Origin of the sequence: Adhaeribacter aerolatus, from assembly GCF_007991635.1 — a bacterium.
Lineage (GTDB): Bacteria > Bacteroidota > Bacteroidia > Cytophagales > Hymenobacteraceae > Adhaeribacter > Adhaeribacter aerolatus.
Window position 1 is genome coordinate 57,672 of record NZ_BJYS01000005.1, and the last position, 57,671, is coordinate 115,342.

39 protein-coding genes and 2 tRNA genes (1 of these 41 only partly in view) are annotated in these 57,671 nt (G+C 39.7%); 11 read left to right on the forward strand and 30 right to left on the reverse strand.

Going from position 1 to position 57,671, the window contains the following annotated elements:
• The 8 genes from AAE02nite_RS05055 to AAE02nite_RS05090 form a co-directional block, all read right to left on the reverse strand.
• Positions 1-743 carry the start of a SusC/RagA family TonB-linked outer membrane protein gene (locus AAE02nite_RS05055; protein WP_146895557.1) on the reverse strand. The gene continues 2,500 nt to the left of window position 1, outside the view, so only the first 743 of its 3,243 coding nucleotides appear in the window; the start codon lies at positions 741-743; its stop codon lies off the left edge, out of view.
• Positions 744-923: 180 nt separating this feature from the next.
• Positions 924-2,180 carry a purple acid phosphatase family protein gene (locus tag AAE02nite_RS05060; RefSeq protein ID WP_146895559.1) on the reverse strand — a complete coding sequence of 419 codons (1,257 nt, stop codon included), beginning with the start codon at positions 2,178-2,180 and terminating at the stop codon, positions 924-926.
• 166 nt (positions 2,181-2,346) lie between these two features.
• Entirely contained in the window at positions 2,347-3,819 is a 1,473-nt protein-coding gene (locus AAE02nite_RS05065) for a RagB/SusD family nutrient uptake outer membrane protein (protein WP_218033442.1), read from the reverse strand.
• Positions 3,820-3,886: 67 nt separating this feature from the next.
• Complete coding sequence (locus tag AAE02nite_RS05070) at positions 3,887-7,321, reverse strand: TonB-dependent receptor (protein ID WP_218033443.1); 3,435 nt, start codon at positions 7,319-7,321, stop codon at positions 3,887-3,889.
• A 133-nt stretch (positions 7,322-7,454) separates the two neighbouring features.
• On the reverse strand, positions 7,455-8,657 hold the full coding sequence (locus AAE02nite_RS05075; RefSeq protein ID WP_146895561.1) for a FecR domain-containing protein: 1,203 nt from the start codon (positions 8,655-8,657) through the stop codon (positions 7,455-7,457).
• Positions 8,658-8,817: 160 nt separating this feature from the next.
• On the reverse strand, positions 8,818-9,396 hold the full coding sequence (locus AAE02nite_RS05080; protein ID WP_146895563.1) for an RNA polymerase sigma-70 factor: 579 nt from the start codon (positions 9,394-9,396) through the stop codon (positions 8,818-8,820).
• Positions 9,397-9,682: 286 nt separating this feature from the next.
• Positions 9,683-11,437, reverse strand: coding sequence for an amino acid permease (locus tag AAE02nite_RS05085; protein WP_146895564.1), 1,755 nt, complete (start codon positions 11,435-11,437; stop codon positions 9,683-9,685).
• Positions 11,438-11,646: 209 nt separating this feature from the next.
• Complete coding sequence (locus AAE02nite_RS05090; RefSeq protein ID WP_146895566.1) at positions 11,647-12,831, reverse strand: sensor histidine kinase; 1,185 nt, start codon at positions 12,829-12,831, stop codon at positions 11,647-11,649.
• Positions 12,832-13,109: 278 nt separating this feature from the next.
• Here AAE02nite_RS05090 and hemA point away from each other — a divergent pair, with 278 nt between their 5' ends.
• Positions 13,110-14,387, forward strand: coding sequence for a glutamyl-tRNA reductase (gene hemA, locus AAE02nite_RS05095; RefSeq protein WP_146895568.1), 1,278 nt, complete (start codon positions 13,110-13,112; stop codon positions 14,385-14,387).
• A 344-nt stretch (positions 14,388-14,731) separates the two neighbouring features.
• Here hemA and AAE02nite_RS05100 read toward each other — a convergent pair whose 3' ends face one another.
• From AAE02nite_RS05100 to AAE02nite_RS05110, 3 genes are all read right to left on the reverse strand, one after another.
• Positions 14,732-15,046 (reverse strand): ArsR/SmtB family transcription factor, encoded by a 315-nt coding sequence (locus tag AAE02nite_RS05100; RefSeq protein ID WP_246150807.1) that lies wholly within the window; start codon positions 15,044-15,046, stop codon positions 14,732-14,734.
• Positions 15,047-15,728: 682 nt separating this feature from the next.
• Positions 15,729-16,583 carry a TerB family tellurite resistance protein gene (locus tag AAE02nite_RS05105; protein WP_146895570.1) on the reverse strand — a complete coding sequence of 285 codons (855 nt, stop codon included), beginning with the start codon at positions 16,581-16,583 and terminating at the stop codon, positions 15,729-15,731.
• 183 nt (positions 16,584-16,766) lie between these two features.
• Positions 16,767-19,313, reverse strand: a complete 2,547-nt coding sequence (locus AAE02nite_RS05110) for an AsmA-like C-terminal region-containing protein (RefSeq protein WP_146895572.1) — start codon at positions 19,311-19,313, stop codon at positions 16,767-16,769.
• A gap of 206 nt (positions 19,314-19,519) precedes the next feature.
• On the opposite strand from AAE02nite_RS05110, the gene AAE02nite_RS05115 reads away from it, so the two are divergent.
• Positions 19,520-19,594: transfer RNA gene (locus tag AAE02nite_RS05115), tRNA-Val, on the forward strand.
• Positions 19,595-19,765: 171 nt separating this feature from the next.
• Here the strand turns inward: AAE02nite_RS05115 and AAE02nite_RS05120 are convergent.
• Complete coding sequence (locus tag AAE02nite_RS05120; RefSeq protein WP_146895574.1) at positions 19,766-20,776, reverse strand: helix-turn-helix transcriptional regulator; 1,011 nt, start codon at positions 20,774-20,776, stop codon at positions 19,766-19,768.
• 137 nt (positions 20,777-20,913) lie between these two features.
• On the opposite strand from AAE02nite_RS05120, the gene AAE02nite_RS05125 reads away from it, so the two are divergent.
• The 4 genes from AAE02nite_RS05125 (at position 20,914) to AAE02nite_RS05140 (ending at position 25,001) form a co-directional block, all read left to right on the forward strand.
• Complete coding sequence (locus AAE02nite_RS05125) at positions 20,914-22,257, forward strand: ATP-dependent DNA helicase (RefSeq protein ID WP_146895577.1); 1,344 nt, start codon at positions 20,914-20,916, stop codon at positions 22,255-22,257.
• A gap of 278 nt (positions 22,258-22,535) precedes the next feature.
• Positions 22,536-23,582 (forward strand): reverse transcriptase domain-containing protein, encoded by a 1,047-nt coding sequence (locus tag AAE02nite_RS05130; protein WP_146895579.1) that lies wholly within the window; start codon positions 22,536-22,538, stop codon positions 23,580-23,582.
• A 3-nt stretch (positions 23,583-23,585) separates the two neighbouring features.
• Complete coding sequence (locus AAE02nite_RS05135; RefSeq protein ID WP_146895581.1) at positions 23,586-24,443, forward strand: hypothetical protein; 858 nt, start codon at positions 23,586-23,588, stop codon at positions 24,441-24,443.
• A 57-nt stretch (positions 24,444-24,500) separates the two neighbouring features.
• Positions 24,501-25,001 carry a hypothetical protein gene (locus tag AAE02nite_RS05140; RefSeq protein WP_146895583.1) on the forward strand — a complete coding sequence of 167 codons (501 nt, stop codon included), beginning with the start codon at positions 24,501-24,503 and terminating at the stop codon, positions 24,999-25,001.
• Positions 25,002-25,069: 68 nt separating this feature from the next.
• Here the strand turns inward: AAE02nite_RS05140 and brxL are convergent, their stop codons facing one another.
• Genes brxL through AAE02nite_RS05170 form a run of 6 tightly spaced genes read right to left on the reverse strand, consistent with a single transcriptional unit; the run spans position 25,070 to position 37,439 of the window.
• On the reverse strand, positions 25,070-27,115 hold the full coding sequence (gene brxL / locus AAE02nite_RS05145) for a protease Lon-related BREX system protein BrxL (RefSeq protein ID WP_146895585.1): 2,046 nt from the start codon (positions 27,113-27,115) through the stop codon (positions 25,070-25,072).
• A 3-nt stretch (positions 27,116-27,118) separates the two neighbouring features.
• Positions 27,119-29,437 carry a BREX-1 system phosphatase PglZ type B gene (gene pglZ / locus AAE02nite_RS05150; protein ID WP_146895587.1) on the reverse strand — a complete coding sequence of 773 codons (2,319 nt, stop codon included), beginning with the start codon at positions 29,435-29,437 and terminating at the stop codon, positions 27,119-27,121.
• The gene (locus tag AAE02nite_RS05155) at positions 29,434-32,715 is read right to left on the reverse strand and encodes an Eco57I restriction-modification methylase domain-containing protein (protein WP_146895589.1); all 3,282 of its coding nucleotides are present in this window, start codon (positions 32,713-32,715) and stop codon (positions 29,434-29,436) included. Before AAE02nite_RS05155 ends, pglZ begins: the two co-directional genes overlap by 4 nt.
• A 7-nt stretch (positions 32,716-32,722) precedes the next feature.
• Positions 32,723-36,154 (reverse strand): BREX system P-loop protein BrxC, encoded by a 3,432-nt coding sequence (gene brxC, locus AAE02nite_RS05160; RefSeq protein ID WP_146895591.1) that lies wholly within the window; start codon positions 36,152-36,154, stop codon positions 32,723-32,725.
• 12 nt (positions 36,155-36,166) lie between these two features.
• The gene (locus tag AAE02nite_RS05165; RefSeq protein WP_146895593.1) at positions 36,167-36,712 is read right to left on the reverse strand and encodes a BREX protein BrxB domain-containing protein; all 546 of its coding nucleotides are present in this window, start codon (positions 36,710-36,712) and stop codon (positions 36,167-36,169) included.
• A complete protein-coding gene (locus tag AAE02nite_RS05170) occupies positions 36,693-37,439 on the reverse strand; it encodes a hypothetical protein (RefSeq protein WP_146895595.1) in 747 nt (248 codons plus the stop codon). Before AAE02nite_RS05170 ends, AAE02nite_RS05165 begins: the two co-directional genes overlap by 20 nt.
• A gap of 316 nt (positions 37,440-37,755) precedes the next feature.
• On the opposite strand from AAE02nite_RS05170, the gene AAE02nite_RS26640 reads away from it, so the two are divergent.
• Positions 37,756-40,002, forward strand: a complete 2,247-nt coding sequence (locus tag AAE02nite_RS26640; protein ID WP_146895597.1) for a DUF8426 domain-containing protein — start codon at positions 37,756-37,758, stop codon at positions 40,000-40,002.
• Positions 39,989-41,212: an McrC family protein gene (locus AAE02nite_RS05180; protein ID WP_146895599.1), complete on the forward strand. Its 1,224-nt coding sequence runs from the start codon at positions 39,989-39,991 to the stop codon at positions 41,210-41,212. The genes AAE02nite_RS26640 and AAE02nite_RS05180 overlap by 14 nt, the downstream gene beginning before the upstream one ends.
• An 81-nt stretch (positions 41,213-41,293) precedes the next feature.
• Here AAE02nite_RS05180 and AAE02nite_RS05185 read toward each other — a convergent pair whose 3' ends face one another.
• From AAE02nite_RS05185 to AAE02nite_RS05205, 5 genes are all read right to left on the reverse strand, one after another.
• Positions 41,294-42,289, reverse strand: coding sequence for a collagen binding domain-containing protein (locus AAE02nite_RS05185; RefSeq protein WP_146895602.1), 996 nt, complete (start codon positions 42,287-42,289; stop codon positions 41,294-41,296).
• A 6-nt stretch (positions 42,290-42,295) separates the two neighbouring features.
• Positions 42,296-44,986: a hypothetical protein gene (locus tag AAE02nite_RS05190; protein ID WP_146895604.1), complete on the reverse strand. Its 2,691-nt coding sequence runs from the start codon at positions 44,984-44,986 to the stop codon at positions 42,296-42,298.
• Positions 44,987-45,426: 440 nt separating this feature from the next.
• Positions 45,427-46,422 carry a DUF3871 family protein gene (locus tag AAE02nite_RS05195; RefSeq protein WP_146895606.1) on the reverse strand — a complete coding sequence of 332 codons (996 nt, stop codon included), beginning with the start codon at positions 46,420-46,422 and terminating at the stop codon, positions 45,427-45,429.
• A gap of 1 nt (position 46,423) precedes the next feature.
• Positions 46,424-47,290, reverse strand: coding sequence for an AAA family ATPase (locus tag AAE02nite_RS05200; protein WP_146895608.1), 867 nt, complete (start codon positions 47,288-47,290; stop codon positions 46,424-46,426).
• Positions 47,291-48,134: 844 nt separating this feature from the next.
• Positions 48,135-48,380 carry a helix-turn-helix domain-containing protein gene (locus AAE02nite_RS05205; protein ID WP_146895610.1) on the reverse strand — a complete coding sequence of 82 codons (246 nt, stop codon included), beginning with the start codon at positions 48,378-48,380 and terminating at the stop codon, positions 48,135-48,137.
• Between the two features lie 100 nt (positions 48,381-48,480).
• Between AAE02nite_RS05205 and AAE02nite_RS05210 the strand changes: the two genes are divergently transcribed.
• Positions 48,481-48,774 (forward strand): hypothetical protein, encoded by a 294-nt coding sequence (locus tag AAE02nite_RS05210; RefSeq protein ID WP_146895612.1) that lies wholly within the window; start codon positions 48,481-48,483, stop codon positions 48,772-48,774.
• Positions 48,775-49,014: 240 nt separating this feature from the next.
• Here AAE02nite_RS05210 and AAE02nite_RS05215 read toward each other — a convergent pair whose 3' ends face one another.
• From AAE02nite_RS05215 to AAE02nite_RS05245, 7 genes are all read right to left on the reverse strand, one after another.
• On the reverse strand, positions 49,015-50,730 hold the full coding sequence (locus AAE02nite_RS05215) for a toprim domain-containing protein (RefSeq protein WP_146895614.1): 1,716 nt from the start codon (positions 50,728-50,730) through the stop codon (positions 49,015-49,017).
• Positions 50,730-51,488 carry an LvrA C-terminal domain-related protein gene (locus tag AAE02nite_RS05220; RefSeq protein WP_146895616.1) on the reverse strand — a complete coding sequence of 253 codons (759 nt, stop codon included), beginning with the start codon at positions 51,486-51,488 and terminating at the stop codon, positions 50,730-50,732. The genes AAE02nite_RS05215 and AAE02nite_RS05220 overlap by 1 nt, the downstream gene beginning before the upstream one ends.
• Complete coding sequence (locus tag AAE02nite_RS05225) at positions 51,485-52,027, reverse strand: hypothetical protein (protein WP_146895618.1); 543 nt, start codon at positions 52,025-52,027, stop codon at positions 51,485-51,487. Before AAE02nite_RS05225 ends, AAE02nite_RS05220 begins: the two co-directional genes overlap by 4 nt.
• Positions 52,028-52,029: 2 nt before the next feature.
• Entirely contained in the window at positions 52,030-52,254 is a 225-nt protein-coding gene (locus AAE02nite_RS05230; RefSeq protein WP_146895620.1) for a hypothetical protein, read from the reverse strand.
• Between the two features lie 2 nt (positions 52,255-52,256).
• A complete protein-coding gene (locus AAE02nite_RS05235; protein ID WP_146895622.1) occupies positions 52,257-52,604 on the reverse strand; it encodes a helix-turn-helix domain-containing protein in 348 nt (115 codons plus the stop codon).
• 109 nt (positions 52,605-52,713) lie between these two features.
• The gene (locus AAE02nite_RS05240) at positions 52,714-54,108 is read right to left on the reverse strand and encodes a hypothetical protein (protein ID WP_146895624.1); all 1,395 of its coding nucleotides are present in this window, start codon (positions 54,106-54,108) and stop codon (positions 52,714-52,716) included.
• The gene (locus tag AAE02nite_RS05245; RefSeq protein WP_146895626.1) at positions 54,108-55,409 is read right to left on the reverse strand and encodes a site-specific integrase; all 1,302 of its coding nucleotides are present in this window, start codon (positions 55,407-55,409) and stop codon (positions 54,108-54,110) included. Before AAE02nite_RS05245 ends, AAE02nite_RS05240 begins: the two co-directional genes overlap by 1 nt.
• Positions 55,410-55,550: 141 nt before the next feature.
• Between AAE02nite_RS05245 and AAE02nite_RS05250 the strand changes: the two genes are divergently transcribed.
• Both AAE02nite_RS05250 and AAE02nite_RS05255 read left to right on the forward strand, forming a co-directional pair.
• Positions 55,551-55,610: transfer RNA gene (locus AAE02nite_RS05250), tRNA-OTHER, on the forward strand.
• Between the two features lie 706 nt (positions 55,611-56,316).
• Positions 56,317-57,366, forward strand: coding sequence for a FecR family protein (locus tag AAE02nite_RS05255; protein WP_146895628.1), 1,050 nt, complete (start codon positions 56,317-56,319; stop codon positions 57,364-57,366).
• The last annotated feature ends 305 nt before the right edge of the window (positions 57,367-57,671 follow it).

Here is a 57,671-nt window from a genome sequence, read left to right on the forward strand (position 1 = left end):
GCATCGTAAGTAACCGCAAAAGCATCTTTAGCGGGTGTTTTTGTAGTAATCAGCACCACGCCAAAAGCGCCCCGGGCACCGTAAATAGCCGCCGAAGCCGCGTCTTTCAGCACCGAAATAGAGGCAATATCGTTGGGGTTAAGCATACTGGGATCACCTTCCACACCATCTATCAGAATTAGCGCATTGCCGCCCTGCCCAATAGAAGTAGTTCCCCGGATGTTGATATTAGGCGAAGCATTGGGTTTTCCTTCAACCATGCGGATGTTTACGTTGGGCAATACGCCCTGCAAACCTTGGGTTGCGTTGGGGAGCGGCCGATTCTCAAATGTTTCGCTGCCTATCTGGTCTACTGCACCCGTTAAGTTACCTTTTTTCTGGGTACCATAACCCACCACTACCACTTCTTCCAACGATTTGGCATCGGGCAGCAACTTAATATTTATGACAGTACGGTTATTAATAGGTACTTCCTGGGTTGTAAAACCTATAAAAGAAACTACTAGCATATTAGAACCGCTGGGCACTTGCAAGGCAAAATTACCTTCAGGATTGGTGGTAGTACCAGTATTAGTACCTTTTACTAATACTGTTACCCCCGGAAGCCCTTCTCCCATTTCGCCGGTAACTTTACCAGTAACATTTTGTACTTGTTGAGAAATGGCAGCTATACTGTAACATAAAGCCCACATTAACAACAAACCGGGTTTCCATTTAAAAAAAGGTAGAGTAGTTTTTTTCATAGAGCATAAATTTTTATTAATCTTAATTTCTTCCAGGTTTTAGCAGACACTCCTGCATGTTCAGATAAGGACACGTTTTTTATTTTAAAATAATCTTAAACAACTTATTATAATTTTTATATAATAGTATTTTTGAAGGCAACTTGTGCACAAAATAAGCCTTCTAAAGGCCTCTCGCTTCTATTTAAGCAATTCAAAATAATCAATTTTTTCATTATTTTCATTGTAAACTTCGTACATAATGCGTCTTCCTTGTATTTTCATTATAGCGAAATTGTACATTTTAGCCGAAGAAGTGAAAACCATAGATGGCATATTGCTCCCGCCTAAACCTTGCGGTGAGCCACCAGCAGTACCATTAGTAATATAAACAGTGCCATTCGGGTTTTTATAAACATGCTTATTGGTTAATGGTATAACCTGATTTGCCCGGATAGCTTTATGACGTTCGTATACATGCCGATGTCCGGCCAGGGCTAAATCAACTTTATACTTATCTAATAAAGGTGTAATATGTTCCTGCCAGCCTTTCACATGACTCCAACCAAAAGAATAAAGCGGGTGATGCATATAAATGACAATCCAGGTAATATTTTTATCCTGCCGGGCTTTCGCCAGATCAGCTTCCAGCCACTGGTATTCCGCTGAACCTTTTGCATACCGCCAATTGGTCTGCTTAGCTTCTTCTACCCCTTTGGCATGACCCGAATTAATAGCGACAAAATGTGTATTGCCGTAGTTAAACGAGTAATCCGTGTCCTTACCAGGCAAATTAAATAAATCGTAAAAAATTGGGAAAGGCTCCTGGAAACCAGATTCGTCTAACTCATTATTTACATCGTGATTGCCCGGCACCGGCATAAAAGGAGCAATAACATTAATGGGTTGCGTGGTCTGGAACAGCCGTTGCCAGCTTGGTACCAGCGAGCCAGTATTTACAATATCACCCATGTGTATGGTAAACTGCACCGGGTATTTACGCATTTGCTGCACAATGGCATCTGTCTTCTCAAATTGGGTATTAAATTCATTATCCTGCGTGTCGCCCCACGCCCCTACTATAAATTCCTTCTGGCTGCCTAATGGCGGTGCAGTTTTAAAAGAGTAAACGTCACTCCAGCCATCCTGGTCAGAGCCACATTGGTAAAAATAAGTGGTATTGGCTTTCAGGTTATTTAAACTTGCGTGATAGATATACATTTTACCATCGGCCAGAAATTTATTTATAGCGGGTTGGGCCAGATTTAGCTTTTTATCGGTGCCATATTTTACCCGGCTTTGGGTCTGATTCTCACTTGCCCAGGTTACTACCATGGTGTTGGCAGCGGCATTTTTTTCCGAACTGTTCCAACTCAAATGGATCTGCTGTGGCTGGGCAAAAGAAGCAGTAACATTTCCCAGCACTACCAGAATAAACAGAATTAAATATTTTTGCATGATTTATAAGTATTTTATCAAGGCAACCGCACAAACCTAAGCCAGCCATGGATTGTCTGGTATTCATTTTTCGTACGGTTGCCTTATAATTTTACAAGAAGGTAATTCAAATATATGGTATTCAGAAACCGGCAGGAACTGGCCAAATCCGCCCCTAGTTGCGAAATTATTGCCAGCCTATATTTTGCGGTTTAAGATTAGGATTTGCATCCAATTCGCTCTGCGGTATCGGCCACAACATGTACTGCTCATTAAATATTACCCCGCTTTCATTCCGGTACACCAAAGCATCTTCAAAATGGCCTGTTTTTAAATTATAAACCTTCCGGGTGCGCTGAATATCAAAATAAGCTTTATTCTCGAATGCCAGCTCATGATAGCGTTCGCGCCAGATGGCCTCCCTGAATTCCTCTTTTGTTAAACCGGCGAGAGGTGGCAAATTTGCCCTTTTACGGATCAGGTTAACGGCATCGTAAGCGGCCTGGCTAGGGCCATTTACCTCATTAGAGGCTTCTGCAAAAGTTAAAAGAACTTCCGGGTAACGAAGAATCGTAAAGTTTTGGTCTTCATTGGCATCTCCCCCGGAGCCGGCAGCCTCTACCAACCAATATTTATACAAAGCATATTCGCCAAACTGAATAATAGCGGAGCTGTTCTTTTTAGTGTATTGCGTAAAAAAGAATTGTTTCTCCTGGGCTCTTTTATCATTAGGCTCGTACGATTTTACAAATTCGCTTCTGGGCATAAGAGCCCCATATTCATCTAAAAGAGAAATGCCTATTTTTGATGGTGAGATAGCTTTTATTATATCATTGGTTCTTATTCCTGTTTGGTATTGAACCTGAAAAATCAGTTCGCCCTGGTTTTTGTGAGCCCTGTCGTGTAAGAAATAATAATCTGTAAATAAGCTATACCATCCTGCGTCTATAACTTCTTTAGCCTTATCTGCGGCTAGGGTGTAGTAAGCTGCCCCTTTATTTAAGGGTTTCCCGGCCATTGTTAAATAAACACTGGCCAGTAATGATTTTACGGCGCCTAAAGATGCTTTACCTTTTTTGTCGGTATTGGGCATTCCCGACTTCTCAGCGGCTTGCAAATCGCTTACTACTAGCTCATACACCTTTTCTTTCGGCGAACGCATGGGATAAAGATCAGGACTGGTAAAATTTATGGCATCTGTAATTAAAGGAATATCGCCGTAAAGCCTTACTAAATAATAATAGTACAACGCCCTCAGAAAATAAGCTTCTCCCAGTAAAGAATTCTTAGTCTGTTCGTTCATTGTTATGGCCGGAATGCGGTTGATAGCAACATTAGCATTGGCGATGCCATTGTAAAAACCAACCCACACGGTTTTAAACACCGGCTCTATAGCTGAATTGTTATGACGAATTAAACCATTATTATATAAACTCTGGCCAAGGGTAGTAGCATGACCTACCGGAAACTCAATGGAGGTCCAGGGCGACTCGCCATAGTTAGCATTGGCAGAGGTAAGCATGTGTAAGGTGGGATAAATGCCATTTACTGCTGCTTGCGCCTGGGCCTCGGTGGTAAAATAATTTTCGAGGGTAAGAGCCGATAAGTTTTGCTCATCCAGAAAATCCTTTTTGCAACCCGTTATAAAAGATATAAGCACTATTATTAATGCTGTTTTATTTATGCTTCTCATATTAATTTCTCTAATAAATTATTTAGAATACAGGCTAGAAGTTAACATTCAGGCCAGCCATAAATGTCCGGGGTTTAGGATATTCATAATAAGTAAATCCTTGCGAGAAGGAAAACTCTTCATATGTGGTCACTTCGGGGTCATAGCCGAAATATTTCGTTTTCAGGAAGAAATTTTGACCGGAAGCATAAATCCTCAGATTGTTTAACCCAATTTTAGAAGTAATGGATTGGGGAAGGGTATAACCCAAAACCACGTTTTTTCCGCGAATAAAAGACCCATCTGAAACTTTGCGGCTATCCATATAATAATTATAACCGGCTGCAGTAGGTCTTACCTGTTCAAGTTCTGCATCCTGGTTTTCGGGGGTCCAAGCATCTAAAACGGTGGCAAAACTGTTGGCAAGCCCCTGCCGCGCTTCACCGGAATTTCTGGCCTGGTTAAAAACATCATTGCCTTGCGAGAACTGAATTTCTAAAATGAAATCGAAATTTTTATACCGGAGGCTATTAGCAAAAGTGCCATACAGGTCAGGAATACCTTTACCTAAAATTACCCGGTCCAGCCCGGTAATAACACCATCGTTGTTAATATCCTTTATTCTTAAATCGCCTGGTTTTTGGCCATAAGTTGCGGCTTTATCGGCTTCGGCAGTGCCCCAAATGCCATCGCGTAAATAACCATAAAAAGAACCGGCCGACTCTCCTACTCTCAGAATCAGTCCTTCTTTGGTACCATACAGAATATCTTCGTTATTAACCCCTAACGCCGTAATCTTATTTTTTAAAGTCGATATATTGAAATTAGTCGACCAGGAAAAAACCGAATTCCTGACATTGACAGTATTTAAGGAAAATTCGAAGCCTCTGTTTTCCATGCTGCCAATATTTCTGGTTACTATCGTATAGCCGCTGGTAGCCGGCACTGGTGCATCATACAACAGGTCGTGGGTCTTTTTAACAAAATAATCTGCTTCAACAGAAATCCTGTTATCTAATAATCCTAGATCTATACCAACATCAAATTGCGCTGTTTTTTCCCATTGCAATTCTGGATTAGCCAACCGGCCAATAGCCGAGCCGGACGCTCTAATACCACCAAAAATATAAGAATTGGTACTTAAGTTAGCTTGCGATTTATAGGAACCAATTTCAGAATTACCAGTAAGGCCATAACTTCCGCGTAATTTCAGGTTAGATATGGCACTGCTTTTCATTAAGAAATCTTCATTGGATATTCGCCAGGCAGCCGCAGCAGAAGGGAAAAAAGCGAATTTATTATTTGCCCCGAACCTGGAAGATCCATCTGAACGCCCGGTTACCGTAAACAAATATCTTTCCTTAAAATTATAATTTAATCTACCAAAGTAAGATTGCATTTGAAAAGCATTTGTCGAAGAATTGGGCGCCAAAGGAGTTGCACCGGCACCAAGGTTATTATAAGAATAATAATCATCGGGCATTACACTGGTTATAGCTGCCCAGTTCAGGCTGTTGCTTTTCTGAAGCTCAGTACCCAAAAGCATACTAATGGCGTGGTCTTCATTAATTACTTTATTATAATTTATTCGGTTCGACCATTGCCAGAACTTAGATTCGCTGCTGGTAATTCTAGAATAGTTCTTGCCTAACCCACCCTGCAAATCGGATTTGGTAGTTTTAAAATAGGGGTTAATGTTGTTACCAATATTTACTCCTAGCGTAGAAGTAAATTCTAAATCCTTAATAATTTTGAAGTTGGCATAAGTGTTGCCATTAAAAACATTTGAGTTGTATAATAAATTGTTTTCGTAAATCTGCGCTAAAGGATTATCCCCCTTTTCCAGGCCGGCATAATCACCGCGGTAACCATAAGTTCCATCGGCATGTTTATATGGTATAAACGTTACCATTTCAACCAGTTGGCGCAGCGAATTATTTGAGCCAACATTTTCATCAACCCTCCTTTCGCGGTTATTAGCATAACTTAGGTTCATACCTACTTTCAGCCAATTCTTCATTTGCTGATCTACCACCGCCCGTACATTATACCGTTTCTGAAAACTTTCTTTTACAATACCTTGTTCATCGGCATAACCTAAAAACAATCCGTAATTGGTTTTATCATCACCGCCTGTAAAAGATAAATTATGGCTTTGGCTAATAGCTTTTCTGGTAGTTATATCCTGCCAATCAACATCGTATATGGGTTGCGGCACACCGTTTTCGTCCAGGGTAAAAAGCTCCCGGTTTCCAAGCGTATTATCAACCAGATAATTCTTCCTTTTCGTTACCGGATTCGGGTACTTTCCGGCCGCAAAACCAGCCGGATCAAATTTTGGTGCATTCCTATATTGCTCCTCTTCAATAAATAAGAATTCTTTCGAATTCATTACATCGTATTTTCTATCATTAGGCAGGTAACCCAGGCTTACATAATTATCATAACCAACTAATTTGGCACCTTTTTTACCTCTTTTAGTAGTAACAATTATTACCCCATTGGTACCTCTGGTACCATATATAGCGGTAGAAGAAGCATCCTTCAATACATCTATCGATTCAATATCATTGGGGTTTATGGTATTAATGCCACCTGTCCAGATAATGCCATCAACAACATACAAGGGATCGTTGGCCGCATTAACAGAACTATAGCCCCGAATAGCGATAGCGGTACGGCCACCCGGTCTGCCGGAATTGGTCGATACATTTACCCCGGCAATTCTTCCTGCTAAGGCCTGTTCCAGATTTACAGATGGTCGTTCTGTTAGTTGGCTGGCTTTCACACTTCCTACCGCACCGGTTAAATCAGATTTTTTCTGCGTTCCGTAGCCTACCACCACCACTTCTTCCAGCGCTTTGGTATCGGGTTCCATTCTGATATCTACCGTGGTACGGCCATTAATATTAATTTCTTTAGATACATAACCTATAAAAGAAAAAACCAGTATCGTTTTACTTTCCGGTACGCTTAAACTATAGTTCCCGCCCGCATCTGTAATGGTACCCGTAGCAGTTCCCTTAACGTTTATGCTAACTCCAGGCAGCGGACCACCATTCTCGTCCTGTACCTTGCCCCTTATTTCGGTATCTAAGGGTGTTCTAATACTAGTTTCTTCTTTTACCTCTTCTTTGGGTTTAACCACAATGGTTTTTTCCATCAGGCTATAGGTAAGCGGCTGGCCGTGAAAACAGGCATCCAATACCCGCTCCAATGAGGCTTCTTTAACCGATACGGTTACCGGTTTGGCTTTGCGGAGCAATTCGGTATTATACAAAAACAAGTAGCCACTCTGCCGCCTTATTTCTTTAAATACTTTTTCGAGCGGCGCATTTTGTTCCGAGATAGAAATCTTTTGGGAAAAGGCTTTGGCTTGCACTTGCAAGCAGATTAGGACCAACAGCAAAAGCATTTTGGTCAGCAGCAGGGTTTTAGGCCAAAACTTACCGCTGGGCAAATTCTTTTTCGGTGAGTAAATTAGGTTCATACATTGTGATGGTTAGGTTAGTTAATATTATTTTGTATTAATTCTGATTAGCAGGCTGTAACAGCTACCTGATTTTTGTGTTTATGGAGGTGCGGGGTAGTATAAAGCGATTAATTTGGGCTGTTTGGGTTCTTTAGCCTTTTTTCTTAGCTGATATCAGTACCCTCCTTTCTTTTATTTTATAATCCAGATTGCCGGATACCTGCAGCATTTTTAAGACCTGTTCTATATCGGTACGCCGGGAAATAATACCAGTAAAGTGCCCGCCCGGCACCTCGTCGCCGAAAGAAATATCCACGTTGTACCACCGCTCCAGTTGCCTGGCAATGGTTTTTAAATCCGCATCGTTAAAATGAAATAATCCGTTTTTCCAGGCAATGGCCTCATCCACATCCACCGCACTCAGCTTAATTGCGTCGGTAACATTTGCTTGTTGCCCCGGTTTAATAAATTCGCTGACTTTGCCGTTACTTACCTTTACCGAGCCCTCCAGTAAGGTGGTTTTGGTGGCGCTTTCGTTGGGGTAAGCCATTAAGTTAAAATGGGTACCGAGTACTTCTATGGTTGTATTGCTGGCAGTAACCAGAAACGGCTGGTCTTTCTTTTTTGTGATTTCAAAATAGCCTTCGCCGGTTAAGGTAACTGCCCGCTCATGGCCTGGGAAGGCAGTCGGGAAACGCAACGCAGAAGCCGAATTAAGCCATACTTTACTACCATCCGGCAGAACCACCTGGTACTGCTCGCCAATCGGCGTAGTAATTATATTGTAAGCAACCTTTGGTTGCGAGACCGTATTATCAGCTACCCGGAATATTACCTGCCCATCCTTTTTTTCTATTTTTATTCCGTTTATCTCCTGCACTGTGCCATCGGCAATATCATTCAGTAATATTTCCGTTCCGTCGGCTAAAGAAAGTTTTACCTGGTTTATATCCGTTTTAACTTCCTTTCTTACTTCTTTAGGCTTATTTACAGCTATAGCAGGCGCTTTATCCGGGAATTTAACCAGTGCAAAAACTATCGCGATACCCATTAACAAGGCTACAGCCGCGGCAAATCGCCAGGCTAGTGGCTTTTGCCATAAACTTACCGGCGGGGCAGAATTAACAGTTTTAGCGGCAATTTTCTGCCAGGCGTTTTCAGTATTTAACGAAGAAAAAAAGGTCAGTTCCGGCTCTAAACGCTGCTCCTGCCTAAACAAATCAAGCAGTTCAGAATTTTGCGCATCGGTGGCTAGCCAATTATCTAATATTTCCTGCTCCTGCGGGGTCAGAGTTTGCGAGAGCGATTTTAAAATCAGTTCGGAAATCAGGAATGGGATGTAATTTTCTGCCATATGGGTGCTTCTGAACTGTAAGACACCTTGGTCGGCCAATAGGGTGAAAAGGAAAATACTTTTTTTATTTTTAGAAGCAGGTAGGTAAAGAGGCGGGAGCAGTATAACTAGCTATTACTGTGAAATAAAATCCTGATTATGGTTATAAAGAAATGGCTTCTTACCCCAGTAAGAAGCCCAGAAACAAACCAAAAATTTCGGGATTAAGGCGCAACCGCAGCAATTGGAGGCTACGTTGTTTCTGGGTTTTAACCGTATTTACTGATATACCTAATTCTTCGGCTATTTCCTGGTTATTTTTGCCTTCGAGGTAGCCTAAGCGAGATATTTGTTGACAACCAGCCGGTAAAGTCTGAATAGCACGGTGGAGTTCCGATACAACTTCGGCCCGAATCATTAGCTGAAGAATACTTGTTTCACCGGGTAAGGTTCTTTCCAGTGTGTCTTTATACTTTTCTTCCACTTTCTGATGCCGCAATACATTTAGACTGGCATTCTTAACAGCACTATACAGATAGCTTTTAATAGCTTGATTGCCGGTTTCTGTGTCTTCTCTGCCGTGCCAGTATTTAATAAATGCCTCCTGTACGATATCTTCGGCCGCATCTTTGTCTTTTATTAGCTGAAAGGAAAAATAAACCAGACGTGTATAATATTCCTTAAAGAGTTGCTCCAGACTTAATTCTTGGTTAAAAGATATGGATGAATCCTGCTTTAGAATGTTATCGTTCTCACTCATATCTCACCGCATTTTGTTTATTTTACTCATTTCATATTTAAAAAAGCCTTTTGTTCATATGCAATAAGTAAGAAATTCTTTTGCTAAGAAGGGGCAAGTTTTTTTGATACTTTAAGGTAAAGAATAAAACTTAGTAATTCAATTTTTAAAAACATCTATAAGTTTAAAAACCAATTTATGAAAATTTAAGATATAAAGTCCCATAACTATTCAAATCAATAAGCCGCCATTTCTGAAACGCCAATGCAGAAATTGTTTATTCTAATTTGTATAGAATAAGTACTACCTAAATACCCGGTCTTTTAATAAATTGCTGATTCAGCTTGCTGTTGCGGTAGCCATAAATAAAATATACTACTAAGCCCAGCCCCAGCCAGATTAAAAAGCGGCTCCAGTTGGTGATGCCCAGTTCGGTCATGAGGTAGAGGTTGGTAATAAGCCCCAGTACCGGTATCAGCGACAGGCTGCGCAGAAAGGATAGTATGGTGATAACAATACAAAATAGGATAAATCCGATCAAGGGGATTTTGTGTTTAAAAACGTCCCAGCCGCTTTCGGTGCCATCGGTTAAACTAAAAAAGTTTTGCAGGCCAGTTGGGTTAAAGGTTAACAACAGCCCTACTACGGTCACCATCAGCAAGGGCACCAGGTATTTACCGTTGTAATAGGGCACTTTAAACCCGGATCGGCCTTTATGCTGGCCGGTATTATCCATCAGCAGAATGCCGCCACAAACCAGTACAAAGGCAAACAAAGTCCCAATACTGGTCAGGTCGGTTACTTCGGTCAGGTTCATAAACAAAGCCGGTACAGCCACTACAATACCCGTAACAATAGTAGAAAAGGAAGGCGTTTTGTAGCGCGGGTGTAAGCGGGCGAAAACTTTTGGCAGCAACCCATCGCGGCTCATCGCCATCCAGATGCGGGGTTGCCCCAACTGAAACACGAGTAAAACACTGGTCATGGCTACTACGGCACTCACGGCCACCACCCCTGAAACAAAATTTAAGCCTACCCGCTCAAACACATAAGCCAATGGGTCGCCGACGGCTAATTCTGAAAAGGGTACCATGCCGGTTAATACCAGCGCCACCAGCACATACAGCACCGTACAAATAATTAAGGCATAAATCATGGCCCGGGGCAAGTCGCGTTGCGGGTTCCGGCACTCTTCGGCGGTAGTAGAAATAGCATCGAAACCGATGTAAGCAAAAAATACTGCAGATACGCCTTTTAAAATACCGCCAAGGCCATTGGGCGCAAAAGGGCTCCAGTTCGTTGGCTTTATGTAAAACATACCCACCAGAATAACCAGCACAATCACCAGCAATTTCAGCAGCACCAACAAGTTAGCCGTTCGTTTAGATTCTTTAATGCCCACATAAACCAGGTAGGTAATAAGTACTACAATCAGCAATGCGGGGAAATCGGCTACCAGGGGCAGACTGCCGAGGCGGGGTGCATTGACCCAGGCTTCGTGGGCAGCTTGTAAGCCAGGCGTTAACTGGGCGAAAGCCGTGCCGCCGGCCATTAAGGTTTCCGCTTCGTCAAAACCCCGCGAGGCACTCAAAAAATCCATGGTCAGGTAAGCCGGTATGTGTACTCCAACCCCGTTTAATAAACCCGTAAAATAATCGGACCACGAAATAGCTACGGCAATATTGCCAATGGCATATTCCATTAATAAATCCCAGCCAATGATCCAGGCAATCAGTTCGCCGAAAGAAGTGTAGGCGTAAGTATAAGCGCTGCCGGCTACTGGCAACGTAGAGGCAAACTGGGCGTAACACAATGCCGAAAAAGCGCAGGCAATGGCCGTAAAAATAAATAACAACGCAACTCCCGGGCCACCGGCTGCACTGGCATTGCCAATGGTACTGAATATGCCGGCCCCAATTACGGCGGCAATACCCAAAGCTACCAGGTCGCGCAAGGTTAAATTCTTTACCAGGCTAATCCCGTGCCCTTCCTGCCCTTCGGCCTGCAAATCGGCCAGCATTACATTTATATCTTTCTTCCGGAAAAGATTTTTAAAACCCATGAACGCTCTAAATTAAAGGCAAAAGTTAAGGAATAATTTTTTAACAATCGCCAGCAGCTACCCAAACCCCGTTCACAAATAAACCTGCTTGTATGATTAGGCACCGCGTTACAACAAAACGGCTGTTATGCCGGCAGAAAAAATATTACCAAACAGGTTAGCGTGCCGCCTGTTTTGATAATACCGAAAATTGGATTTTAAATTATTCCTCAGCGATTGAGTAATAACCGAAACGTGGTGCCTTTGCCGACTTCGGACCATTTCACAAAAAGCTTACCTTCGTGGTAGTTTTCGATGATGCGTTTGGCCAGGGCCAGGCCTAAGCCCCACCCCCGCTTTTTGGTGGTATAACCCGGCAAAAACACATCGTTTACTTTGGTTTTGGGAATACCTTTACCCGTATCGCGGATGTCGATAGCAATATTATTCTTACCGGCGTAAGATAAGGTCAGGTCAATTTTGCCTTTTCCCTCCATGGCATCAATGGCATTTTTGCAGATATTTTCGATTACCCACTCAAACAAAGGAATATTTACCTTGGCGGGGGTATCGGGCGGAAACTCGGCTTTGATATTAAACTCTACTTTTCTGGAAACCCGATTTTGCAGGTATGCAATGGCATTTTGCGTTACCCGCAAAATATTTTCGTCTTTCAGCGCCGGCACCGACCCAATATTGGAAAAGCGTTCGGTAATTATTTCGAGACGTTTTACGTCTTTGCCGAGTTCTTCCACAATAGGTTCCTCGGCAAACTTAGGGCTCGCTTTTAAATATTCGTACCAGGCCATTAACGACGAAAGCGGCGTACCCAGCTGGTGGGCGGTTTCTTTGGCCAGTCCTACCCACACCCGGTTTTGCTCGGCCTTACGCGAATAACTAAACGTAAAATAGGCCATCAGAAAAAAACAGGCCATTACGGTAAGCTGCACATAAGGGTAGTAGCGCAACTGCACCAGCAAGTCCGAATCTTTGTAAAAAATATAATTTATATCTTCTTTGTTATCGCCAAAACTTACCACAATGGGCTCGTGCTGGGTTTTCATTGTTTGAATTTCGCGGCGCAGAAAAGCTTCCTTCCGGCTTTCAGAAATATTGGCCGGCAGGTTCAGGTTAAGCAAGCTGATAACCTTTTCGTTTGCATCTGTCAGGATAACCGGCACCGATTTATTCGCCGTGATAACTTCTTCCAGAATAAAAACCAGGTTGTCTTCTTTTCCGGTGTTTTTAATGATAAATTCCTGGCCTTTGGCATATAAATCAATGAGTTGCTGTTCGCGTTCGGCTAATTTAGAAACCAGCACATTGGTGTAAACCACCGTGGCAGCGCCTATAACCAACGCCACTAAAAGTAACAATAATTTTATCCGGGATTTTTGAGAATAAATTGGGAGCATTTTTTGTTGGTAAACAACCGCTGGCTTAGTGCCGCAGTTATTTCATAGATTAGAAAATATTAATGGTAGCCAAAGCACTAAATAAACGTAATCATTGTTTAAAAGTATATATAGAATAAAATTAGCGCCGGTATATTATTAATATTTAAGGCTTAATTTCCGGCATTTATTAATAATTTTCTGGCATTGATAATAGTAAATTAAATATTTAAAGAAATTTAGTTTTACTTTACCACATCTACCTGTTAATTTTGCAGGCTTAGTTTTAGGACTTGAACATGCTTCACAACTTCAAGGCAGTAACCTTATCGTATAAAAAAGCCCCTTTAGACATTCGGGAGCTAATTGCTTTAGACGAACCGTCGTGTAAGCAATTTCTGGGTACACTAAAGGATTTTATCCAGGCCGGCGATATTCTGGTATTATCTACCTGCAACCGCACCGAAGTTTATTATACTGCCGATGTAGATTACAGCCAGGAAATCATAAAATTACTGGGTATTCAGAAAGGCATTGCGCAAATAACCAAATACCTGGATTATTTTACTATTATCAATACGCACCAGGATGCGGTACAGCATTTATTTGACGTATCGATGGGCCTGGACGCCCAGGTAGTAGGCGATATCCAGATTTCGAACCAGGTAAAACAAGCTTACCAGTGGGCAGCCGATAACGAAACAGCCGGGCCGTTTTTACACCGTTTACTGCATACTATTTTCTTTACAAATAAACGCGTAGTACAGGAAACCTCTTTCCGCGATGGTGCCGCCTCTACGTCTTACGCCACCGTTGAACTGGTAGAAGAATTAACCAACGATATTGACAATCCCCGCATTTTAGTAGTAGGTATTGGCGAAATTGGCGCTGATGTTTGCCGCAACTTAAAAGACTCGTCGGTACTGAACAATGTAGTTATTACCAACCGCACCACCTCCAAAGCGCAGTTGCTGGCCGATGAGTGCGGATTTGAGGTTCTACCTTTCGAAAATCTGGTGCAGGGCCTGAAAGAAGCCGATGTGGTGATTTCATCTATCTCGCGCGATACGCCATTTTTCACGACCGAAATGGTGAAGCGCCTGGAGGTGTTGTCGTACAAGTTTTTTATAGATTTATCGGTACCCCGCAGCATCGAAGCCGAAGTAGAGAATATTCCGGGCGTACTGGTTTACAACATAGATACCATTCAGAATAAAGCCTCCGCAGCGCTGGAGCAACGGCTGGCTTCGGTGCCTAAAGTAAAACAAATTATTTCCGAATCTATTGAGCAGTTCCAGGACTGGACCAAGGAGATGGTGGTATCGCCTACCATTCATAAACTAAAGAATGCGCTGGAAAATATCCGCCAGGAAGAACTGGCCCGCCATTTAAAGAAATTAACTCCTGCCGAAACCAAGCTGATAGACGATGTAACGCGCAATATTATGCAGAAAATAATAAAGCTGCCGGTATTGCAATTAAAAGCCGCCTGCAAACGCGGTGAGGCCGAAACGCTGATTGATGTGCTGAACGATTTGTTTAATCTGGAAAATCAGCCCGAACCTACCCAAAAATAGATATTATTTTATAGAACAAAAAAAGCGGCTGGGGTAAAACTTGGCCGCTTTTTTGCGCGCTATACCGAATATAGTGCAGAATAATTACCTCCCTTGTGGACAGACAAAGGGCGACAGAGCTAACGCCGGCGACCGTTTATTCATTGACTTGGCACCAATTCTTCTGCTACAGCTGTGCTAATTATAAATATACAGCATAAGTGTTTAACCCTGTGAGTTGTAACCTCGTGCCAGAAAGCTTCGGGTAACTAACAGGAGTATTATTTAAGCCAAACTAATCTCTAACAGAAAAAGGGCTGTAAATAATTACAGCCCTTTTATGGTAAGTTTAGCTAAACTTCAGATTACATGTCGGTACAGCACTCTTCCAGGCAATCAATCACATCAATGAGTTTCGGGATCGACAAAGAATAATAAATCTTTGTCCCCACCTTAAAAGATGAGAGCACCCCTTTGTCTTTGAGTGTAATTAAATGCTGTGAGGCAATTGCTTGTGGCAAGTCCAGGTACTGGTAAATCTCCGTCACGGTCATTTTTTCTTCCTTTCCCAAAAGATCCACAATAGCCAACCGTTTGGGGTGCGCCAATACTTTCAGCATCGAGGCGGCCTTGTCTATCTTTTTGGACTCAACCCTGGACAATAAATTTCGCATACTCATAATTCAAAACAATTTAACACATCATTACTTACAACACTCACTACTTACACGTCAAATGAAACAAGTACCACAATCCGCCGTATTATCTGCCTTATCCGTTCTAATGTCAATCAGCTCTCTTCAATACTCAAAATATAAATTTTGTTAGCGGTTAATTTCTGGGCACCTCACTGGATGGAGTCGACTCAGCATACTGCCTGTTTACGTATAAAATTAAGAATCGGATATATAAAATACTAAATACTTATAGATTTTTATATTCCGCCGCTTAAAAATAGCAAAAAATTAATTTAAACAAGCAAATATTTTCTGCAATTTATTGTCTGTCAACCTTTTTACGGCCAAAAACGGAGCAAGTTGGTAAAAAAATTCATTTATGCAAATATTTCAAAAATGAATTTCTTTCCCGGAACAAGTAAAGTTTTAAGTCAACCGTCAGTTGCCAGGCTTCTTTGCCCTGTTTAACTCTTTTCTGCTGAATTGCTTAGAACGGGCAATTCAGCAAAATCGGGAGTTATTCGGTTTCAACTAAGCAGTAGCACGTTACAAACCTTAAAAATTAAGATAGAAACGGCTCCGAAAAAAATTTATTGCGTTGGAAGTTTTACTTACCAAACACCTGACCTTTTATAGGTGTAAGTTAAATTACCCGCAGATTTTTCCCAAACCAAAAAGTATAAAACTATCGCCGGCCACCCAATACCGAACCCAGAATAGAACCCAGGCCGCCACTGTTGTACCCTTGCTGGCGACCCAGGCCACCTAAAATACCCATTAAAGAACCCAAGCCGCCGCTTGTTCCCTGCTGGTTAGACTGGTTACGCGAAGCAGGCTGATTTGGGTTACCTCCTAATAATCCGCCCAGGCCGCCTAAACCGCCTGCCTGATTGGCACCTCCGCCTAAAACACTCCCTAACAGGCCGCCTAACATGTCGCCACCGGCCCCCATACCGCCGCTGCCAATACCACCTTGCCGTCCGGCCAATATTTTAGAAATTACAATGGGGGCTAAGATCCCCAGCAAGCCCTGCATCATACTGCCCGTGGGTACACCCGCCTGCCCGAGCGAATTAGCCAACCCGGAGCGCTGCAGAAAACCAGGGTCAGTCGGATTTTCGCCGTGCTGCTGGGCTTCTTCAGCTTTGTGTACAAATTGCTGCAACGCACCAAACTGTTGCTGGTTAATATTCAGGTATTGGGCCATTTCCTGAATTTTGCTTTGCTCCTGCGCATCCAGTTTGCCATCGGCTTTGGCAAAACTCATCACATCGGTAATAAAAGAAAACCGCAGTTCGCTGTTTTTAAGTATATCGAGGCATTGCTGAATGCTGATATTAGAAGAATCCTGCGCGGCGGCAACTACCTCCTGCTGGGCAGCAGCAGATAACCCGGCCGATTGCGAAAGTAAGGTTAAGAACTGGATTTCTTCCGGTGAAGCTACCCGGTCTGCCGAGGCCACACTGGCAATTGCCCCTAAATAGGCCGCCTTTTCGTTATCGGAATAATCTTTTAATAATGGAGTTTCCTGCACATTCATAAGTTAAAGGTTTAAGTATATCTATATAAAGAACTCTACTAAACGCAGAAATACCTGAAATGTGACGTTACCGGTTAAAACCAATAACAACGGGTATGTTGAATTTGAGAAGTGGGATTAAAAGGGTTCATTATCCGGACGGAAATGCAAAATAATACCAGCCCGGAAATTCAGCCAAAGGCATTAAAAATCGAAAAATTCATCTTCAGCTACCTGTACTTCTTTCTTTTTCTCCGGCTTTTTGGGCTTTAAAATATCTTTAAAGCCTACTTTTTCTTTTGAGGCCGATTTTTCAGGATACGCCGGGTTCTCTTCTCCCACAGAAGGCCCGCCCCGCAAATCCACGGCTATTTTATTTTTTACCCGCGATTTGTCCAGCGCTACTTTATAATCTTTCTCGTTGCCTTTTAAGGTCAGAAAAATATTGGGGGTACCGGCCGTAACGGCAACCGGCGATCCTGCTTCCTGCAGGCGTACTTTTCTTAATATTAAAGGTATCCGGAATTTGTAATCCATCTGCTGGTCGAAAGTGTGGGTCCCCTGCACCCCAATTACCGATGCCCGGGTAACATCCGTCCGGATTTCCATTTCGGGAATAAAAACGGTGCGTTTCTGAATCCAGAAATTATTACTGAGTTCGGCAAACCTGATATTTTCCAGTTCTTTGCGCTTCAGGAACCGGGATAACTGTTGTAAGGGCTCAAAATGGAGGAGTTGCCCGTTGCGGACTATAGCATTTATTTCGGCTTCCAGTTGGTCGGTTTTGGCGTTCAGGCGGCTATCGAAATATATATCCGAATTAATCCGGGCGGTTAAAGTCCCTTTCAGATGCTGCTGTTGAATAAACTTTTGCCCGAAGTTTTCAAACTCATAAAATAAGCTGTCTACCTGCATGTTGGCCAGGTTGGTGGTAGTCGTAATTTTTATGTTATTAGGGGCACTGGCATCCATCCGGCCCTGTAACGCAAACTGCCCGCCAGCCACGTCCATCGCAATTTTAGACGAGGTAATCACCTGTTTCTGCAACCGTACATTGCCTTGCAGGTTTTTTGCCCGGAAACGCCGGAATTGCAGGTGTTTTACGTTGGTGTTTACATCAAAAGAAAGACGAGGCGATACCAGCAAACGGTAATTACCCGCCTTACCGGCCCGGCCCAAATTCTTTTGGCTGGCACCAGCCGTATTTACCAGGCTGCCGGTCAGCAACTGGTCGCCGTTCAGAAATTCAGATTCCAGATCAGCTTCGATGCGCAAGCCCTGATTTTTGAGGAAAAGCCAGGCCAGCGCATTTTTAAAATAGCCGTTCAGCTTAAAATCGGAACTGCCCAGCCATCCCCGGAAACCGGTAACGGCCACATCGTTTTTCCGAATCAGGAAATTACCATACAGGCCCCGGAAGGGAACCCGGTACCCGCTTAGCTGCAGCATTACATTGTGCAAGGTAATATCGCCGGAGGCCCGTACCGCCGCATTACCACCGGTGGCCCGGAATAATTTAAGCGGACCAGCAAAAGCCACTGCCACATCGGCCTGACCGCTCCCTTTTTTTATTTCGGCCACCGGAAATATCCCGAGTACATCCGCAATGGCTAACTTTCCTTTTAAATCCAGATCTAGGTAGGGGTTATCAAAATTACGGTACACCAGGTTGCCGGCTAATGGCTGCCCGGCCAGACGGGCTTTAAAATTTTTCAGGGCCAGTACCGAGGTAGCACTTTTGTGCCCGGCACCGTTGGTAAAGCTGCCATTTAGGTTAAGGTGGGTAATTTTTTGTTTATAATCGGGCTGGTAAAAGGTGGCATTGCGGCAGCCGAACGCAATATTTACCAGTGGTGTTTGCGCCGGCGAAAGATATCCCTTTACCGAACCATTAAAGTAAACCGGGCCGCTGCTTTCGTACTGACCGTATTGACGGTAATATTTCTCCGGCAGCAAAGCCACCACCGACTGCACACTGGTGTTCTGCCCTTTAAACTTTAGGTCGTAATAAATATTGCGACTGTAATTAATGCCACCGCTTACTTCGTAGTTGGCCTGGTTCACCTGCACCAGCGAAGGCGCCAACTGAATAGCTTTGGTATCGAGGTTCAGGCGCAGCGAAGATTTAATAAAAGCCGTCTTGTTTTTAAAATATTCATTTTCGCGCAGCCGCACCGTATAAATATGTGCTTTGCCCTCACCCTGAATATTTATTTCGGGGCCATCTATCTTTAACGCTGCCTGCACCTGGTGGGCCATTATTTTATCGTATTGCTGCAGGGGTTGGTCGTCGTAGGTTACCAGTACCTGCCGCATCGATATTTGCTGGAGGTTGAAAACAAATTTCTGGTTAGGCGTAGCCGTGGTATCCTGCCCGAAAATCCGGTAATTTATTTCGCCGGTGGGCAGAACCCTTACATGCACTTCGCCATTTTCCATAAACAGCTCGCGCACCTGGTACTTTTTTAAGAGAATATCGAGAATACTAAACGTGCAGAATATTTTATCGGCGGTGGCTAAGGGTGCCTGACTGCCGGCCACAGATTCTATTATCTGCACCTTATCGAGGGTAACCGATACTTGCGGAAATTTATCGAACAACGAAAGCGACATTTGGGCAACCTGCACCTTGGTTTTAATGTGCTTGTTGGCTTCCGTTACAAATAGCCCAATTACTTTGTCCTGGTAAAAATAAACTAAACCGGCTGCCAGACAGGTAAGCAAAAAAAAGCCGCCTGCTATCCACCCCAAGAGCTTACCTATCTGTTTAGCTTTCAAGAAATTTACCTTTGTCCAGAGTTAAAGATACAGCAGTCTGCCCAACTACCAAAGCTTTTAAACGGCAATTGCGCTTAAATATTTTTTTTATTTTTTTTGAGCAAGCGCTTGCAGATTCAAAAAAAACCACGACATTTGCATCACCAAACGACAACAACAGGTTGTTAAAGGCACAAAAAGGGGTGTTAGCTCAGCTGGTTCAGAGCACCTGCCTTACAAGCAGGGGGTCACTGGTTCGAATCCAGTACGCCCCACATTAATAATCAAGCACTTACATGAAGCAATTCGGTAAGTGCTTTTTTTATTTACATACTATTTGCATACATTTTCAAAGCTAACCTTCTCTAGTTTTTCTTAATCTTAAAGCCGATAGAAGTTATCACTATTAATCTACGGGCTTTTCTTATTTTGTTCAGTCACTAGCTTTAATCCTCATATCGGCTCAATGACAATTGTAATTTGCTTTTAATTTGGTTCTTTAATTTATCAGGCGCTAACACTTTCATAGATGATCCAAAGGATAGTATAGTCCTTTCCAGCTCAAAATTCAATACCACTTTTATACTTACCTCTAAGCCAGTAGCATCTTCTTTGCATTTTTGAGTTCTATGAAGTGGTTTTGTTTTAATATAAGGAGCCTGTTCAGGGGGAAACCAAAGACGTACCTCTTCCAATTCATCCTCAATTCTTCTAGTTACCCCTATTATATCATCAAAATATTCTTCCCAATCTATTTCATTGTACTGATACTCGTCCTGTGTTTCTACAATATCCTGTATTCTATCTAAGGCAAGGTTCCAGTAAGAATTAGAGGATGCCTCATTTAACCCAAAGGCAAACCATCGACTATTGTATTGCTTTAAATAGTAAGGATGAAAAAAAATAGAATAGGGTTCATCAGCTCTAAAATCTTGATAGGTTATTTTTAGCACCCGATGGTTGGTGATGGCATTGAAGATAGGCGTTATGTTACGTAGCCCCTCGTAATCCCAATTCGATTCAAATGATATAACCTCCCTATCTTGTGCAATAAACCCCAACTTGTCTTGAATGGCTGGTACAATTTCATTGATCCATTCAAATTGCGGCATTCCCTTAAATCGGGATAAAACTGAAAGTGCCTCCTTTATTACTTTAGACTCAACCTCACTAATTGGCTGATTTTCAATTGAAAATAAAGGGTCGCTATACCTATATAAAGTTATTCTTCTATCGAGCGAATCTTTCTCAGCTAAAATAGGAGCCTTCCAGAAGTCTTGCATGTACTGCATATCTGCATGGAGTTGACTTTTTACAATTCCTTTTTCAAATCCTTCTGATTCTAAAATCCTTTCCACTTCTCGGAGCAGGTCTTTGGCGGAATACTTCCTTGTTGTATTTTTTAAACACCTATCTAAGGCCCGGTACCTAATTAAAGCATTTTTATTTATTGGCATAGATAAGCAAAGTCTTTCTTAAAGCTAATGAGAAGTTTTTAAATAAAAAAGTCTGTTCAGAAAGACTGAACAGACCTTCCGTATTCTTGCAAGGTAATCGGAACAAAATAGAACTTTTAACCTTAATTCCTTCCATTATGTCTAAATTTGCTACCCTTCTAGGTTTTTTACCCACTAATGAGCAAGAACTTGCTCTTTCCAAAATCAGCGATTTTGTTGAAGGCAAAACAGAAGACAATTTTTTTGTACTAAGAGGGTCTGCAGGTACAGGAAAAACTTCTATAGTAAAAGCAATTACGACAAAACTTAAAGAAGCTGGCAAAAGCGTTAAGCTTGGGGCTCCAACAGCTAGAGCTGCAAAAATAATTGGAGCTAAAACTGCGCATCCGTCCAAAACGCTTCATAGCCAGATTTATACGCCTGAAACAATAAAGAATGGAGGAGGAGTAAATTTTGTAAGGAAACAAAATAAAAGTTCCGAAGAAACCATCTTCATAGTTGACGAGGCATCCATGATTTCTGATACTTTAACTAAGAATGAGAACTTCTTTGTAAAGAATCCATTACTAACTGATTATTTAGATTTTGTAAAGCAAGGTAATAGTAAAAACAAAGTAATATTTATAGGAGATATTTACCAGTTACCTCCGGTTACACCGGGCTCCAATCTTACTTTCTCACCGGCTTTAGAACCAGATTACCTCTCCGGTAAACTTGGCCTTTCTGGTAATATGTTCTCATTAAACCAAGTAATGCGCCAGGCAGAAGGTTCTAAGGTATTAAAATTGGCAACAGAAATACGGGACACCATGAAACGTGGAGGAAGCACTATCAATAATTCTTTAACTAAGGTTTCAGGCCCTACACCAGCCATACACCTCTATTTGAGCCTCTTTGAGGATGGAGTTTTAGACAAAACGACTATTATATGCTGGACAAATAGAGATGTAAAGTGGTGGAACAGTGTTATACGAGAGCGCTTGGGCTATTCCGGTTCCATTGCGGTTAAAGACATTGTTACAACTCAAGCTAACTGGTTCAGTACTACAGAATGGATTTTTAAAGGAGATACAGGAGTCATTAGATCGCTGGATAATCGAGTGGAGACCTATGCTGATCTTCATTTTGTGGAAGCTGAAGTTGAATTTAGTGGGGATGCAGGAGGAAAAACCATTATTACAACTAAGATTTTACTTGAATCTCTTTCGAGTGAATCTGGCAACTTAACTCCGGAGCAAGAAAGCCATCTATTTCACCAGGTAATGACCCATAATTCGAAATTCAGGGAATCCAGAAAGCCAAGCGATGACAAGTACCTTGGCGCAATGCGATTGAAACACGGATATGCCACGACTTGCCATAAAGCACAGGGAGGGGAATGGGACAATGTAATTCTGCATCCGTATCAGCCAAAAGACTTACGCTGGCTTTATACTGCTGTTACCAGAGCTAGAAATGAAGCTTACTCCTGGGCTGCTTAGTCATGAAATAGAGCATACATTTCATAATTTTAGATAGTGTATGCTCTAATAAATATGAATTTAATTTATTTTAAGAGGTTTAAACATAAGTATTAATCTATATTTGTACACAAGGCGCCTGCGGTAAAGAACTTAATTTGCATTGTGATACGCAATGTGCTCACCAATGTCTTTACTTAGGTAGGTCATTATTTGGTTGGGTTTTATTTTTTTAACTTTTTTTAGTTTTTTTTCAAAGCTTAAGAGTTGAAAGTTCCCGCAGGCTGCCCTTAATTAAAATGGAATTATCACAGTATTATATTGATGAAATTAAAGCCCGGGTTGCTAATGGAACAACCTTGGAGGATGTAACATCTCTGATTAATTTTATTATTAACATCCAGAACGAGACTTTAGGAACCACCTATAGATTTATTAGTACCAAAAGGCTTGCCTATTACTTTGTTCACCGTGACGAAAGATACTTGAGCTTTGAAATACCTAAAAAATCCGGTGGTGTTAGGCAAATAACAGCTCCTGACCCGTTTTTAAAGAAGGTACAACGACGGCTCAACTTTATTCTTGAGGTTCTGTTTAGGCCTAAGGCCGCAGCTCATGGATTTGTAACGGGCCGCAGCATAGTAACCAATGCTAAAGTACATGTAGGCAAAAATTACGTCTACAATGTAGATTTAAAAGACTTTTTCCCTACTATTCATTATGGTAGAATAAAAGCAGTACTTCAGTTAAATTCATTTAGGATGAAACCAGATTTTGCTCATATAATTGCACATTTATGTTGTTATAAAGGCATACTTCCCCAAGGAGCTCCAACATCACCTATAATTACTAATATTACTTGCCAGCAGTTAGATAAAAATTTGGTAGATTATGCTAAATTAAATTCTTGCTATTATACCCGATATGCTGATGATATTACCTTTTCTGCAGATAAAAATGTTTTTAAAGATAAGTTTCATGAAAACTTAAAATTACATTTGGAAGCCGCTGGGTTTAAATTGAACGACAAGAAAACAAGAAAGCAGAAACGAACTCAGCGACAAGAGGTAACAGGTATTATTGTGAATGAAAAGCTGAATCTGCAGCGTACCTATATAAAAAAGATACGCGCGATGCTATATAATTGGGAAAGGGATGGATTACCGGCATGCCAAAGGGAGTTTAATAAATATTATCCCCTTGAAAAAGGATTTGTTAAAAGTAGAATTTTACCTCCTTTTGAGAATGTACTAATGGGCAAAATTTTATTTCTTGGTATGGTACGAGGGAAAGAAGATAAATATTTTATGGAGTTTACCTCCAAATACCAATCATTAAAATCATAAAAAATGGAAATTAATACTTTAGTTAAATTTTATGAAGACAATTTAGAAAATTTACAATTATTAAGATGCGTTAGAAAGAAGGCAGATGATTTTTATAAGTACCTATTTGTTCCTGATCTTAAGAATGAACTAGTCCTTTGTTTTTTTGATATGGACAAGGCAGCAATGTTTAATAATTTGGATAAGTTTTTTTTTAATCTCCAGAAACAAATAGAGATAATAATAGACTACTCACTTAAAAGTATTATAACGCTTGACAAGTTAAAGTTAGATTCTAAAACAAAAAAAATCAAGGACAGGCTTGGTAATGATAAACTCCTAGGTGAGGAGTTATTTGATAAAAAATGTAATGTCCCATCAAAGCAATTAGGAAAGAGATATTTAATTGGATTAAAATATAATGAAGTTTATTTTAAAATTATAGATTCAAATAATCAAGTACCTAATAATGCCAAAGAGATAACTTACAATGAATGGGCCAGGAGAAATCGAGAGACTAAACTCTTCGAATATATTGATAGTTTTAAATTTCAAGATCTATCAATAAATACAAAAATAACTATTTTCTTCATTTATTTTATATCTAATGAGCCATATAAAAAAGTGAATAATGGAGCGTTTGAAGAAACTTTAAGACATGTAAAATTGAATACTAAAATAACATATGCAATGCAACCATTCAGAATAAGATATTCCCATGGCAATGCTGATCTAAAAGAATGGCAATTAGATATTATTAAAGAAGTAGAAGAAAAAAACCTAGATAATCTGTATTTCTTCTATAATGAGTATTATCAAGCTCTGTATTCAATCTATTCTGCATTTAATAGAACTGGCAAAAATTCTTCTTTATTAATATAATACAAATCCGTAATTATAATTTTGTTACTTTTAATATTTAATAAACTTCAGCCTATAATGACCTTACAAAAATTTCCTAATTATTTCATCGCTGTGTATTGTAATGGGGAAGTTAGAAAGCTCTCAGAAGAAGGGATGTTACCAAAATCTGAGGTAAGATTCTTAATATATTGTAAATATGAGAAAAGCACCTCAACTGGGCAACATGCTTACTATAGCAATCAACTATTTGATAGTTCGAATCAAAGAATTGAGGACAACACTTTTGATTGGGATGGAATCAAATGTAAGATAAATGAAAAGGAAGATTGGGAAGTTGTAATTAAGCCTAGCCATAAAGGTGTGAGTCTAACAGCACATATATGGGATAAATTGATGCATCAGGAGATTAAGAAATTTAATAACACATATCATAATGGCAATGCTTTTCAAGAACTATATAATTATTTAGAGCGCTTGAAAGTAGTCCATACTCATGCTTCCTTAAGAGTAATAGATACTAAGGACAAAGAAATTAAGAAGCTTAAAGAAAAGCTAGAAGCTTTCAAGAAGCCTTAGTTTAATATATTTTTCCCCCTCAAAAGTATTAAGAATTGAAGTAAATATACCTACATAATAAAATATAATTAATCCATCAAAGCTTTAAGAAGACAATCCTTTAAATCTGTATAATATTGTATATTGATTTTAGTTATCATATCATCTGATAGCTCATTTAACTGTCTTCTGGAATTCAATGGCACCAATAAGGTAGTAGCACCCTTCTCAATAGCCAGTTCGGCTAAGTTTACAGCATTATAAACCAAGTCAATAGAACCTCCTAAGTTGAGGTGACCAACAATTAAGAGCCCACCTTTTAGACTACGCTCTAAAAGAGCACTACACAAGGAAACTAGCACACCCATACCCACTCCACCACCAGACTTAGAGGCGTCGAAAGACCTGAGTTGAACAGAGAACTCGTGACTTCGGGGATCCCTATCACCTACCAGCTCCTTGGTTTTACTATAAAGGTTTTGTTCCGCAATTCTTACGCTCTCTTGGAATTGAGCAGGCGCTGGTCGGTTCAGTATTTTCACACCACTACCTGGACCAACATTTACCTCTATCTTGTATAAACCTGCTGGTTCATCCTGCCCACTCGTATTTATGGTCCAAACCTGCCCAGGCGGTTGCGGGTCTTCGCCAATGGTATTTTCACTGTGAAGTTCTGGGGTATTCACGAATGTCTCTACTCCCTCTAATCCGATGCGGTAGCTGAAATGAGTATTTCGGAATTCAGCCGAACCAATTCTTTTCTGTTGTTCCTTTACTCTTCTACGGTATTCTAAAGATACTTTTACAGCCCAATCCAGAAGCTCATCCGAAATGGGTTCTACTGGGTTTGGCTGCATAAGCTTTAACAAGCCATTTAGCGTTTTATGAACAGCAGTAGTATCCCGGCCGCTTAAAGCACCACCAAAATCTACCCGGGGCAAAACGGAAGAAATCCGACTGTTGTCACGTAGCCGGGTCCAGCACTCGGCGAGGAAGTCACTTACCAAACCAAAGTGATTGGTGAAGTAAGCCTTATTAAGTTTAGGAAAATCCCACCCTGGAACAAAGGCATGGATACGGTCCATGAAGGCAGTATCATCCCGCATTTCAGGGGGTAATGGTCCAAACAAATGGCCAATACGTTGCTGGTGCTCTACATCCACATCGAAATTACCCACTAATACAACTCCACCATCTGCTCGAATAGGCTCTTTCCCCCGGCTAAATTCCCCACTTTCCATATAGCCTTTCATGATGTTTACCCCATCTTTCTGGTCAAAGGAAACACCTGAAACTTCGTCGAAGCAAACAACATCGTACTTGCAAACCAGCCCGCGCTCGCCACTGCCTAAGTTCACGAACATTTTAGAAACAGTTGTTTTACCCCCTGAAACTAAATGGGAGTAGGGTGAAATCTGCTGGTATAGATGGGACTTTCCTGTACCTCTGGGACCTAGTTCTACTACATTATAATTCCGCTCTACAAAAGGAATCATACGAACAAGAAGCACATTTTTAGCTCTCTCAGATAAAGCAGTTGGCTCCATGCCAACACTCCTGATAAGAAAGTCCTTCCATTCCTCTAAGGTAAAGAATTCGCGTCCTTTATAAAGTATATCTAAAACACTGCGTTGGGAAAGCTGGATAGGTCTTAAACTTGTAATGCCAAATGGTCTTCCGCTGTTCTCTTGGGCAATGGCATTATCGTATTCTACCTCAATCTCCGCATAAAATCCCCCAGTCAGCATTCTATCATTGGCACTAACCATTTCAGGTGAAATCCTAACATTATTCAGCCTCAGACTAGGTAAATAAGCTACATAACTATCAGTGCGCGAATCTAGTTTGGCAGTAATTATGTCAATAATCTTAATAGAGCCTTTTTCCCTTGCTTTCGACTTAAAGTATTCTTCCTCACCAGGTCGTACTGTTCTATCCTGAAGCTGGCGCTTTACAATTTCAAGCCCTTCCTGAATTTCTTCTTCATCAATAGTAGCGCAGTATCTGCCCAGTAAGAATTCAATTACATAAGTTGGTACAGGGTAGGTTTTTCTAAATTGTTCCAGTAAGTCTTTTCTAACAATATAACCCTCAAATGCTTCTGATGCAATTCGGTCAATTTTATCCAATTCCATAACTTATGCTTCCGGCCCAACCAGTGTTGGACTCTTATCTAAAATATTATCGTTACTATCTAAAAGTACTACTATAGCTGAATTGCCTTCTTCTGCATCATCTACCATAATAGAGCACTTGCCTTCCTTTACTGCCCGGTTTCTTGATATAGCAATAGAGGTTGAAGCGTCGGAGACTTTTGTCCTAATATCCACTTTATACCCATCTGCTCCATCTACCACTTCAATCTTACAATTAAGATTTATCCATTTAACGCTACCTATCTTGCCCTTTTTTATAGCAGCCTTTGTGTTTGTGTGGATTAACAACTCTGGTATAAGGCATTCGTGCAAAGATATACCACCGTGTGCATATTCCTGATTAGCCTTAAAAAATGAAATACCTGGTGCATAGGCAACAAAAACATGTTTGTTCCATCTCCACGGCAAGTGTAGGAGGTTTGTTTTGGCGCCTTCCTTTATAAATGCGCAACGGCCCCATCGAGTCTCGGCTAAATCTTTGTGCAAGTTTTCTTTAGGTAAGCCACCTGGCAGCAAGAGCCAGCCATGGTCTGTAACAATTTTAATTTTATTAATACCCTTAGCTGCAGCTGTTTCAATTACCTCATCTATTTGGTCAAAAAGTTCTTCTATCCTGCGAACCATACCAGCTTGTTCTTCATGCCCTTTGGTATCTATGTCGCCAATCTCGCGCCACTGCTTTTGGCCAGATGCTATGCTACCATTATTGCTGATATAGTTAAATCCGCTTTGCGCCAAGGTATTACGAAATACAGCCGTGGTTAAATCTTGAGCTGTTGTCGTTTGAGGGCGAAAATCTTTAAAATCACTTGCTTCTGCTAATGATTGCGCTACAGGAGAGACATGCGGTTTTGCAGTAGGTGTTACGCTTGGTATAGCAGACCAGGCAGAATTAAGTTCTACCTTATAATTGCTCTTTGTAAGTCTTTCAGCGTATTCTTTAGCTAATTCAAACCGGAAAGCATCAACAAAAAGCACGAAATCCTCTGGCTCCTCTTTAGCTGATTGTAATGAGAATATAGAACAGTCGTTGTCAACTAAGGATTGGAATTTATGGGTAATAGTTTCTAACCAGGGTTTATATATACAATTTATAACAGTTGATATAACAGCTTTATCTTGCTCTGATTTGACCATTGCTAAAGCCAGCCGCATTCCCTGGTCTATACGGAAGCCTTTGTCTACATAAAAGGCCTTAATATCATCAATACTGCTAGCAGGTATGGATTCAAGCGATATTTCAGCCATGTAAACCAAATGCTCAAGGGCTCGTGCCAGGGGAGTTTCGCCTAAATCAGCCCAAATCCAATCCCTGCGTTTAGCATGTTCCTGTTCCAAGCTGCGCATTTTTTGCGCAGCATCTTTAGGAAAATCTTTACAAAGGGAGTGAAGACCCTTTCTTAACTTTTCCTCTTCCTCTTCATTAATTTGCGGCCAGCTTTCTAGGGGCAAATTGAAAAAACCTAACCCCAGCACAGCAGGCTTAGCTGACCGCAAGAGTATAGGTATGTGAGGGTATTTTTTGGGTGCATTAGCATAATAATCCCATACCTGCTTCCAATTATTCTGTTGAGAACCTAGCTTTTCAGCTCCTGCTAATAAATTTTTCTTTTCTGGCTTTATCCCATACTGCGATTGACAGATATTTGAGAAAACTTCCCTTTTCTCTTGAGGTAATTTATTAAGAAAGTTCTCCCCTTCGTTTAACCACTTTAAGATGCTTGGTATTACTTCCGGGAAAAGGATACTATATAAGTAATCAACATCAATAACTGGCTTGTGATATAATACCTGGTCATCATTAAATATAAATGGCAGCGCCTTCTTTAAAGCGTCTTTGGTATTAGTATCCTGAGAAGTCTTAACACCTAAACCCACTTGCTTATTTTGGATAAATGCCAACACTGTCCATTCTTTGCCATTCTCTTGCGTCCAAACATGGCCAGTATACTGGTATTCAATAAGCGGTTGCAAAGCAATATTCTCCTCAGCCCCATTTTTCAGGTCATCCTTCGAAATACCAGGCATATAAATGATTGGCGTTTTATCCGAACCCCAAGTTGCTTCGGGCAAGGCTTTATTGACCATGCATTTAATCCAAATAGCCGGTCCCTGCTTAGACGTAGGATTATACTCTCCTAAAATTAACAGTGCCTCAAATTCCTTTTGTAACTCCGGAATAATAGCTTCCCACTGGCGCTCATGATCAGGCCAGAGTATAACCTCAGGTTTAACTACAATAGAACTATTATAATCAATAGCCTTTAAAAGGCTCTGGGTTATCTTCTTTGATAAACTCATTCTGAAATAACAGATACTTTATATCCTACAAGGTTAGCTTGAGCTGTCCTCTTCTCTTCTAATGACAGATGTTTATCATTATCACGTACTTCTCCCCAGTAGCTACCAGTAGGGTTTCTACCCCTATCTACTCCCCAATTTACACTCACTCTTTTACGCAGCACATTAGCCTGAATGAAAGGCCGAATATTAAGCCTTACACCATCATTTAAATCTGGCTCCCAACCAATAGGCTGCTGCTCCAGCGATTTCCAGCGAACAAAAATATCGTAAGGGGCTTCTCCTTCTTGTATCAGCTCCAGCTTTTCTTTTAAAGCATTTGCCGCCAACAGCAGACCATCAGCACCGCTCTCTCCGTTCTTACGTTTTTGCTCACAGTGCCTAATCCAATCGCCAAGATAGGTATAGATAAGCTTTTGCAGATTCTCTTTTGTTAGTTTGTGGTAGTTAACCAGCGCAGAGAAACCATCTTTGCGCCCATCCCAAATGTGCCAGATGAAAGGGCGGTTCTGGAAGAGTTTGCAATGTTGCTCGAAAAACTCTTCACGCAGCCATTCATCCAAACTCGCTTTCTTAGAGCCTTCTTTTTGAAGTAACTCTTCAATTGTATGGGTAGTGTAATCAGAGCCGTATACTGCCTGCAGATATTCTCTCAACCTATCAGCTGCAGGCATTTCACCGTTCACAGAAGGTATGCAAAGAATACCATCTTCATCAGTTAATTCGTCAAAAATTTTAATAGTAGCAATCAACTCTCTAGCTTCATTAGCCAACTCCATCTCCTTATCACTCTCTGCTGGCCAGCGGTAGCCAAGCATTCGGGCAGTTGCTACTTGCAATGGAGTTTCTGCTTTAACTGGATGACCATGGAATAACCATTGTGTAGCATCATCACTGTAAGGTTTGGGCAGACCGTTAGGGTATTTCTCTGCAGCAACTTTTTGCCAATGCTCTATATCAAAAGGCACTTTACCCAATGTCGCATTAGTAACATTACGCTTTTTGTCAATTTTACGAACCTCAACATTAAAATTAACACTTTGAATAAAAGCTAAAATAGGAAGGATGTCTCGATTGTCCTTAGGTAAAATAACTGCTGCACTTTGATCTAATAACCACCCTTTATAAATAGTAGATTTTAGATCTCCTAATAGTGATATAGCAACGGCATCCTTATTCCAAGCTTTATTACCCCTTTGATCTGAATCATGAAGTTGATTCCTTCTAACCTCTTTTGTTTCTCTAAGATGACCATGCTCCATATCATAATCTATCAACAACCTCAAACCAGAATAATTGCAAGTTGTATTTGATGTTCCTTGCATAAACCACCACTTGTTTTTTCTATTTTTAATTTCCCAAAAGAATCTGGTAAATTTTGGAGAATCACCATTTTGAATTCCAGCTAAGCAATCTGCATAATTCTCTAAAAATGGGAGTTCAAGGTTCCTTTCTGATATAACAATACGTGAGTCACTAGTACTATAAATTAAATTAGAATCAAGCAGAATAAGCTGACCTTTCTTAATGTATTCTTCCTTTTGCTTTACTCCTGGTTCATCAGTAACATCTAATCCATAAAACATTTTATTATTAGAATTTAAAATCAAGAGTACTACATCAGCTCCTATTGGATCTACAAATGCGTTGGATCCAAGTTGACATAGAAAAGAATTACGTCCTCTCTTAAGCAGGTCTTCTCTCAACTTAAGATATGAACTCTGATATAGCCAGTTTTGTGGAATTACTAATGCCTGAGTATTTCGGTCTCCAACTAAATGCTCTCCTCTTGTTAGAAAGATAGTTGCTAAGTCTGGTCTACCGAGTGGAAAATTAGCCTTTGCATAACTTCTAATTTTACCAGCCTGTTTTCTTTCCCCTAAATAAGGCGGATTTGTAATTACTAATGTATACTTAAGACTTAACAAATGTCCTGCTTTAGCAATACCTGCCGCAACTACTCCACGTTCTACCTGATCTTTGTCAATTTCACCACTCAATGCCTTCTGTAACACAGGTTTCAGTTCTTCAAAACTAGCAGTGAAGGCATCCGCTTTTATAGTTGACGGATCAAGTAAGCTCCCCAGTTCTGGAGCTAGTTGGAAGTGGTTATAGAGAGCCTTTATACCATTTTCCATACGTGCCTTATCTTCTAACCTATCTACTTTTCCAACTAGTTTTACCCAGTCTTCTTGTTTACCCTTTGGCGCTATGCCACTACAAGCTAGATGCATTTCAGGTAATTCTTTGTACTGCCCACAGAACTTCCAGGCTGTAAGAGCTAAGTTGAAGGCAGCAATTTGGGTACACCTTGGGTCAAGCTCCAAGCCGTTTAGGTTCTCAGCGATAACTTTATCTGTAGCTTCCTCTTTGGAGAGCCCTTCTTCGTGCATCCGTAATTTTGCAAACACAGGAAACAGAGAAGCCACAAAGTGACCTGACCCCATACAAGGGTCAAGGGAGGTCACTTCAGCCGTTTTATCAGGCCAATCTTCAAACTTTCCAGCAGCGGGAGTTCCATCTTCTGAAAACCGCAGGTATTCAAACTTCACAGGAGGTGTTATACCTGGGTTACGGCTTAACCACCAAGCGCCCAAGGTATTATCAATTAAGAAATGAACCATGTATGGCTCTGTAAACAACTGAGTAACAGCAGGAAGTTTTTCACCATCTATCTTATCGCCACTTGCATTTATCTTAGCCTTAGCCTCGCTCTGCCAAAACTGGTATACCCAGCCCAAGCTGTCATCGGCAGTAAAGTGTTCCTCTTCCAAGCTATCCAGCAGTGCCTCAAGCTTCAAACGGTCTTCGGTAGCAAAGCTTACCTGCATCAGTGGGTCATCTGGTCGGAAAATAGCAGGCAACATGCGTGAGGCATAGCCTGCCGCAGCAGCCCACTTATCCGCATATCCTTCTTCACGGGCCAACTCTTCGCAATCTTCCATACTCACCGCAACGCCGCTGGTATGCATTAGTAGCCCATTTGCTTCTAAAAACTTAGCAAACAGCATCTGATGCCAGTACTCATAAGCTAGTTCATAGGCCAAATGGCCTATTTGGTGTTCTCCTTTGTCTAGTACAGCATCACCCAATAAGCGAGCTTTATGGCGCAAACGGTTACGCAAAGAACGCTGTTCAGCATCCATGTGGCCAAAGGGCTCCGAGTGATGAACCGCTAACGCCTGTAATGCATTGCTGGCACCTAACTCAGCATGCGTTCGGGCATTTACAACTGTGTTTTCTAAATAGCTTCGCTGGGCGGATGTTAAAACTGGCATAGAATTATTAACTAATGATTACAGAAGAACTGCTTTCCAGAAGTTCTTCAATATCTTTTTTGATTTGATTTATATATTGCTCCAAATCGGTTTTACTGGTGATTGTCTTTTTAGGAGCAGCATAAGTTTTTGCTTTGGGTTGCGTCAGTTTAACTGCTTCCGCTAAGGCAGAGGCAAACTGCCCTGGTAAAGCCGCTATTTTAATATCCCATGTATTCAAGCTTTCATGCTGCAGTTGGTTTAGCATGGCTTGTGCATCCAACACCTTTACTTCTGGTCGAAGTAGGATTTGGTGCTTGGCTAAAATTTTCTGGCGCTCGTCGCTTTCTATTTTCAGGAAATGTTCGTTTGCATCAAGTTCTGCTCTTAGGTCATCATACTTAGCGTTAAACTTCTCCTTAACCTGCTGTAATGATTTGTTCAATAGGTCAGTTAGGCGAACAGCCAATGGTCCTACTAGGTCTGGTTCGTGAAACAGCAATCTGTCTTCTCTTACTGCATCCATTTCTTGCTTCAACTGCTCTACATCTGGGGTAACTGGCGCATGCTGCATCAAGGTGTTTAGCATTCGCCACATTTGCTCCCGCTTTGTCACCAATTGCGACTTATGGCTCCAATCTTTAAACTTAGCGATAAGGTCTTCCTGCTGCTCCAGCATGCTCCCCAGGCGCTGATTCCCGTCCAGGTTTTCTATATCTTTAACAAACTGAACGCTTATTGGCTCTGGAAAGGGAGAGTCCCCGCTTACCTTCCCAGCCAGGTCTTTCAGCTGAGAAAGGAAGGCATTAGAGCAAACAAACTCATCTCCTGATTTACAGCTAATTCCTGCCTCTTGGTATATTTTCCGAATCTTGATTCTATCCATCGCAGAGAGCGTATGCGTTTCTCTCTTGAAGGCAGCCGCTCCGATTTTAGATTGGTTCAGGTTAGTTTCGGGGGTAGATATATGCTCCGTTAAACGTAGCATCAAGATAACGGTGTCGATGGCATCCTGGCTCCAACCATAAGGAGACCTCATAAAGTGATTCCTAATCTCTTTACCCGATTTGGTACCGTTAGCAATAAAGCGTAATATTTCTGTGGCAATAGGATGGTCCTTTGACTCTTTATCCCATCCTATTCGCTTCATCGCTTCAGGATCATTAGCTATAGCTTTTGTAAGCGCTTTATCCCAATCTTTATAATCGCCTTTCGTAAAATCGGGGAACTGCCTCAGCGCAGTACTCTCAAGCGCCTCTTTTATATTTTCTCCTATACTGCCTTGGTCTACTTTATTACCACCCGCCAGGAATATGCTTGCCTCCTTACAGATATTGTTTATAATATCTTGTATTGCCTGCAATGCCAAGCCCTTACGGGTTTCCATACTTCTTTGGGCCTGTTGGCCTTCAGGAGTTCCTGGAAGCCCTTTGGCATCCAGGGTTTGCTTAGCTGCCAGATACTTAATAATTTCCCCTCGAAGCTCCTGGTCACGCTGCTTCTTCACATAAGCATAAGCTAGTGGCGTATTAGCACCTTCTCCACGGATGTCTTGCATCAAAATAGCTTCGTTATCGAACCAACCGTCTTTTACCCAGATGTGCAGCTTGTTTTCTGTATTTGGTTTAATTTGCTGATTCCAAACTTCAAAATCCCTTTTTTGCTTAGAGGCTCCCTGCAAAACGTTAATCGTCTTGGTCCTTTCCTTAATGAAGTTCAGGATTTTCTCTTTTCTTAACTGCTCAATTAGATCTTCACCAGAGGGGCCATTCAGCTTTTGGGCTTGTTTGCTATATTCTTGTTCCCATTCAGCGCCAACTTTTGTCTGTAGCTTAAACTCATCGTCTACAGGCATCAGTACTTTTTTGTCTACAAGCCTTTTAATTAGGTCTTTTACCTTCGTCCTGAACCTATCAGAAGGCTCGACCAGGTTATCGATTAGCAAGTCTGCAATAGTATCCTCATCAGACTTCAGGCGGTTACTCTGTCCGTTAGACGGTAGGCGATCCATCAGGAATACAGCACTAAGAATGCGACCTTCTAAGAGACCATCACCTCCTTGTGCTTTTTTCTCCTGTATTAGGTTATTCGTTTCATTCAATAACAAAGCATTCTGTAATAGCTGCTGCTGCTTCTGGTCAAAAATATAATCCGCAGGAATAACATACCCAACTCCCTTATTTGCAACATGCTTAAGGCTATCGTCCACAATTCTTAGCTGGCTACGAAGCTGACCCGATGTACCTGCCGTATCAATAACCTGTAGTACCTTCTTCCAAAATTTTCTTGTGGAGGGTAAGATAGGATAATCTGCAACTAGGTTATACTTATCATCAGTCTGATAGCCAAAATCTGTTCCAGACAAATTTCTTGATATTTCACCAAGGCTGTCTTCCAATTTCTTTTCCAGCAGCTTTATTGCAGTGGCCTTCTTCTGAAGAACCGTTTTTCGGGTTACCGTCTCTACGTCAGTATCTGAAAGTGATACTTTTACTGAAAAGCGGTCTTGTAGTGGCTGTAAGTAAGGGGTCTCTGATAAGGCACTTTGCCCGGTAGCCACTAGCAGGAACTTGCCATCGAAGTTGCTGGAAAGCTCTTGGGCAAGGTTCTGAATGTCTATGGTCTTATTTCCATCTGTACCAATAAATTGCTGCACCTCATCCAGCACTATAATAGTACAAGGTACTTTGGTGCCATAAAACAAGGGTAGTGCCTCATTTTTTATAGTTTCAATCAATTGCTCCCGGCTAATTGTATCAACTCTTTTAAAATTAGCTTTGAAGTTTTCTTTTACCTTGGCCTCATTCTCGGCAAATTCTGGTTTGAGTTGGAGTAAGCATTTAGCTAATACAGAAGAAACGAACAGATTTTCATATTCCTTTCTAAAGTCTTTGCCTTCTGCCTCCACCAAAGCTTTCAACTCATCCAGTATGCCCTCTTGCCTAGCCCAATAAACAAACTTAAAATGATGATATTGCTGTGGTAACTTTAAAGCATTGAGAAATAATTGGAGAAAGGAATATCTTATATCATGAGAAGGGAAGTCTTTTAGGGTGCCGGCAACAGATAATTTCCCGTAAAGCTTCTGCTTTCTATCAAGTTCAACAAACAAGTCATTTACATCATCTGGCAAGGTTTTTAATGACCTAGCTGTAGCGCCATCAGGAAACTTAAAGTCCTCCCATAGATAACCCAATATTTTAACTAAGTGGGATTTACCACTACCAAAGAACCCACTTACCCAAGCTGCTGGTTGTTTAGGAGAATCGATATGTTTGAGATAGGTTTGTAAAATTCTGACTAGCCCTTGCTGGTATTCGCCTTCACAAACAAAGGTTTTTAGTTCATGCCGAAGTACCTTCAGCCCATTCTCATTGTGGGAAGTGTTAATTTCCACAACCCCGTCATTAACTAAGTTGTTATCGTCTGGATTAAGCTCAAAGAGGTCTTTATTATTCATATGGTGTTAATGTTATGCTGTAATAGGCCGAGCCAGATAACTCCAGCCATCACGAGCATCTAATAATCTATATTGGTTTTTACTAAACTCACCCGGGAAAAGCACCAGCATTCTACCCTTAGCATAGTCGGAGGCCGTGCTAATTATATTTGATAACCTGGCGAATCCAAAAATGGCTGTTACATCTTTTATAACTATAATGGTATTATCATCAGCTTTCGCTTTCTGAATCTCATCCTGTATATAATCAATAACAAATGGCTTAAACTCCACTTCAAGTTGGTCAGCTAAAGCTTCTGGATCGGAGAAATATTCCTCCCTGTATTCATGTGAAGCCATCCAATAAGGAAAGCACTCTTTTAAAGACACCGGTACCCAATTCTTTCCGGCATTGCGAGCAGCAGCTTCAAAATCACCTAATCTTAAGTCTATTTTCCTCTGATCGGCAGGATCATAAATTAAAAACCAGACTCTTTCCTGGCCAGATAAGGTTTGTGCCCACGGTTCAGCAAGAACCTGCTCAAAGGCAATTAATAAATTATCGACTTTCGAAGCCACTCAATTTTAATTTAGTTAAAATCTTATCAAAAGAAATAGCAGTAACACTCCCAGCAAACTGATACTGAACCAAACCTTGCTGGGCCGCTTCCACAGCTAACTCCCGCACTTTTGCATCGGGGAGGTCCAAAGCCCTTACCCACTTACTTTGCAGGATAAAATCCCCGCGACTGCCGCTTAGGTAGGCCAATAGCATTGCGAAGGCCAAGGCATAATACCCAGGTTTAACTTTGGTCCGTAATGCCTTAATCTTTCCTGTAATATAGCCAGCTTGTTTCCAGGAGCTGATTATATTTCTAGCGGCAGACTTCCGGGTTTTGGGGGTAAACCGACCTGGGTGATAAGCTTCAATATTCTGCTCCATGTAATCCACTGCTACTTTTTCTCCCAAAGTAGTATTTATAACCGGTTCAATACTTTCCGCTAATAAAAAATCCCGTTTACAAGCATATAATAAGCTAATTATAACCCTATCACTAAGATTTGCTTTTTGCCAAAAGTACTTGAAGCAGGTAAAAAATGGATTACTATCTTCAAACCCATAGAGCTTCTTCAGGTAAAGGGTTGTATTATCCTGATTAGATTTCGTCAATTTATTAGTTACATTTCCCTTTAGCGCCTCCTGGTAGTTATTATTATCTAAAGCAAAATCCATTACCCTGGATAATTCCGATAGCATAATTGTCCTACTTGTATGTATTGTAAGTTCTTTTATTGGTGAAGCCATAATGGATTTTACAACCTATTAGTATAGAAAACTAGATTTAGGCTTTAAATTTAATTTATTAAAATCCATTCTATAGTGCCAGGTCCCATCACCAATAGTATTTATTTCGGCATTAATTATAAACCACTGGTAGCTAACCAAATAATTATTTCTACACTAAGGGAGATTTACTATTACCACAATCTACTACTTCTGAGCAGGCGCTTAAAATAAATATTTGACTTATTAAGCCCTAATGTAGAACAATTCCTTTATATTCCAACCAAGAACTATATACAAAAAAACAAATATTTTACTTTCACACAATACTCTTAAAATGAATAGAGAAGAATTAAAAAAAGAATTCTTGAATGAATGGCCAATAAATAGAGTAGGTAATATGGTTTTAGAGGAGTATACAAATTTAAATAAAACATCCTTCTGCTATTGGCTTGAATCAAAAACCCAAGATTTGGGAAGTATATGGGGAGGTTCCTCCTTTAAGTTCGGTATCTATAGAAAAAACAGTACGAAAGTAAACACAAACAAAGGCTATTCATCTGATAATGAATATGCCTGGGTTACAAAATATGGTAAAACTGCTGATGAAGCATTTTCAACTGTTAAAAGCGTAATCAATGAAATAGTAGATGCTGCACAAAAAAATGAGCTCCAAAGAATTGATAAGGTAAATTTAGGCCCTGCCTATAAATGGAAAGTAGCATTCCTTTACTCAGATTATAAAGTAGTTAATATTTATAAACCGGAGGCACTACAGTTTGCTGCCGAATCTTTGGGAATGAATAAGGTTCACAATTCCCCTTCATCCGAATTGCACAAGTTTATTATGGGCAACAAACTTCTAACCGAAAGTTATTATGGATTTACAGGAAGGCTATGGCATGAATATGCTGCCAGCTTGAAAAATACCGGATTACCAGGAGCTAATGAATTACCCCCAATGAGCGCTGATTTAACAAACGAAAAGATTGCACTTAATACTATCCTCTATGGACCTCCCGGAACTGGGAAAACTTTCAACACCATAAATATTGCGGTAGAAATTTCCGACCCTGCTTTTTACGAGCAGAATAAAGATGATAGAGCAAAACTCCGTGAGCGTTATAATCAATTACTAATTAAGGATTGGGGGAATATGCAAAAAGGCCAAATAGGCTTTTGTACTTTCCACCAAAACTTTACCTATGAAGATTTTATAGAAGGCATTAAACCTATTAAGCCAGCAGTAGAAGACAACTTCCTAAAGTACGATGTCCAAGATGGTATATTTAAAAAAATTACCGAGCGGGCTCATTATTTCTCAAATGGATTAGTGCTGAAGAACAAAGCCTTAATAAACATTAAAGAGAGTGATTACCAAAATGCAAACTTTTATAAAATTTCACTTGGGGATGTAAATAAGCCAGAAGACCAAGCGATTTATGACTATTGCATTGAGAATAGTTGCATTAGTATAGGCTTTATGGGTGGATATGACCTTACAGATAAAACCATAAATGATTTCAATCAAATAGTTCAGGATAATAATTGGTCACGATATGCTGCTCAGGCCATGAACTATTTTAACCATTATCTACAAGTTGGAGATTACTTTATAGTTTCAAAAGGAAATTATAAAGTGCGGGCTATAGGGAAAGTGATTGGAAGCTATTATTATGATGAAAATGCTCCTATCCCGAGTTACCATTTTAGAAAAGTGGAATGGCTCATTGAAAACACTGAAATACCTATAGCAGAAATTTATCAGAAAGCGCTATCTCAACAAACAATCTACTCCCTTAATAAGGCCTGGATCAACAAAGAATTCTTTGTGTCCAATATATCTACTTCTGCTAGAGATAATCAGGTCCAAAATTTTGTGCTTATCATAGATGAAATTAACCGGGGTAATATCTCCCAGATATTCGGCGAATTAATCACTCTAATCGAGAAAGACAAAAGAGCCGGTAAAGATGAAGCTTTAGAAATAACCTTACCTTACTCAAAAGAGGTTTTCTCTGTACCACCCAACTTATACATTCTGGGGACTATGAACACTGCTGATAGAAGTGTTGAAGCTTTGGACACTGCTTTACGCCGACGGTTCAGTTTTATAGAAATGCCACCTAAGGCTGAAAAGATAAAGTTTGAAGGCAGACTTAAGGATATGGCAGGCATGCTAGGGGAAATTGATTTAGTAGAATTACTTGACACTATTAATAAACGAATCGAGAAACTGCTGGACAAGAACCACATGATTGGCCATTCTTACTTAATGAATGTTTCTAATATAAACGATTTAAAACAAGCATTTTATGAAAGTATTATTCCCCTTCTTCAGGAATACTTTTATGGAGATTTTGCCAAGATTGGTCTAGTATTAGGCAGTGGCTTTTTTAAAGCAGAACCTAAAAATCAGGCCTTAGACAAAAAGATATTTGCTGATTTTTTCCACGAAGCTATAGATGAACTTAGCAGTCGAGAAGTACTTAGGCTAAAAAACATTTCTAAAATGACCGACGATGACTTCACTGAAGCTCTGCAAAAATTGCTAAACAAGAAGACTGAGAATGCCACCTTATAAAAAATTAAATATCTCAGTTTTTGAACATGAAAGTTTAAGAGCCGGCGAAAGAGGCTTTACTGTATCCCATCTGGAAACTTTACAACGATACTTTGGTGAAAAAGGGACACCTAGCTTTACGCTTATACATAATGGCATAAAATTTACCGAATATGTGGGTGTCCTAAAGGTCGGGGATATAAGTATTGAAGTTTTACCTAAAATTGACCGCTCTGAGACTGATACTGAAAAATGGCAGAACATTCTTATCAATATGCTCAGGCAAGCAGGTTTAATGAAGGTTAGGACAAGTAGCTCTACTTCTTTAAAAATAAAAAGCAACTCTATCCTTGACATTTACTTCGAACTGTTTGTAACTGAATGTGAACAACTGCTGCACCAAGGTCTGGTAAAAAAGTATCGTAAGAAAGAAGGAAATTTATTTTCCTTAAAAGGCGCATTACAATTTAATAAACATATAAGCCAGAACCTTACGCATCAGGAACGCTTTTACACCCGCCATACCACATATGACCGGGAGCATCCACTAAACCAGATATTATTTAAGACTATTCTACTACTTCAAACTATAAATAATTCACCTGCATTAACAAGTCGTATAAACGGCCTTTTACTTAATTTCTCTAATATCCCCGATATTAAAGTCAGTGAGGCGCTTTTCCAGCGCCTGTCCTTTGACCGCAAAACTGAGCCCTACCGTAATGCAATAAAAATAGCAAGACTCCTTCTGTTGAATTACCACCCGGATGTTACATCAGGCCAAAATCACGTACTGGCACTGATGTTTGACATGAATCACCTTTGGGAAACGTGGGTACTTAAAGTCTTGCATAAAGAGTTATACTATAAAGGTTACTCTGTTGAAGGTCAAATAAAAGAACGCTTTTGGGAAAGCCATGAGCAGCATAAAAAATACATTAAGCCGGATATTATTATAACTAATCCGAAAGGTAAAAAATGTATTATTGATACAAAATGGAAAACACCTTCCTTGGGAAAACCCTCCGACGAAGACCTCAGGCAGATATTTGCTTACCTTCTTCACTTTAAGGCTGATAATGGAATACTCCTTTATCCAGGAGAAAGAGAAATAAGAATTCGAGGGAGTTATATTATAAATGGAGGCTCTTGTGAAATGGTTTATGTGCCGGTTATTAAGGATGATAATTTAGTTTATTCGGGTCTTATTGATTCAATTCTATTTACATAATGAGAATAGAGTATTTAAGACTTAATCTGCCGGATGATTAAATGTAATCGTTTATTGAGTCTAATCTGGATACTAAGGGATTTACTTTATCCATTTTTTTAAGATGAGCTCCCTATTTGTTATTTTATTCTCTTCAACAATAAGAGAATCAATATTCTCAAATATAGTGCTATCAGTTTTCATTTTACCGTAAGTTTTTATTGTACCATAAACAAAATATTTTCCGGGGTTAAGACCAAACTTACTTGCTTTACCATTATGATCAGTGATTAATTGGTAAGTACTTCCGCTACAGCTTCTTCCCCCAAAAACTACCCTACTGATAAACACACATAAATTAACTCCACTAATTTTTGTCCCTGTTGTGTCAGTAACAGTGTATTGGAAGCCAACTGGAATAGGAACAACTCTTTCCAGTTTTAAACTTTTAATTTCTACGTTATTTTCAATGACTTTAATCGTGTCCGTTGCTGAATAATCAACATCACCTATCTTAATAGATGCTTTTACAAAATAATCTCCTTCTGTAATTCCAAATTTATAAACCCGACCTTTGGCATCCGATTTTAATTGATAATCACTTGTTTCACAAGTGCCCTTCTCAAAAACTGATTTATTTGTAAAAATGCAAACATTGACATTACTAATCTTTTCACCTTGTGGATCCACAACGGTTAAGTGAAAACCACTTTGTTTTTTGGTTGCAATATTTGCTTCTAATACAATTACCTCCTGTGGAGCTTCTACATCCTTTAGAGCAGCATACACTACTTTCTCCACTGTTTCTTGATATTGAATTCTATATGAGGTACCTTTCTTTAGATTCATGAAGTTGAAATATCCATCATCATCGGTTGTTGTAGAAAACAAAAAATTAACCAAATCAGGAGATGATGTGTAGGATAATGTTACTTTTTTCTTTGATAAAGGAGTTGGTGCATTTTGTTGAGTTAAAGTGTCTACTAAATATAGCCTCCCACGTATACTTTCTTTTTCTGACAAGTCACCTTTAATATCATCTTTTTTACAAGAGCTAACAAACAATAAAATTAAAAGCAGAATAAAATTGCCTTTCATAATTTCCTATTTAACTAAACCTAAAAACTTAACTACCGCTGTTGGCTCAAGGCTGAAGTTGAAGTATGAACCATTATAAACATAATTTGATTTCTCATTAATTATTTCATTATTTAGCAAAGTATAATTGGTAAACCGATAAAAGTGGAACCCATGACCAATTTTAACACCTGGGACTATATCTATTCCTAATCCTGTATGAAGGTTGTAAAGCGGCTTTGGAAAACTAAGCCCACCAAAAATTGATATCCGACTTAGCATTTTCTGATTAAAAGGCATCTTCCAGACTGGCCTGTCATCTGCCATAATGATTGGAATAGGATAAAAGTTTAAACCAGCTATTAACCTAAGTTGTTCCTCATCTCGAGTATTAGAAATAATACCATTTGAAATTGTTGCTGCATTCCTGGAGAAAGGATTTAAAACGTATGCTAATCCTATGCTCCCAGCAACCCAATGAGTGGGAGCTGTTTTATAAGCATCTTTTTTGCTACTAATAACCTTACTTGATTTAAGGTCAACTACAGAAAGTTGAATATCCTTTCGTGTTGCCTTTTCTACAGGGGCAATATCTACAACTAAATTCCGGTGTTTTGCAGTAGTATCTGTTTTTGCATCAATTTTAACTGGAGGCAATAAAAAAGATTCTTGATTCTTAATAAATTCAATAACTGCGAGCTGATTATTTATATTATACAATATCAGCTCTTTGTTATATTTCAATATTACTGGTTTAATGATAGCATCTATTCTAGATTGGAAGTAATTTAATCCATCTCCTAAATTTTCAAACAGTAAAGCTCTATTATTACTATTTGTTATCTCTTTTATCAAAGCATTCCTCAAGGAAGGGCAGCTGTCTAAACCTAAATCATTAATATAGTTATCAATTGAAAATGAAATCTTTAACTGTTCTTGGATTTGCTTATTTTTATCATCTATTATTTTTAGGTTAGCAGCATCTTTTTCAATCATTAAAGTTTTATTCCCAATAAGACCTTTATTAGAAAGATTTTTATGGGATTGCTCACCAATAGCTATATTAAAAGGAGGAACTTTATCTGTCGGCTTTGGGACTACTAGTTGTGCTAAGGTAAGAAGGGCACTTGGAAGGCCCGCAGTGAGCCCCGCAACACCTGCTAATGCATCACCGGCTTCGTTAATTTTCGCAATTGTGGTTGACTCATCTTTGATTTCTTTTGGATTTTCGGATAAGACAAATTTTTCATTGGGTTTAAGATTGTAGGCAACTACTTTAACTTGCACATTATTACCTATAGTCTCGGTGAAGTTAGAAGAATCTGCTTTTAATTTATTAGAAGCATCATACATTCGGAAAGCAGTCTTACTTTTCTTTCTTTCTAAGGAAGGAAATCTCAACACAGAAATAGTACTGAATACTTTTTGCTGGTCAGTTGCACTATTAGTATTCTTTTTCTTAAGTGTTTCTACTTTGTCTTTGTACCTTTTGGTAAAAACCATCCTACCTTCACCACTTTGATTAAGTAGACTATCAAACTTTGTATGATCTACCTGTCCTTCATTAATAGTATTGGAGTTAATTAATAATTTAATTGAATTTTCTCGGTAAGCATCATACTTCTTTGCACCCTCTTCATCAAAACTTCTGGGTAGATTGAGTTTATCTTCATCAGTAAACCCAAATGGATTTATTGTCAACATTCCTTCATTTACCCATATCCACTGTTTTACCCAATTAGATTTTAATACTTTTATAATATTGCTATTATCGAAATGGGATTTAATTTCTTCATAATTGTTTATTAATATCTCATCACATACATAAGTATCTTCCTTCTCGATTAATTTTTTTAGTTCTTCTAGTGATTTTGCTAAACCAAGGAAACTGGGAATATCCTTGTTATAAAAAACACCAGGTTTGACACTCCTAATTATTATATCATTCTTCAACCCTTCTGAATAAAAGCTTTGTATAAACTGTTCCTTTAGATTTGCGCTTAAAAGCTTCAATTCGTATTCATCATTTATTTTAAAACTAGGAGTTTCCAAATACATTGGCTTATTATATGGGCTACTTTTAGGTCCCCAAGTCAGCTCAGGTTTCACTGGAACACCTGTATGCTCAGGTTTTGCATTTACTTTAATGACTTCTTCTGCTACCTTTTCAGCATCGCCCTCCTCCTTTATTCTAGGGGATTTTGATTCATCCTTTCTTCTTGAAGGATGGGGTTTTATTGGCACACCTGAAAGCCCAGGTTCCGCTTTTACTGTAAATATGTTACCGAATAAATTATTTTTTAAAAAGAATTTGCTATGAAGGTATTTAAAATCTGTTGGTGTTGCAGTTAATGTTGCTTCAGCATCAGATTTCGAAAGAATATCTGAAATTTCTTTCATATCTGACTTTATAACTTCATAATCATCTCCCCACAGATAAGCATAGAGTGCTACCAATGGATTTGTTTCATCTGATAAATTCTTATAAGTATTATTAAATTTCTGTTGAAGGTACTTATTAAAGTTATTGTGCTGTTCTGAAGGGTTGTCTATCCTTAAGATAAACTTATACTCCTTTTCTTTTTTTAAATAAAAAGCCGATTTTTTTTTAACCTTCCCATACTCATCAAAATGGATATTGATTGTTTTTTGTCCAAGTACTGTCAAAGATTTTAATGTAATAAGAAAGAAAAGAATCATAAATTTGAGCAACTTCATATTGTTTTTATTTCTTTGTGAGAGTTTTTCAACCTTGAAAGTAGCATATTAAGTGCCTTATTTTATCAAATCTGGTGCACCTCATAATTTTGACAATGTATAAGCTATAATTAGGTTATAAAATACCTAGATATAGGTATTTTATAACCTAATTATATGTAATATTCCTACAGCAAGTGTGAAATTCCGTCATATTATTTGTGATACCCTAGCTCTAGGGCTGCATTATTCAAGTAAAGCAGAATCTATTCTTCGGAAATGGCAAAGCTGACTAAGTAAGCTTACACCACAATAGTGACTATTGCCCCTAAACCCCTTCTAATTTAGATTTAAATTTTAGTTGGATTGATTGCACCTTTTTTATTTATTAATCTTAAAATAAACAGCCCGCACTACTATCCGGAGAGCGGACTGTTTATCATTATTTAATTAATTACCATTTACTTTAAAAACCAGCTGGTATTTTCACCATCCAGTGCCTGCTGCATCTGGGTAGTAAAATCAAGCGCATTGACGGAGCGGTCCAGAAACTGGTCAATATAAGTGGACTTATTCGCCCCTGTAAAAAGGTTATATAACCTCCATAAGTTAATGTCCCCATCGGCTTGCCGGCAAAAGCTGCTGTCTTTGTAGTAGTCATTGCAAACGGCATTCAGCTGCGAATCTCCGTAGAGCAGTTGGGGAATACTCTTTTTCTCTTCCCCTGGCAGATAGGCGTACATCCGGCAGCGACCTAACAAATGCGCGAACTGCTGCTCTGTGATGGCGTACTCGGTTAAGGTTTGCATCTGCCGCAGGTGTTTGTGCTGGTCATAGCTGTCCAGCAGCCGGTATATACCCGAACGGAGCTGGTCCAGACCTGTCACCTTCAAATCAGCCAAGTACCCATCAGTACGAACACATAGGTTGGTGCACACCAGGTTCTTGAAGCCAATAAATAGCTTAAAGTGCTCAGATGCTCCTTTCTTGTTGTAGAGGTTGTCCTGGTTATAAGCTTTTACTCCTCCAACCATTAAGGTTAAGGTGTTTCCATCTATGGTATCCATAATGGTCGGAATCTCTAAACAGAACATCATCCGCTCGTAGTAAATGGTGCGTTCCCATTCTTGTAGCTGATTAGCTGGTTTATCTTTCGCATCTGGGATACGCCCTTTTATTGGGTGTGATACCCGTATCTGGGGCTGTAGAATCTGCTCTCCCCGGAACAGGTCTGTCACCACTTCCTGTGTAGCCATAATGAAATCAGACTGGCTAATCAGCGGCTCATTATCTTTGACGAACACCGGAATGATGTGGTCTTGTCTAATTTCCCGGAACGACATGGCTGTGGTGTTGGCCTCTATAAAAGCACGAGAGCTGGATTGTTCGTCCAGCTCAGTGTTAAGATGCATTAAGGTGGGTCTGTTAACCCTAGAGAGTGTTGGTAGTGTTTCCATTTTAATTAATTGTTTGGTTTAGAAGTTGATTGGTTAGTAAAGTTGATTGTTGAATAAATTGCTTTTGTTGCTGAAAAGCATTGAGCAGCGTTTTCTTCTGTTCATTAGATATGCGGTGGAAAATGGCAGTGAGTTCCTCCAGGCTAGCACATTGACCTATCTGCTGCCGGATAGTCTCATCATCCATACCAGGCTCCGGCACTGCACTAAGGCACCACTGTAATATTTGCTTACCGGTTTCGGCAGAAAGCTTTTGTTCGGGTTTACCCTGAAAGAGGCTGGTGCGGTCTTTGGAAGCTACGGCATTGTTTTTCATGTCCAGGTCAAAGACTAAGGTAAACTCGTAGTCTATGCCGTCCCGCTGGATGGTTTTAAGCTGTACTTTCTCGGGTACCATGCGGCCATTTTTATCCACCAGCACATAATCCTGCTTCGTGCGGGCAGTAGCTATCACGTGACAGGAGGACTGTAAAATGGATTGCACAAATTTGTTGTGGCGGGGCGTAACTTTACTCCAGTTAGTAAAGCTGTTACCAGCTAAGCTGCCGTGGTAATCCAGTAAGAACTCCCACTCGAAGGAAATACCATCAATGATGACCACTTCCATGCCGGCGCTTTGGCATACCTGTAAGGCTTCCATGTATTTCTCCGGGGAGAAAGGTTCATGTAAGGATAAGACGTTATATTCTCCCAGGTGTGAGTAAAGAGAAGCCGAACCATATTCCGTATCAATGACGGCAATCTTGGCCCAGTCCCCGCATAAGCCAAAGGCTAGGAGTAAGGCACTGTAAGTTTTACCAGAGCCCGAGGGCCCTTGTAGGCACAGGCGTATTCTGGCCTGCGTCCGCTTTGCTTTTTGTAGTTGCATAAAAAATTTAGATTAAAGATTAAAGATTAAGGTTAGATATAGTGAGGGGAAATACAGTCATGTTCGCTGTACCAAGCCTAAGCTTGGGCCTATGTAAAACATGTTATAGAAATGAAGAGCAGGAGAAAGTAATACTTAGGGAGCAGACTATCCCAGTAGCAAGGTGCGTGGAAAAAATAGGTCAGGCTCTCGCGCTATAGTTATTACAACCCAACAAGTAGACTATTTTATGGGCACAATTGACCAGGACCCATTTGGTCGTGGGTACCATCGCGTGCAGCAGTAGAGAGCAAGAAAACTCAAGAATGCAGGAGGGGGAAAATGAGTCCGTCTACTTCGCTACCGTGTACAATTGTGAATTCAATTAAAGGTCTGTATAGATTGAATTACGTTGTTATTACATGCTGATATATTTTGTGTATCCAGAAAAGGATTAATCAAGAATATAGGAGGGGGAAAACCTAAATGTTTTGGGGTGCTAATTATTTCGACCGGGGGTGGTTTGCAGGTGTGCCTTCGTACTTGGCAAGCTGTTCACAAAAATCGAGTTTTCTGTTTTCCCAGATAACTACTGACCGATTCCACTTGAAATAAATATTCGTGAGATGTTAAAATGGGGAATGTATAAAATTTCTTGTTTGTGCAAAATTTCCGATGGGGGTGGTTTACATAAGTACCTAGGGGTGTTTAACCCGCAGGTAGTTACTCATTACCTGTTTCTTCCAAAGTAAGAACGATTAACTTAATAGTAGAATTGCTATGAAAGAAATATGCCTTCCTTAAACTGGTAAGTACTCCCTAAAGCTGGGTGTGGCTTTGGCTAAAAGCCTGTAATCTATTTAGTTTACTTAGTTAAATCTTTATCCATAAACTGCAATAGTTCTGCCGGTTTCAAATCTAATGCTTTAGATAAGGACAATAAAGTGAGGATGGTAAAATTATGCTGACCATACTCAATTCGTTGAATCTGTGAAACAGACATGTTAGCCTCAAAGGCTACATTAGCTTGTGTAAGGTGCTTTGCAATCCGAAGCCGCTTTAAGTTCTGGCCGAAATTCTTTAGAAAAGTATTTTCGTCTATGGTTTCCACTTAGCAAAATCACGACAAAAATAAATTTACAACACAGCATGCATGCTGTGTAAAGGATTTTTCTTTATCTTTGGTCAGTCATAATTTTTATAGGAACCACATGTTAAAGATTTATAACTATGAAGATACCGGTAAAGATGGCTTCTTCATGGATGCAGAGATTGAAAGTAAAGCCGATGGGTTAAGGTTTCAGAGGATTTTCCGGAATGCCATCGAAGCAAATCGGCAAGTCGAGTCTACTTTCGGCTACAATAACAAGTTCAAGGAAGTGTTGGTTATGAAATACCCGTTAAACCAAAGATTCCGCCTTGTGTATAGCGACAAAGGAAGTAACAGTCCTGGCAAAGCAAGTATCAGCTTGGGTGTATATCAAATGAAAGCAGCTAATTCCTAGTACTTGGCAGGCACTTACTACTAAACAAGTGGTGCTTTAAACTACTTCCAATATAGGTCCATTGGGCTAGCAAGAAAACTAAAGGATAGTACTTTATACAAAATTGACTGAAATGTTTTGAATCCGCTTATCTTTCAAGAAAAATTAACCCTATCCCAGATGAATAGGGCTAAATTCCATTCTTGGTAACCTTATCTGGTTAGAGAGCCTTCTTTGTTACAGGTGAATTAGGAAGGATGGTTATGGAACCTTTTCGCTATACCGGCCATTAGTCGCGTCATATTCAAATGCTGAGAAGCCTAGCTTGCCTATAAATTTAAATTTTACCTTCTGTACGTAAACGACAACCAGGTTCTGGTCCATATGCCGGTAAACGCAAAGTCCATTGTGCGTCTTATTGAAGAAGTTAGCCGAACCCGAAATAGAGTACATAGTAGGAACTTCGTATTTACCCGTTTGTGGGTCCTTTGATTGTTTTGCCGGATGGGCCACTAAAAATACATGGACATCATGATGCAGGGCAAATTTGACGAGTTTAGAGTAAACTAGGCTGACGTACTCGGTTTCACTCATATTTATCGGGCGTCGATGGTCGATGCAGTTATAAGGGTCAATGACAAAGCTTTTAATGCCTTTTCGCTGCACTAACTCTTTTGCTTTCGCTAGTAGTCCATCTACAGAAGTTTCCACCTCCTGCTCGTTTATAAAGTAAAAATGCTGGTTAATACAATCCTTCGCCTGCTTAGCTTCGTCCAGAGACATTTTCTGCTTAGCATCGGGATGATAAAACTTTTTCCCAACGTAGCGCTCCGCCAGTTTAACAAAATGGATAGTGGGGGGAGTTTCGGCCGAATATATTCCATGCGACCAACCTTTCTGGGTTAACTTTAGCAGAATCTCATCCAGGAACTCTGACTTACCGTGTCCAGGAATGCCCGTAATGGTGGTAACTTCTCCCGGCCGGAAAGTCAATAGCGTATCAAATACAGGGAACCCAATGCTTTCTCCTTTGGGATAGCCATTTTCGTAGAGGTTATCTATTTCGGATTCCATATCCGCTACGGTTATGATACCTTCAATGGGGAATGGTTTATAATTGGCAAAGACCTGTCTTACCGCAGCAGAACCATGTTTTACCAGCACCTCATTTATATCCTTACAATCAGCGGGATATTCAACATAATAACAATTTTCTTTGCCTAATCGGCGAGCCAGTTCAATGCGCAGCGCTATACCGGGTGAATCATTATCCGTAGCCAGGACAAATGTGGTAATCTCAGAGAATTTTTCCCAGTCAATGTCCAGGCATTCCAGCTTTTGCTTCTGGTCTTCTTTACTCGCTCCCGTTGGAACAGAAATTGCTGGTAAATCCATCTCCTGAAATACGGTAATAGCATCTACTTCCCCTTCTGTGATAACACAAACGGATTGCTCCTGTATGGCATCTATGTTATAGAAAGGAAGTTCACAATCTTTTTCCAGGGTAAAGGACTTTTGTTTTTCGCCTGATTGCTGGCGGCACTCAAAACGGCTTTTAACATTAACTACCTCGCCATTCTTTTTGTAAGGAAAAGCAACGTGTAGTTCCTTTTTGCCCGTTAAAGGCGTAAATTTCTCAATGGGGCTAATACCAAACCTCGCTAATGTTTCTAGGGTAATACCCCGCTTTTCTTTAAACCAGCGAACCATGGTTTCGGTGGGTGCTGCTGGTATAAAGCTAGGCTTCTGGTAAATCCGTTTTGGTTTTTTTTCCCGCCCATAAAGCGTATTCTTGATAACACCAGCAAACTTACAGTAATGGCAGTTCCAAACCTTTAAATCTAAATTTACCGATAAACTGGTATCGCGGGGATTTCCTCTGTCAGGTGGACATTGGGGACACTTTACTTTTATACTACCTGTTGTCCGGCCTTTAGTATCTATACCGGCTTCGGACCAACTAGAAAAAGAGCTCATTAAATAACCATTTTTAGAAATAAGGGATTAGAGGAGGATGGCATTAAGGGGATTGTTAAATCATCTTGCCAATGCTCGCCACGGAGCCAAGTGAGAGGGTCTTTGCGAAAATTAATATCAGGGGTTTTATTAATGTAGGCAGGAAGGGCTTTAATTATTTTCTCTTTGGTTACATCAGAAAGCTTATTCCAGAAATCTTGGCACTTCTTTTTTCCTACCTTTTTATTATAGGCATTCCAAAACTTATGAAAATCATTCTCTCGGGCGACTTGGTCGCTTTGAGCATTAATTTTATTAGAAGTTGAAGAAGAAGATGGAGTTGTAATGTTGGCTTTTGGTACCAAGGGTGGTTCAAGGGTGGTTAAACCACCCTTGACTTCTTTTAAATTGTTAAATCCTTTATCCCGCCATTCTTTGCGCTTTTGGGCAGATTTTTTACCACCTGCTGAGCTTTTTTCGCGCCACTCTGCCTGCTTACCCCGTTCTTCTAACAATCGCATATTAACTAAGCGTCCAGCTTTAGTAGGATGTGGTACAAAGCAATCTTTTACTAAATGGCAACCACCATCTAACCACCCTTGACCCATTCGGGTAAGACGAGCCAACAACTCGTCATTATCCGGAATGGAACAATCTTCATCCATCCAGGCATGGCATAAGAGTAGTACATAGGCCCCAACCTGCTCTGTGGTCATTAAAGTCACCTTGGTTGATGATAAAAAATCGGGGACATATAATTGAAATGCTGGGGCCTTCATGCTTCAATTAAATTAAAGAGGGTTACATTATTTTGTTGCTGCCTTTTTTTCCTCCGGCCATCGAGATAGTTTAAAGCCCAGGAAGGGTGATAACCTTTAAACTGGCCGAAGTCAGCAAGGAAATCATCTGCTACATCTTCCTGCTTAGTGAAAGGCGTAAACATAGGAATAAAGGAAGGTTGGTAAATACCTGCGGGTCGGGACACTCTAACTAAGCTTCTTTTGCTGTTGAGAATTTGTTGAATGATGGCCCACACATCTGCATCTGAAGCGCTGGGGAAGAAATATTGCACAGTTTCAAACACATTCTTCTTTCTGCTGGCAGTTTCGCCGTTATACCGGCAGGGAGTACGATGATATTGTTCATCCGCCCAAAGCTGCAAAAAGAGGTGGTCTTTCAATCCCCAGGTTTCGATAACAGCTCGGTATAAAGAACTATCCCCATAATAGAAGGGAGTCTCATATTCTTGAAAGGATGGGAATAGGTATTGAAAAATTTGCTTTTGCTGAGAACGGGAAAGGTTTGGATAAGTGTCCACAATTACTTCCTCCCCCTTTTCTTAATTTTTGCCAAATACCACTTTAAGTCCTTTGTTGAAATGCCATTACTTTCAAAGTAATCATGTAGTTCAGTTTCAGACCAGTACTTATTGAGCATAGGTTCAGCCTTATGAATTTCTGTTATTAATTCAACTCTATTTGTTTTTAATTTAACTTTACTAGGGAAGAATAAAGAATTGAGGAGATTGTGGGTTTTCTTCAGCATGACTATCCCCTCCTTTTTTTAGTTGGCAGATAAGCCGTTGCTTCTGCTTGGATTTCTGAAATGGTCTTCTTTCTGCCTGATTGAATCCATTCCGTTAAATCTTGTTTACTGAAATAAAGCCTCTTAGACTTCTTTGAATAAGGCAGAATTTGCTGGCTTACTAATGTGTAAACTGTTGGAACTGCCAGATTGAGGAATTTGGCTGCTTCCTGAACGGAGAGGGGTTGTTCAGATACTGAATTGGAATTGGAGGTGTTTTGGAGTAAAAGCTGTTCGATGTGGTCCAGCTTTACCAGGAGGAGGCTTACCGCTTTGGGTAGTTCTTCAAATGTAGGATTCTTTGTAAACATAATTAATTATTAAATTATGTTACAATAATATAGCGTTGTTCGGGATTTGGTTTGAAATGGATAAGACGGATAAGAATTCAGATAAGGCGGATAAGAAATCAGATAAGACTTACCATTTTTTCTTTACCATATTAGGTTTAAAGTAGTACATTACACTATCATACTCCCATTCATTAGCTAAGTTATCAGTCACTAATTTTATGTATTTATCTTTTTCTATAATATCCTTATATTCATCAGTTGCTAAATAATAATATTCATAAAACCTTAGAATTACGAACCCCTTCTCACCTATTGGAATACAGTTTATTTCCTGTTTAGGAATTTCTAGCTTTCCTAAAAAAGCCCGTTCTATAAAACTTATAAATTGTTCGGGAGTAAGAAAAGGTTTGCCATTTTTACTTTTCCTTTCCATAAACACGCGAAAATGATTGATGACTTCTTTCATAGGCACTCCTTTCCAATGCTTATTCTCAGCATTGGATAGTGCCTCTAGTTTCTCCTCTATTTCTGAGCTAGTGGTTGGACTCTCTATAGTAAGGTTTTTAAGGGATACTACAGAAGGGTTGATTTTGGAAGATGCTTTCTCTAAATAAGGCGTAATATCTTCAAAATATTGCTTTTCGTTAGTTAACCATTGATTTAATATTTCAATGTACTTTATTTCTATGTTACAATATTCGCCCAACAATTTGGCTTGTTTTAACCTATGTGCTGCATTGATTATCTCTAATTTATCTAGATGGGATAATTTATTTTCTTGAAAAAGTTTAACCGTATCTACACTTTCACACAAAAAAGTAGTAGCTTGAATTAATGCCTTCAAAACATCCTGCTTAGTATTGAATTCTATTACTTCTTCACCTAAATAAATATTAAATCGTTTTTCTTTAATGTAAATTTTAGGAAACTCTAACCCACTCCATCCAACCTCAGTTAGGTTTCTAATTATCGCTGGAAATATTCTAAACCATTTACTGAAGATTTCAATATTGATTTGTGCTTCCTTATAATGTTCTTCTGCAGGTTTTAAAAGGGCCTCAACATAGCTTATCAGTTCTTTTTTCTTTTCAAAGGGTATAGCTTTATTAAGCTCTAAGAAGTGCCCAACCCCCCTAAGATAATATTTAAACCCTTTAATAATGTCAAGGCTAATTGCATTATAATATATATAGTCCTTTATATCCTCACACCAATTTAAATCATTTATCCGATTAACAATATGATGTTCCGTGAACGATAACTGGTCAAATATCCTTTCCCTTAAGGCCTCAAATGGTATCTTTATAGGTTCTGAATTTGAAAGTTCATTATTGTAATAATATTCACTTCTGTTTATATAATTAAGTAACTTCTTATGAAATGGACAGCATTCAGGAAAACCTTCATGTCTTTGGTAACCTTTTAGGGGTTCGATGTTAAAATAATGTTCATAACCCTTTTCAAAATACTTGCCGTTCATTGTACTTTGCTTATAAATCTTAACTGATTGTTTATAATGCATTATTTACTTTTAAAGGCTGTTAAATAGCTTGTAAATTCACGCTTCACTTCATCCTCAAAGCTATCTAAATAATTTTGGGTAGTTCTTTCAGTGCCATGCCCTAAAGATTCAGAAATAAACGCCGTAGATACACCGGCTCTTTTTAATACGGTAGCATAAGAATGTCTAGCGGTATAAGTTGAGATATTCCCTTCAATTCCTATTGTGGCACCTATTCGCTTTATATACTTGTTTATTGTTTTTGTAGCTTGCTTTACAACTGCTAATTCCTTTTCTGGTGTTAATCCTTCCTTAAGAATTGGAAAAACGTAAGCTTCTGGATAAATTGGCTTGTTACCCCACTTTTTGATTATCTGCTCTACTTCAGGGGTAAGTATAACTATTATTGGTTTTAAATTTTGACGAGTGGTTCTTTCAGTTTTAGCTCGAATGAAAATAATTGAACCCTTTTGTATCTGGCGGTATTTTAAACGGGCAATATCCTTTATGTTAATCCCATTACACAAGTAAGAGAATAACCATAGGTCCCGGGCTTGGGCTTCGCTATCATGGCGGGGCTCATAGACAAATATCTTTTCAATTTCTGCCAAAGGTAGGGCTTTCTTAACATTACGGCCGGCCGGCACCTGGTATTTTCTTTTCCCAAAAGGATAAAGATCCTGGTGTACATCGCCTGCCGCAATAGATTCATTGAATAAGGTCCGCAGGGCCCTTACATATATGCTAATAGTAGTGAGTGATTTCCCTCCGGCCAGCATCCAGCGTTCATACTCTTTTAAAAAATCAGGCGTTATTGTTGAAAATAATAAAGGCTTACGTTTCTTTAATAAAGCCTCTCGCCTTGCTTTAGCTTCTTTCTTGGTTAATCCCTTATTACTGGTTAAAGGTTGTTTATTAATAAAAGCTAATAAGGATATGCTAGCATTTTCGTAAGTGCCGGCAGTACCAACCTGTTCTTCTTTTGTCAGACATGCAATAGAATGGTCAAAAGCAGAAAATACATCATCTTTTGCTGCAGTGTTAAGATAGTGCTTCTCAAAAGCTTCGATGGTAAAAATAGACAGTTTTTTAATAACCTTAATTGCCTGTTGCTCAATAGCTTGGAAAGCTATCTGCAATTCTTTCGCTTTTCCCCTTGGATTATCTGTTTTTGTTTTAGCGAAGTCGGTTTCTGAAAGCGAAAAATCTGTAGGAAAATATTTTTGCTTTCGCTGATGAGTAATTCTCAACTTTATTGGATAGGTTCCATCAGTTAAAGCTCTTCTAGTATCTAATATAATTGCGGTGCTTACTCCTACCATATCTTGTATGCAAGGGATTAAATTTGCATACAATTTGCATACTTTTCACCAGAATAACTAGAAACAACAATAATTGAATATATAACAAAAGTACTTAAATTGCCATAAAACATAGGTTTTGCAAATAAGGCTTACCAGCAATTAGGCTGCAAGGCGTGCCTTACAAGCAGGGGGTCACTGGTTCGAATCCAGTACGCCCCACATTCATAAAAAGCACTTACATGAAGAAATTCGGTAAGTGCTTTTTTTTTTGCACAACTTGCACATTAGTATAACGCTTTAATTCCTTTCAGCACCACATTGCAATCTGCAAACCCACCCATTTTTATTGCAGATAGCATTTACCTCCTAAATTAAACATGGAAACTCACCTTACTATTCTAAATACTTCAGGTAATTTTTGGTAAAACTACTCACCTATCGCAGGCAGAATTTATTTCTTTTAACTAATCTAGCATGAAATGATATTGAAATGTTCTGTAAAAATTTAGAGGATTGTGAAAGTAGCTGGCCCGGGTAAAAAAGTTGGTATTTAACCAAAGAATTGCTACTGCTCTGCTAACATGCCCGGTTGGTAGGGTTACAATGCAAATTTTAAAATCTATACCAGTCCTTAAATATTTAACTTAACAACAACTACTGCCTATCTTGAATAACTTTTGTAATTCCTGTTTACTTTATATTTAATACTTACTGCATTTTTAAAATGCCTTAATAGGTACCATCAAAATAATATAACTCTTTGATTTCTTCTTTTGAATTATTTTAAAAATTATTTTTTATCCCAGAAAATATAGGGCATGCTATACTGGTACCATTTGTTTAAAAAGTTTTTATTGGAATAAGGGTTTTGCATAAGGTTAAGTGTCTACCTCTTTAGAAACAGGTAAATTAACGTTTCGGCATCATGTCATTAAAAAATTCTGTTACTAAAGAATTATTGTTCACCTACTTTGAAGGCAAAGCCACTTCTTTACAAAAGCAACGGATTGAAGATTGGATGAACGAGCCTGAAAATGAAGAGTTCTTTTATGAATGCGTTCACGAGTGGGAACTAGGTAACCTCAACTACGAGGCGGATGTAAAGGAAGCAATAAAAAAGTTTAGACGGAGAATTTCGGGAAAACCCAATACAGAAATTGAGCCTGTTAAGGTAACAGAACACTCAAATCCCGAATATGCTTATTCCCCAGTAGCTGCACCTACCCCTAAGCGGGTAGCTCTGCTGTTTGCCGCATCCATTGTATTCCTGCTTGGTTTTAACATTTGGTTCTTTAAAGATTTCATTTTTTATAAAACTTTTCAGACAGATTATGGAAAAATCAGCACTATCACACTTCCCGACGGTAGCGGAGTAACACTCAATGCTAACTCTCAACTGAAGATATACCGCTTTGGATTTGGGAACTTAAGCCGCCAGGTTTCTTTAAAAGGAGAGGCAAATTTCAAAATTGTGCATACGCCTGACGATCAGAAATTTATTGTTTTAACCGAAGGGCCTTTAAAAGTAGAAGTTCTTGGAACTGAATTCAATGTTTTTTCCCGTGAGAGAGGTACTAAAGTGGGGTTATATAAAGGGAAAGTAAAAGTGACCTATGAGCAATCAGCTGAGCAGGAAAAAACGGTTAGTATGCTTCCGGGTGAATTAACTACCGTAGATCCAATTCATAAAACCTTAGAGGTAGAAAAGGTACTGCATCCTGAAAACTTTGCTGCCTGGCAACAGGGCCGTTTTATCTTTGAAAACACCTCACTGGCCGAGATTAAAAAGATATTAGAAGAAAATTATGGGATAGAAATAAGGTTTAAAAATTCGCGCGTAGCTGAACAAACCGTATCAGGATCCTTTAAGGGTAATTCTGTAAACGAACTGCTGCAAGCCCTTGCGGAAACCTTGGAATTGGATGTTATCCAACAAAGTAATAGGATTGTTATCTCGGGAAAAAGTTCTGATTAACTAACCTGATGACTTCTATTCTTAAACCATACTTTTTAAAAATGCAACGATATATTTATCCTTTTGCTTTTACCTAAATTATTTCACAACCATAATCCAGCATTTTTCTACCAGCCCCCGATAGGGCGTTAGAAGTGGAAGTAAATATTTAATAAGATTTGTAAGTATAATTGAATTGCTTCAGAAATCAATTATAAAATATTATAAAGGTAAACACCGGCAGGATTATCATCTAAAAACAGAGGAGGCATTAAGAATTAAAAAAGAGAACCGGGAATAAATATATTTATTAAAACTTAACCTAT

Bases quoted from the DNA above. Each gene is read 5' to 3' on its own strand.
- AAE02nite_RS05125 (WP_146895577.1), top strand. From the start codon at position 20,914: ATGTCTAAATTTGCTACCCTTCTAGGTTTTTTACCCACTAATGAGCAA.
- AAE02nite_RS05140 (WP_146895583.1), top strand. From the start codon at position 24,501: ATGACCTTACAAAAATTTCCTAATTATTTCATCGCTGTGTATTGTAAT.
- AAE02nite_RS05245 (WP_146895626.1), bottom strand. From the start codon at position 55,409: ATGGTAGGAGTAAGCACCGCAATTATATTAGATACTAGAAGAGCTTTA.
- AAE02nite_RS05135 (WP_146895581.1), top strand. From the start codon at position 23,586: ATGGAAATTAATACTTTAGTTAAATTTTATGAAGACAATTTAGAAAAT.
- AAE02nite_RS05215 (WP_146895614.1), bottom strand. From the start codon at position 50,730: ATGAGCTCTTTTTCTAGTTGGTCCGAAGCCGGTATAGATACTAAAGGC.
- AAE02nite_RS05180 (WP_146895599.1), top strand. From the start codon at position 39,989: ATGCCACCTTATAAAAAATTAAATATCTCAGTTTTTGAACATGAAAGT.
- AAE02nite_RS05190 (WP_146895604.1), bottom strand. From the start codon at position 44,986: ATGAAGTTGCTCAAATTTATGATTCTTTTCTTTCTTATTACATTAAAA.
- AAE02nite_RS05155 (WP_146895589.1), bottom strand. From the start codon at position 32,715: ATGCCAGTTTTAACATCCGCCCAGCGAAGCTATTTAGAAAACACAGTT.
- hemA (WP_146895568.1), top strand. From the start codon at position 13,110: ATGCTTCACAACTTCAAGGCAGTAACCTTATCGTATAAAAAAGCCCCT.
- AAE02nite_RS05130 (WP_146895579.1), top strand. From the start codon at position 22,536: ATGGAATTATCACAGTATTATATTGATGAAATTAAAGCCCGGGTTGCT.
- brxL (WP_146895585.1), bottom strand. From the start codon at position 27,115: ATGGAATTGGATAAAATTGACCGAATTGCATCAGAAGCATTTGAGGGT.
- brxC (WP_146895591.1), bottom strand. From the start codon at position 36,154: ATGAATAATAAAGACCTCTTTGAGCTTAATCCAGACGATAACAACTTA.
- AAE02nite_RS05070 (WP_218033443.1), bottom strand. From the start codon at position 7,321: ATGAACCTAATTTACTCACCGAAAAAGAATTTGCCCAGCGGTAAGTTT.
- AAE02nite_RS05230 (WP_146895620.1), bottom strand. From the start codon at position 52,254: ATGCTGAAGAAAACCCACAATCTCCTCAATTCTTTATTCTTCCCTAGT.
- AAE02nite_RS05240 (WP_146895624.1), bottom strand. From the start codon at position 54,108: ATGCATTATAAACAATCAGTTAAGATTTATAAGCAAAGTACAATGAAC.
- pglZ (WP_146895587.1), bottom strand. From the start codon at position 29,437: ATGAGTTTATCAAAGAAGATAACCCAGAGCCTTTTAAAGGCTATTGAT.
- AAE02nite_RS26640 (WP_146895597.1), top strand. From the start codon at position 37,756: ATGAATAGAGAAGAATTAAAAAAAGAATTCTTGAATGAATGGCCAATA.
- AAE02nite_RS05220 (WP_146895616.1), bottom strand. From the start codon at position 51,488: ATGAAGGCCCCAGCATTTCAATTATATGTCCCCGATTTTTTATCATCA.
- AAE02nite_RS05105 (WP_146895570.1), bottom strand. From the start codon at position 16,583: ATGAATGTGCAGGAAACTCCATTATTAAAAGATTATTCCGATAACGAA.
- AAE02nite_RS05100 (WP_246150807.1), bottom strand. From the start codon at position 15,046: ATGAGTATGCGAAATTTATTGTCCAGGGTTGAGTCCAAAAAGATAGAC.
- AAE02nite_RS05120 (WP_146895574.1), bottom strand. From the start codon at position 20,776: ATGCCAATAAATAAAAATGCTTTAATTAGGTACCGGGCCTTAGATAGG.
- AAE02nite_RS05195 (WP_146895606.1), bottom strand. From the start codon at position 46,422: ATGGAAACACTACCAACACTCTCTAGGGTTAACAGACCCACCTTAATG.
- AAE02nite_RS05060 (WP_146895559.1), bottom strand. From the start codon at position 2,180: ATGCAAAAATATTTAATTCTGTTTATTCTGGTAGTGCTGGGAAATGTT.
- AAE02nite_RS05255 (WP_146895628.1), top strand. From the start codon at position 56,317: ATGTCATTAAAAAATTCTGTTACTAAAGAATTATTGTTCACCTACTTT.
- AAE02nite_RS05090 (WP_146895566.1), bottom strand. From the start codon at position 12,831: ATGCTCCCAATTTATTCTCAAAAATCCCGGATAAAATTATTGTTACTT.
- AAE02nite_RS05235 (WP_146895622.1), bottom strand. From the start codon at position 52,604: ATGTTTACAAAGAATCCTACATTTGAAGAACTACCCAAAGCGGTAAGC.
- AAE02nite_RS05085 (WP_146895564.1), bottom strand. From the start codon at position 11,437: ATGGGTTTTAAAAATCTTTTCCGGAAGAAAGATATAAATGTAATGCTG.
- AAE02nite_RS05185 (WP_146895602.1), bottom strand. From the start codon at position 42,289: ATGAAAGGCAATTTTATTCTGCTTTTAATTTTATTGTTTGTTAGCTCT.
- AAE02nite_RS05075 (WP_146895561.1), bottom strand. From the start codon at position 8,657: ATGGCAGAAAATTACATCCCATTCCTGATTTCCGAACTGATTTTAAAA.
- AAE02nite_RS05080 (WP_146895563.1), bottom strand. From the start codon at position 9,396: ATGAGTGAGAACGATAACATTCTAAAGCAGGATTCATCCATATCTTTT.
- AAE02nite_RS05200 (WP_146895608.1), bottom strand. From the start codon at position 47,290: ATGCAACTACAAAAAGCAAAGCGGACGCAGGCCAGAATACGCCTGTGC.
- AAE02nite_RS05170 (WP_146895595.1), bottom strand. From the start codon at position 37,439: ATGGCTTCACCAATAAAAGAACTTACAATACATACAAGTAGGACAATT.
- AAE02nite_RS05210 (WP_146895612.1), top strand. From the start codon at position 48,481: ATGTTAAAGATTTATAACTATGAAGATACCGGTAAAGATGGCTTCTTC.